Raw genomic sequence first — 57,138 nt, 5'->3', positions numbered from 1 at the left:
TGGTCGGGCCCTTGCAGCCCATCTTGTAAAGGCAGTAGCCCTTTTTCGCGTAGTCGTCGTCCCATTGTTCGACGAACTGGCCGGCGTCGAAATGTGGCCGGCGATAGCATTTGTCGTGGATGCGCTGGCTGTAGAACATCGCCGGGCGGCCCTGCCGGTCCAGTTCCGGCAGCCGGTCGAAGGTCAGCATGTAGGTGATGACGCCGGTCATCACCTCGGCGATGGGCGGGCAGCCCGGCACCTTGATGATCGGCTTGTCAAGGATGACCTTGTGCACCGGCACCGCCCGCGTCGGGTTGGGCGCCGCCGCCTGCACGCAGCCGTAAGAGGCGCAGGCCCCCCAGCTGATGATCGCCTTGGCGTGCTCGGCCGCCATTTTCAGCTGCTCGACGAAGGGTTTGCCGCCGATGATGCAATACATCCCGTCTTCGTTCAGCGGCGGGTTGCCCTCGACCGCGAGGATGTAGTTGCCCTTGTATTTCTCGATCGTGTCCATCAGCGCGGCCTCGGCCGCATGGCCTGCCGCCGCCATCAGCGTGTCGTCGTAATCGAGCGAGATCATCGACAGCACGACATCCTTGGCCAGCGGATGCGCGGCCCGGATAAAGCTTTCCGAACAGCAGGTGCATTCCAGCCCATGGACCCAGATCACCGGGGTGCGGGGTTTCGTCTCCATCGCATGGGCGATCTTCGGGACGAACGACGGCCCAAGGCCAAGCGCCGCCGCCGTGAGCGAGCAATATTTCATGAAGCTGCGCCGGGTGATCCCCTGCCTGCGCATGACATCATAGAAGGTTTCGATCTGGGGCAACGCTGTCCTCCCTTCGCTGGCGGTGCCGGGCACCGCTGGCCTTCCCGTGCGGGGCATCGGCCGCTGGCTCTGTATGCCAATGAATGCGGGCGCGGGCGCCTTCGCGCAAAAGAAATGCGCCGGGCGGGATGTTATTGGTCAAACCTTTGATCGTGAAATGAAATATGCGGTTTCTTGGTGGCTTGTCAGGCAGGGCGCAGGAAAGGTGCTAACCATCGCCCCGCCGCGCCGGTCACGGTGCTTCCGCGGCACCGATATGCCGCGCTGCGGCGACAAGGGCCTGCCCCAGCGCAAGCCCGCCATCATTCGCCGGCACCGCCCGATGCCGCAGAACCGGCACCCCTTCCAGTTCCCCAAGGCAGGCCCGCAACAGGCGCGCGTTCTGGAAACACCCCCCCGTCAGCGCCACCGCCTGCGCCCGTCCTTCGGCCCAAAGCGCGCGGGCCGGGGCGCAGAAAGCACGGGCAAGGCCCAGATGGAACCGCTCGGCCATCACCCCGGGCGCCACTCCCGCCACCAGATCCGCGGCCAGCGCACGAAACATCGGCGCCGGGTCCAGTCCTGCGAACGGATAGGGTTCGCCAACCCCCGGCAGGGCTTCCAGCCGCATCGCGGCCTCGCCCTCGTAACTCTGTCGGTCGGGGCACAGGCCCAGACAGGCCGCCACCGCATCGAACAGCCGCCCGGCCGAGGACGCCATCGGCGCATTCACCCCCGCCGCCACCGCCCGCCGCACCACCGCCCGCGGGCGATCCGCGAACAGCCGGTCGGCAAGGTCGGACAGCCCCGCCGCATCCAGCCGCACCAGCGCGTTGCGCCACGGCTCGCGCGCGGCAGCCTCGCCCCCCGGCAAGGGGGCGGGGTGCAGATGCGCCACCCGCTCGAACCCGCACCAGTCGACCAGCAGCAGCTCACCGCCCCAGATCGTGCCATCCGGCCCAAACCCTGTCCCATCCAGCACGATTCCCGCCACCGGGCCGCCGTCCAGCGGCCAAAGCGCATCGGCCAGACACGAGGCCAGATGCGCGTGATGATGCTGCACCGTCTCGACCGGCAGGCCCATGGCAAGCCCGGCCTGTGTCGCGCGATAGCCCGGGTGCAGGTCCACGGCCACCAGTTCGGCGCGGTGATCGAACAGGGCGGCATGGTCGGTGATCGCGCGTCCGAACTCCTCATGCGTCAGCGCATCGTCCAGATCGCCCAGATGATGCGACAGCAGTGCCTGCCCGTCCTTCAGCAGACAGATCGCAGCCTTCACCTGCCCCCCCATGGCCAGAACCTGCGGCGCCCGTTCGAAGCCTTGGGGCAGGGCGAGCGTCCCCGGCGCCCGCCCCCGCCCCCTGCGCAACACCATCGGCGGATCGGCCCGTTCCACACTGTCGTCAAGCCGGCGCAGGATCTCGCGGTCATGCATCAGAAAGCCATCGACAAACCCCGACAGCTTGTCGCGCGCCGCGTCATTGCCGATCACCTGCGGCTCGCCCGACAGATTGCCCGAGGTCATCACCAGCGGCCCTGCAAACGCCTCCAGCAGCAGATGATGCAACGGCGTATAGGGCAGCATCACCCCCAGCGTGGCCATTCCCGGCGCCACCCCCTCGGGCAAGACCCCACGCGACGGCAGCAGAACCACTGGCGCCGCCGGATCGCGCAACAACGCGCGGTCAGCGGCGCCCAGAACGGCAAAACCCTCGGCCATCGCCTCGGTCGCCATCAGCGCAAACGGCTTTCCCGGCCGCCGCTTGCGCGCCCGCAACCGCGCCAGCGCCGCCCCATTGCGCGCATCGCAGGCCAGATGAAATCCGCCCAGCCCCTTCACACCCAGTATCCCGCCAGACGCCAGCAGCGCCGCCGCCCCCGCCACCGCATCACCCGCGACTTCGGCGCCATCCACCTCCAGCCACAGCCGCGGCCCACACATCGGGCAGGCGATGGGCTGGGCATGAAACCGCCGGTCCGCCGGATCGCCATACTCGGCCAGACAGTCCGGACACATCAGAAACCCCACCATCGAGGTCCGCGCCCGGTCATAGGGCAATTCGCGCAGAATCGAGAAACGCGGCCCGCAATGGGTGCAGTTGGTAAAGGCATAACCCCGCCGCCGCCCCTCGCCGCGGATCTCCGCCAGACACTCGGGACAGGTCGCGGCATCCGGCACAACCCGCGTCGCCACCACCCCCCCCGCACTGGCCGCGATGACGAATCCCTCAGCCTCGACCCGCGCCGGAACCGCCTCGATCGCATCCACCCGCGCCAGTGGCGGCGCCTCGGCGCGCAGGGCGCGCAAAAACCCGTCCAGATCCGCCCCTGCCACCCGGATCAGAACGCCGGCGGCATCGTTCAACACCTCGCCCCGCAACCCCCGCGCCCGCGCGAGCTGCCAGACGAAGGGCCGGAAGCCCACCCCCTGCACCTGCCCCCGAACCCGAACCTCCAGCCCGTCATCCCCGCCCCCCTCTTCATTCTGGCCCAAATATCCTCGGGGGGGGCGGGGGGCAGACAGCCCCCCGGGGGGGCCACGGCGCTTTGTCATCAATGCACCGTGCATACCATGCAGGGGTCGAAACTGCGCACGATGTGCTGCACCGAAAGCGGCGTCGGCTCATCCGGCCAGACCTGCGCCCCCAGCAGCGCGGCCTCCAGCGGCCCGGGCACACCCGCCGCATCGCGCGGGCTGAAGTTCCAGGTCGTCGGCGCCACGATCTGATAGTTGGCGATCACCCCTTTGCGGATCGTCAGCCAGTGCCCCAGCGCGCCGCGTGCCGCTTCGACCAGCCCCGCGCCCGAACCGGCATCCGGCACCGCCACCGGCGCCGCCATGAAGCGGGCCGAGGTGTCGATATCCGTTGCCAGCCGCTCCATCAGGATCTGCGTCCGCGCCAGTTCCAAAAGCCGCCCCGCCACCCGCGCCAGCACGCCCCCTTGCCGGGCCAGATCCCGCGCCAGCGGATGGCCCGCGATCACCTGCCGCGCGATGGCGCCCACCTCCATCGGCTGGCCCTCCAGCCGCGGTGCCTTGCACCAGCTGTAGGCCGGGCCGCGCATGTCCTCATCCGGCAGCGTCTGGCCGGTCGAGGGATGCGACGCGGCGCCCATCATCCAGGAATAGGCCAGATCCTCGCGGATGCCCGCCGGATCAAGTGCGCGGGGCCCGCCGGTCTTTTCCCAGACGCCGGCCGGAAAGGCGGGGCCGGTTGCCAGCGGATAGGCGCCAAACGCCAGATAGCGCCCCGCGCCGCGCCCCATCGCCGCCAGATCAAGATCGGCCGCAATCTCCAGAAACAGTCCGGCATCGCCCTTGCCCCAGCGCATCAGCGCGCTTTCCGCCCCCAGCGCCACGAAATCCTCGACCGGGGCGCCGAACACGACCTTTTCCAGATAGCGCCGAAAGCCGCGCAAGGACGCCAGAATACGCATCTTTTCGGCCGGCCCCGGCGCGCGGGTAACGCCGCCCGGCTGCACCGCCAGCGTATGCGGCCATTTGCCGGCCAGCTGGCCAAGGACATGCATCAGCGCCGCCCGCGCCGCCACCGCCTCGCGCTGGGCGCTGCCCTCGATCGCGGTGAAACGGTCGACCGCGCGGGCATGCCAGCCGCGGCGGGCATAGCCGGGGCGGGTGAAATCGGGCATGAAGAACAGGTTGAAATGCGCCACATGGTCGGCGGCATTCTCGATCGCATGGATCAGCGCCGCCACCCGCGCGCCTTCGGGCGTGGGCGCCACCCCCATCGCCGCCCCCAGTGCCCGGGCCGCCGCGACCGACTGGCTGATCGAGCAGATGCCGCAGATCCGCGGCGTGATCGTCAGCGCGTCGCGCGGGTCGCGGCCTTCCAGCATCCGCTCGAACCCGCGGTAAAGCGGGGCATTCACGCGGGCCAGCGTCACCTTGCCCTCGGCGATCTCCAGATGAACCTCCAGATCGCCCTCGACCCGGTTAAACGGTCCCACCACCAGTCTGGTCATCTTTTCGGCGTCCTCAGTGTGGGCGGAACCTCGATCCGGTCAGCGATGGCGTTCTTGCGGATGCGGTCGGGGGTGGCGGCCTTGGACAGGCTGGCCAACGCCATGAACCACGCCTTGGGCATGTCCGAGGGCAGACCCACCGGGATGCCGCCGACCTTGGGGGTTTCGGTATAGGGGTGGCGGGGTTCCTCGAATTCGGGCGCGGTGCAATTGATGCAGGCATAGCCCGCCGAGGTGCAGGATCCGCCGCCGTTCCACGGCCGGATGTTGCAATCGCCCACCGCCTGCGTGCCGATGCAGCCCATATGCTCCATCATGCAGCCGATTTCGCCGGGGGCGCGGGCGCTGGCCTTGTATTCGTAATATTCGTTCTTCGGGCAGCCGTGATGCACCAGATGGTCGGCATAGAACCGGGGCCGCCCCAGCCGGTCCAGCCCCTCGGCCGTCAGCGCCCCCGCCGCCAGCAGCATCAGCGTTTCCGTCACCCAGCCGGGATGGGTCGGGCACCCGGCGATGTTGATGACCCCCAACCCCGCGCGGCCGCGGAACTCGGGCGGCAGCACGCCGCCGGGATGGGCGCCTTCATAGTGCAGCCCCACCGCATCCGATGGATTGCCCCCCGCGCTGGTCATGCCGCCAAAGGCTGCGCAACTGCCCACCGCGACGACATGGCCCGCCAGCGGCGCCAGCCGCCTGACCGCATCCAGCATCGACACGCCCACGCCCGACAGCATCTGAAACCGCCCGCTGCCCCGCGGACCGCGGGCAATGGCGCCTTCCACGCACAGGACGTCCAGCGCCACTTCCCCGGAATCGATCCGGCGCAGGATCGCGCGCACCTCGGCGCCGGTTGCCAGCGACAGGGCAGGATGCCACAGAAAGCGCAGGCCCGCGGCTTCCAGCGCCTCGAATGCGCCGGGTGCTTCGGCACACAGAAGCGACATGGTGCAGCCGCCGCAGCCTGATGCCTGTAGCCAGAGAATGTTCATCGCGTCTCCCGGTCAAGTGGCAGTTCCAACCGGAAGCAGGCCCCCGGCGCCTTTTCCGCAAGCACAAGCCGCCCGCCATGTTCCTCGGCGATCTTGTGCGAGATCGGCAGCCCGAGGCCGGTTCCCCGCCCCACCGGCTTTGTGGTGAAGAACGGATCGAAGATCGCCTGACTTAGCGCGTCGGGCACCCCGGCGCCATTGTCGCACACCGACAGCACCGCAAGATCCCCGACGATCGCATGGTCCAGCGTGACTTTCGGCACCTCGACCTCTTCGACCGCATCCAGCGCGTTCTGGACAAGGTTCATCACCACCTGCTGGATATGGCCGGGCCGGCCCGTCACCGACAGCGTGGGCAGGCCCGTCGTCACCACCTCGACCTTGTGGCGGGCCCCGCGCAGCACCCATGCCGCCGCGACCTGCGTGACGGCGACCAGATCGAAGGTCTCCATCTCGCCTGAGCCTTCCGAGGACAGCCGGCGCAGATCCTCGACGATGTCGCGCACCCGTTCGGCGCCGTCGCGGGCGCCATGCACCGCATCGCGCAGGTTGCGCACTTCGCGGTCCAGTTTCAGATCCTCGCGCAGACGCATCAGATCCTCGCGGCTGGCACCGGCCTGCACCTGCTGGAAATACTGCTCGAACTTGGCGGCATAGCGTTCCAGCGCATGGGCGTTGGCATAGACGAAGCTGATCGGGTTGTTCAGTTCATGCGCGACCCCCGCCAGCAGCCGACCCAGCGAGGCGAGTTTCTCGTTCCGCACCAGAAGCGCCTGCGCGGCCTTCAATTCGGCGTGGCTGCGTTCCAGTTCGGCATAGGCCTGCCGCAGTTCGGCCACCGAGCGCGCCGTCAACACCAGCCCGGCGCTGCGACCGCGGTCGTCAAAGCGGGGCGACAGCGAAACCTCGACCGGGCAGGGGCCGTCGGGGGTCAGAAGCCCGGCCTCGATCGTCACGGGGGCATGGCTGTCGGTGGCGCGGCGCATCGCGGCGGCAAGGGCGGTGCGGTCGGCCGCGGCGAACAGGTCGGCGGCGGGGCGGCCCTGCAATTCGGCGCGGGCAAGATGGGTGCGGGCGGGAACCGAGGCCGAGACTTCCTCGACCTCGCCGGTGCGCGACACCACGATCAGGATATCGGACACCGAAGCCAGCACCGAGGCATGGAACGACCGCAGGCTTTCCAGTTCCGCATTCTGCCGTTCCAGCCGTTCCTGATAATCGACCAGATCGGCATAGGTGCGGTCGACGGCCGACAGCACATCCATCCAGACCGAATCCGGGAATGTGCCCTCGTGCGGTGGCTGATCCTGGGTCATCGATGCCTCCCCATGGCATCATAGGCGCTTCGGCGCAGGGTGCAAAGCCGGGTGCGGGGCATCCCGGACCGGGGGCTGTGTCTTGGTTCGAAACGTGGAACAGTCTGCGCGGGAAGGGGGCAGGGCATCCCGAACCGGATGCCGCGTCCCCCCGGCGGGGCGGCGTTTCGCCGGGCGCCGCGCCATGGCTTCGCGTTGCGCGGCAGGCGGGGATCGTCTAGAGGGATGGCAGACAGCGGCGGGGGTGCATGATGGCCGAACAGAAGACGGGGCTGACCTACGCGGAGGCGGGCGTGGATATCGACGCCGGCAACGCCCTTGTGGAACGGATCAAGCCGGCGGCGAAGCGGACGAACCGGCCGGGAACCGTCTCGGGGCTGGGCGGTTTTGGCGCGCTGTTCGACCTGAAGGCCGCGGGCTACAGCGACCCGGTTCTGGTCGCCGCGACCGACGGGGTGGGCACCAAGCTGCGCATCGCCATCGACACCGGCGAAGTCGACACCATCGGCATCGACCTTGTGGCGATGTGCGTGAACGATCTGGTGTGTCAGGGTGCCGAACCCCTGTTCTTCCTGGACTATTTCGCCACCGGCAAGCTGGATGTCGATCAGGCGGCGCGCATCGTCGAAGGCATTGCGGAAGGCTGTGCCGCCTCGGGCTGTGCGCTGATCGGCGGCGAGACCGCCGAGATGCCGGGCATGTATCACAAGGGCGATTTCGACCTTGCGGGCTTTGCCGTGGGCGCGATGGAACGCGGCGCCGACCTGCCACGCGATGTGGCGGTGGGCGACGTGCTGCTGGGTCTTGCGTCGGACGGGGTGCATTCCAACGGCTATTCCTTTGTGCGCAAGGTGGTCGAGATCTCGGGTCTCGGCTGGGACGCGCCCGCGCCTTTCGCGGACGGGCCGCTGGGCCGGGTGCTGCTGACGCCGACGCGGCTTTACGTCAAACAGGCGCTGGCTGCGGTGCGGGCGGGCGGCGTTCATGCGCTGGCCCATATCACCGGCGGCGGTCTGACCGAAAACCTGCCGCGGGTGCTGCCTGAAGGCGCCGGTGCCCGGATCGACCTGTCGGCATGGGCGCTGCCGCCGGTGTTCCGCTGGCTGGCCGAAACCGCCGGCATGGCCGAGGCCGAACTGCTGAAAACCTTCAACTGCGGCATCGGGATGATCGTCGTGGTGGCCGCCGACCGCGCCGACGAGATCGCGGCGCTTCTGGCCGCGCAGGGCGAAACCGTCCATCGTCTGGGCGAGGTCACGGCCGGGCAGGGCGTCAGCTACGACGGTCGGCTGCTGTGAAACGGGTTGCGATCCTGATCTCGGGCGGCGGCTCGAACATGCTGGCGCTTCTGGACAGCATGTGCGGGGATCACCCCGCCCGCCCGGTTCTGGTCGCTTCGAACGATCCGGCGGCGGCGGGGCTGGCGCGGGCCGCCGCGCGCGGGGTGCCGGTGGCCGCGGTCGATCACCGCGCCTTTGCCGGCGACCGTGCCGCCTTCGAGACCGCGCTGCTGGCGCCGATCCTTCAGGCGCAGCCCGACATCCTGTGCCTTGCCGGCTTCATGCGGGTGCTGACCGCGGATTTCGTCGCCCGGTTCGAAGGCCGGATGCTGAATATCCACCCCTCGCTTTTGCCGAAATATCAGGGGTTGCACACCCATCGCCGCGCGCTGGACGCGGGCGATACCGAAGCCGGCTGCACCGTGCATGAGGTGACGGCCGCGCTGGACGATGGCCCGATCCTGGGGCAGGCGCGGGTGCCGGTGCTGCCGGGCGACACGCCCGACACGTTGGCCGCGCGGGTTCTGGTGCAGGAACACCGGCTGTATCCGGCGGTGTTGCGCCGCTATGCGGCCGGTGACCGGACCCCGATCCTGTTGCCCTGACCGGCCCCGTTCACGGCCCCGGCCCCGTCATCGCTCCAAACGCCCATCGGGCTTTCCTTTTCCCCCCACCGCGCCTATAGCGAAACCGCGGGACGAACCCGCGGAACCCCGAGACGCGGGAATTTGATGCAGACGATCACCACCACCGAAGCCTTGGCCACCTTTTGCGAGGCCGCCAAGGCAGAGCCCTATGTCACCATCGACACCGAATTCCTGCGTGAGCGCACCTACTGGTCCAAGCTGTGCCTGATCCAGATGGCGCTGCCCGGCAAGACCGGCGCGGCGGTTCTGGTTGATCCGGTCGAAGGCGCGGACATGTCGCTGGAGCCGCTTTACGACCTGTTCCGCCACGAGGCGACGGTGAAGGTGTTCCACGCCGCGCGGCAGGATCTGGAAATCTTCTTTGTCGAAGGCGGGGTGTTCCCGGTGCCGCTGTTCGACACGCAGGTGGCCGCCATGGTCTGCGGCTTTGGCGAGCAGGTGGGCTATGAGACGCTGGTCAAGAAGATCGCGCGCGAACAGCTTGACAAGACCTCGCGCTTTACCGACTGGTCGCGCCGCCCGCTGTCGGATGCGCAAAAGGACTATGCGCTGGCCGATGTCACCCATCTGCGGGTGATCTACGAATGGCTGTCGGCGCAGATCGCCAAGAACGGCCGGCAGAAATGGGTCGAAGAGGAATTGGCGATCCTGACCGACCCCGAAACCTACACTGTGCGCCCGGATGAGGCGTGGCTGCGGATCAAGACGCGCACCACCTCGGGCAAGTTTCTGGCCGTGGTGAAGGAACTGGCGCGTTTCCGCGAGGAATTTGCCCAGAAGAACAACGTGCCGCGTTCGCGGGTGATGAAGGACGATGCGCTGCTGGAAATCGCCTCGACCCGGCCCGCCAATGCCGAGGAACTGGGCCGATCGCGCCTGCTGCTGCGCGAGGGGCGGCGTGGCGACATCGCCGAGGGCATCCTTGCCGCGGTGAAGGCCGGGGTCGAGATGCGCCCCGAGGACATGCCCAAACCCGACGCCGCGCGTGAACAGTTGCAGGTCAACCCGGCGCTGGCGGATCTGTTGCGCGTGCTGCTGAAGGCCAAGTCGGAAAGCCTGGGGGTTGCGGCGCGGCTGATTGCCTCGGCCGCCGATCTTGATGCGATCGCCGCGGGCGAACGCGATTTGCCGACGCTGCACGGCTGGCGGCTGGAAGCCTTCGGTGCCGATGCGCTGCGGCTCTGCCGGGGCGAGATCGCCCTGTCGGCCAAGGGCAGCGAAGTCCGCGTCGTCAAGCTGTGACCGGGCAGGGCGGGCCGCGCCTTCCGGCGCGGGCCTGCCCGTCCTTTGTCAGCGGCGGCTGGTCAGCGAGTTGCCGGCCGCAAAAACCGTGACCTGGCGGATGGTGGTCAGCTGATAGGCGGTGATGAACGTCCCCACCGTCACCTCGCGCGATTGCTGGGTGGGGCCAGCGGCGCCCTTTTCCGGCGGCACGGCGCGGAAGTCGAAGCCCGCAACCCCATCCGTCACCGGGCGCGCCACCAGTTCGGCATTCCAGTAGCCCTGCGTGGGCGGCAGCCCCACCGCCCGCACGATGGCGCCGCCCCTGGTCGGCTCGATATCCAGCGACAGGATCTGCGCCATCAGGGGACGTTCGTCCTGCATCACCGGCGAGGCCGCTGCCGGGGTCGCCATGTTGGCGGTTTCGGCCGGGTCGAACCAGTTCAGCGGATTGAGCCGCGACCCGCAGGCCCCCAGCGTGCAGACCAGCGCGAGCCCCAGAAGCAGCGGTCGTCTCATTCCTTCATCCCTCGCTTGATTTCTTGCCCATTGGCTAGCCGATGCCGCGCCGTTTGAAAAGCTGAAGCGCGTGCCACTGGACCTTGGGTCGCGCAGGGCTTAGCTGTTGGCACAAGAACGGGAGACGCCGATGGCCACCGAAGCCTTTGAGGAAATTGCCGAGACGTTCGAGTTTCTCGACGATTGGGAAGACCGCTACCGCCATGTGATCGAGCTGGGCAAGGCGATGCCGCCGCTGGACGAGGCGTTCCGTGTGCCTGCGACCAAGGTCGAGGGCTGTGCAAGCCAGGTCTGGATCCGCCCGGTGATCGCGGGCGAGGGCGGCGCTGCGCGGTTCGATTTTCAGGGCGACAGCGATGCGATGATCGTGCGCGGCCTGATCGCGGTGCTTCATGCGCTGTATTCGGGGCTGACGGTGGCCGAGGTGACGCGGGTCGACGCGCCGGCCGAACTGTCGCGGCTGGGGCTGGATCAGCATCTGTCCTCGCAGCGGTCGAACGGGCTGCGCGCGATGGTGGAGCGTATCCGCAAGGTCTCGGCCGAGGCGGCGTCCGTTTAAGGCGCCGCCCCGCGACCGGGGTCAGTATTGGCCGACCTTGGTCATTTCCGGCGCGAAGGCAAGATGGCCGGCGATGGCCTCCAGCCCTTCCTTGGGCGATTCGTAGGACCATGCGGCGTTCACCAGCGTGCCATTCGGGCCGACGATGGAATAATAGCTTGCCTCGCCCTTCAGCGGGCAGGTCGTGGTCTTGTCGCTTTTGTCGAACATGACCATCGCCACATCCTCGCGCGGGAAATAGATCACCGGATCGCGGGTGCCCTCGGTCAGTTCGATGGCATTCAGCGTCTCGCCCAGAACAGCGGCGTCTGTCCGGATGACCCACTTGCCCAAGGCCTTGCGCAGGTGAATGTGATCGTTCATCGGAAGTCCCTCACTGTGCTGCAACGCGGAAGGATTGCCGCGGGGCGGGCCCGCGGGCAAGAGGTCAAAGGGGCGCAGCGGCGGCCGTAAGCCAGTCGCGTGCCTGCGCCGTCAGCCGCGGCCCGATCAATTCAAGAACGCGGGCGTGATAGCCATCCACCCACTCACGTTCCCCCGGCGCCAGCAGATCGGGCAGGATCAGCCTGCGGTCGAAGGGCGCGAAGGTCAGCGTCTCGAACGACAACTGCCGGCGATGGTCACCCAGATCGGCGGCCTCCTCGACCACAATGAGATTTTCCAGCCGGATGCCGAAGGCGCCTTCGCGGTAGTAGCCGGGTTCGTTCGACAGGATCATTCCCGGCTCCAGCGGCACTTCGGAAATGCGGGCGATGCGCTGCGGACCTTCATGCACCGACAGGAAGGCGCCGACGCCGTGGCCGGTGCCGTGGTCGTAATCCATCCCCGCCAGCCACAGGTTGAAGCGGGCCAGCGCGTCCAGATCGCGGCCGGCAAGGCCCCGGGGCCAGCGCACGCGGCTGATCGCGATCAGGCCCTGCAACACGCGGGTATAGCACTCGCGCGCTTCCTGCCCCGGATCGCCCACCGCGATGGTGCGGGTGATGTCGGTGGTGCCATCGGGATATTGCGCGCCCGAATCGACCAGCAGCAGTTCATTCAGCCGCACCGGGCGATTCGAACCGTCCGTCACGCGGTAATGCATGATGGCGCCGTTCGGCCCCGCGCCGCAGATCGTGTCAAAGCTGATGTCATGCAGCGCATTGGTCGCGCGGCGGAAGCCTTCCAGCGCGGACACCACGTCAATTTCGGTCAGCCCGCCCTTGGGCGCCGTGTCATCGAGCCAGCACAGGAATTCCACCATCGCTGCGCCATCGCGCAGATGCGCCTCGCGCATGCCGGCGATTTCCGCGGGGGTCTTGCAGGCTTTGGGCAGACGGCAGGGGTCGTCGCCGCCAGCCACCTCGATCCCGGCCTCGTGCAGTTCCAGCGTCACCGCCAAGGGCGCGGTCTTGGGGTCAACCTGCACCGGGCCGGCCAGCGTATGCAGCGCCGGCACGAAGGCCGAGGGCGGGCGGATCGTGACATGGTCGCCCAGATGGGCGTGCACCGCATCGTCGAATTTGGCCGGGTCGGCGTAAAGCGTCAGGCGGCCATCGTCATGCAGCACCGCAAAGCCATGCAGCACCGGATTGCGCGGCACATCCGCGCCGCGGATGTTCAGCAGCCAGCAAAGCGAATCGGGCAGGGTGATCACGGCCGCCTTGCGTCCGGCCTTGGCCAGTGCCGCGCCAAGGCGCAGGCGCTTTGCCGCGCTGGTCTCGCCGGCAAGCTCGTCAGGGTGGGGGAAGGCGCGGCCCGCGGGCGGCGCGGGCTGATCGGTCCAGATCCGGTCCAGCGGGTTCGACGCCACCGGGGACAGTGTGACGCCATGGCCTTCCAGCGCGGTTTCGATCCTGGCGATCTCGTCGGCGGTATGCAGCCACGGGTCAAAGCCGATCACGCCTTCGGCCAGATGGGCGCGAATCCAGTCGCCGGGCTGTTCTTCGGGCCAGGGCACCGGGGTGAAATGGCCAAGGTCCACCTGATGCTTGACCTGCACCCGGTAGCGGCCGTCGATGAAGATGCCAGCCACATCCGGCAGCACGATGCAGAACCCGGCCGAGCCGGTAAAGCCTGTCAGCCACGACAGCCGTTCGTCGCGGCGGGCGACATATTCGCCCTGATGGGCATCGGCGCGCGGCACAAGGAAGCCCTGAAGCCCCGCCGCCGCCAGTGCGGCCCGCAAACCGGCAAGCCGGGCCGGCCCCTGAGCCGGGGAAGTCGTTGCATCGAAAGTCTGGAACATCAGGCCACCCGCCGTTTGCCGTGCCGTTTCTTCGGATCGGTGTCGAAAAGACTTGCAAGCTGTTCGGTCATCGCGCCGGCCAGTTGCTCGACATCTGTGATCGTCACTGCCCGCGCATAATAGCGTGTCACGTCATGGCCGATGCCGATGGCGATCAGTTCGACCTGCCGGCGGCGCTCGACCATGGCGATCACGTCGCGCAGGTGCTTTTCCAGATAGGCGGCCGGGTTCACCGACAGCGTGCTGTCATCGACCGGCGCCCCGTCCGAGATCACCATCAGGATCTTGCGCGCCTCGGGGCGGTGCGACAGGCGGCGGTGCGCCCATTCCAGCGCCTCGCCGTCGATGTTTTCCTTCAGCAGCCCTTCCTTCATCATCAGGCCAAGGTTCGGCCGCGCCCGCCGCCACGGGGCATCCGCCGACTTGTAGATGATGTGGCGCAGATCGTTCAGCCGGCCGGGCTGCTGCGGACGACCCGCCGCCAGCCACTTTTCGCGGCTTTGGCCACCCTTCCATGCCCGCGTGGTGAAGCCGAGGATCTCGACCTTGACCTGACAGCGTTCCAGCGTGCGCGCCAGCACATCGGCGCAGATCGCCGCGATCGAGATCGGCCGCCCCCGCATCGAGCCGGAATTGTCCAGCAGCAGCGTCACGCAGGTGTCGCGGAACTCGGTGTCCTTTTCGATCTTGAACGACAGCGGCGTGGTCGGGTTCGCCACCACCCGCGCAAGGCGGCCGGCGTCAAGCACGCCTTCCTCGAGATCGAATTCCCAGCTGCGGTTCTGTTGCGCCTGAAGCCTGCGTTGCAGCTTGTTGGCCAGCCGGCTGACCGCACCTTTCAGCGGCTCCAGCTGTTGGTCAAGATAGGCGCGCAGGCGTTCCAGTTCGGCGGCCTCGGCCAGATCCTCGGCGCGGATTTCTTCGTCGAAGTCGGTGACGAAAACGGTATAGGCGGGGTCGGCCTCGGAATGGGGCGCGGGGGGCGGGGGTTCCAGTGGCGCCTCGCCGTCGGGCAGTTCGACCTCTTCGCCCTGATCGGCGTCGGGCTGGTCGTCCATCGCGACCTGTGCCTGAGAGGCATCCTGCTGATCGTCCTGACTGCGTTCAGGGGCGGCGTCAGCCTCGTCGTCGGACTGATCCTCGCCTTCGGACTGGGTTTCGTCCTGATCCTGCTCGGCTTCCTCGCCTGCGTCGTCGTCGGGCTGGTCGGCGTCGGGATCGTCGCCCAGCTGGTCGCCATAGCCCAGATCCGAGATCACCCGCCGCGCCAGCCGCGCAAAGGCCGCCTGATCGCCCAGCACTTCGTCCAGCGATTGCAGCGTCTCGCCGGCCTGCCCCTCGATGAAGCCGCGCCAAAGGTTCATCACATTGTCCGCGCCCGGCGGTAGCGGCCGGCCGGTGGCCAGATGGCGCACCAGATAGCCCGCGGCCGTGGCCAGCGGCGCATCGGCCGCCTGCGTGATCTGGGCATAGCCCTTGCGGTCGGCCTCGTGCCCGATTTTCGCGTCGATGTTGCCGGCGGTGCCCGGCATATGCGTGGCGCCCACCGCCTCGCAGCGGGCGGTTTCCATCGCGTCATAGATCTCGCGCGCAAGCTGGCCGGTGGGGGCATAGCGCGCCGACAGCGCATCGTTGTGAAAGCGGCGGCGCAGCGCGAAGGCATCGGCGGTGCCGCGGGCCAGAAGCACCTCGTCGCGGGTCATGCGGCGGCTGACCTGCGGCAGGCGCACGCCTTCCTTGTTCATTCCCGCCGGATCGACCGAGAAGGTCACCGTCATGTCCGGATCGCAGGCCAGCACCTTCGTCGCCTCGGCGAGGGCCTTCTTGAACGGATCGGCGGGGTTGTCGCTGGGCTTGGTCATGGTTTCAGATAAAGCACCCGGAGGCAGGGCGGACAAGGGAAATGGCGCGGGACAGGGCGGCGGCAGCCGTCAGCGAAAGACCTTCCAGCGTTCGGCGCGTTCAGCCGCGCGCGCCAGCCGGTAGCGATCCATCGCCAGCGCCACCTTTTCGGGATGGTCAGCCTGAAGCGCGGCCAGTTGCCGGGTCAGGCCGCGGATCTGGAACCGCCCCGGCACCGTCACGAGAAAGCCCACCACCACCCCCAGCGCGACGCCCTTCAAGGCGCCGTGCAGCACCGCGGTGCCAGCCGACAGGACGATGAACCCGACCACCAGCGCGAGGCGGTGGTTTCGTTGCCGGATGCGGTCGATGCGGCCGTGCAGGTCGGCCAGTCGTTCGGCGATGGCGGCCTGATCCATCAGCAATACAGCTTGTAGCGCGAGGCGCGTTCAGTCGCCATGACCATGCGATAGCGTTCAATCGCGGTGGGGAAGATCGCGGGGTGATCGGCTTCAAGACGCGCCAGCCGGCGACTTGCGCCCATGCTGCGCAGGGCGGCCGGCACCGCCGCCACCGTGGCAAGGACCATGGCCCCCGCCGCCGCCATCGTCAGGCTGTTCAGCGCCCAGAAACCCAGAAGCGCCCCCGTCGCCGTGGCAAGGATGACGAAAGCCACCCCCATCCGTCGCGCCCGGGCGCGGGTGGCGTGACAGTCCGCGATGGCTTCGGCAAGCGTCGTGGGGGTCATCTTACTTCATCGCCATGCTGGCGGCACTTTCGGGAAGTTCCTCGGCAAAGCACCGCTGGTAGAACTCGGCCACGGTCTGACGTTCCAGCTCGTCGCATTTGTTCAGAAAGCTCAGCCGGAAGGCATAGCCCACGTTGCGGAAGATCTCGGCGTTCTGCGCCCAGGAGATCACGGTTCGCGGACTCATCACCGTGGACAGATCGCCATTCATGAAGGCGGTGCGCGTCAGATCCGCGACCGTCACCATCTGGCTGATCGTCTTGCGGCCCTTCTCGGTGTTGTAATGCGGGTTCTTGGACAGCACGATCGCCACTTCGGCATCGTGCGACAGGTAGTTCAGCGTGGCCACCAGCGACCAGCGGTCCATCTGGCCCTGGTTGATCTGTTGCGTGCCGTGGTAAAGCCCGGTGGTGTCGCCCAGACCCACGGTGTTTGCGGTCGCAAACAGCCGGAAGGACGGGTGGGGGGTGATGATCTCGTTCTGATCCAGAAGCGTCAGCTTGCCATCGGTTTCCAGCACGCGCTGGATCACGAACATCACATCCGCGCGCCCGGCATCGTATTCGTCGAAGACGATGGCGCAGGGGTTGCGCAGCGCCCAGGGCAGGATGCCTTCCTGAAAGGTGGTGACCTGCTTGCCGTCAACCAGCTTGATCGCATCCTTGCCGATCAGGTCGATCCGGCTGACGTGGCTGTCAAGGTTGACCCGCACGCAGGGCCAGTTCAGCCGTGCCGCCACCTGCTCGATATGGGTGGATTTGCCGGTGCCGTGATAGCCCTGGATCATCACGCGGCGATTGTAGGCAAAGCCTGCAAGAATGGCGAGCGTGGTGTCGGGGTCGAATTTGTAGGTCGGGTCGATGTCGGGCACGCGGTCGGTGCGGTCGGCAAAGCCCTTCACTTTCATGTCGGTGTCGATACCGAAAACTTCGCGAACGGAGATTTCCTCGGTGGGTTTCACAGTCATGTCCAGCATTCCGTCCGCCTTGTTGCCGCAGGGGCCGCGCCGCGGGGCGCGCACCCGACCTTTTGATGAAACATATCTTGCAGGGCTGCAAGGGGAAGGGGCGCCGACGGCGGCCCTTGCGGCGGCCGGAACGGCCCCGTGACCGAAAGCGCGACCATCCGGGGCAAGGCCCCTTGGCCACCGCGGCCCGGATCTGGCATGGGATGGCCCCGCCCGCGGGATGGCGTCTGCCGGTTGACGGTCGCGGGGCGCGTCAGTCGCGGAAGTAGCGGCTGTCCTTGATCTGATCCCAGGCCCAGACCACCTCTTGCAGGCGTTCCTCGTCGGCGCGGTTGCCGCCGTTCATGTCGGGATGCAGATCCTTTACCAGGCTTTTGTATTGCTTGCGGATCTCGATCTTGGTCCAGGTGTCGCGCGCATCAAGGATTTCCAGCGCCTTGCGTTCGGTCGGGGGCAGCTTGCGCGTGGCATGGCCGGCGGGGCGGCCGGGGTTCTGGGTGGCTTTCTCGCCCAGGATTTCCATCGGGTCGTTCACGCCAAGGCGCGACCAGACCCGGCCTTCGTCGGGACGCTTGGCGAAGGGCTGGGTTTCGCGTTCCCAGACCCGGTCCTTGTCGAGGGTGCGCTTGATCTCATCCTCGGTCGAGCCCTGGAAGAAGTTCCATTTCAGGTTGTATTCGCGGACGTGATCCTTGCAGAACCAAAGGAACTCATCCAGCAGATCGGGCGATTTCGGCGCACGGTAGAGACCGGCCTCGGAGCAGCCGGGATGTTCGCAGCCGCGGTTCGAGGTCTCGAACGCGCCCGACATTCCCCGGCGGCCGGTCTTGCGCCGCTTCTTGTCCGAGGACACCCGGATGTCGAATTCAAAGGGGGGGCGGTTCGTCATTTCTGTGGCCTTTCCGACTCGGAGGCGCGAGTTTAGGGCTTTGTGCGCCGGATTGAAGAGGGGATGGACACAAATGGCGGTGGTCGAGGAAATTCGTGACAGGCTGGCAGCGACGTTTTCGCCGCAAGAGCTTGAGGTGATTGATGAAAGCGAGAAACACCGTGGGCATGGAGGCTGGCGCGAGGAAGGTGAGACGCATTTTCGCGTGAGGATGCGGGCGACGGCGCTGGCGCCGCGAAGCCGGCTGGAGCGGCACCGCATGGTTCACGCCGCGCTGGGGCAGGATCTGGTCGGGCGCATTCACGCGCTCGCGCTGGATCTGGACGGCTGAGCGGGCGCCTGCCGGTCCGGCTGCGGTGTGGCTGCCGCGGGCGGGCCGGGGCGCTGCCCCGGACCCCGGGATATTTGGGCCAGAATGAAAGCCGCGGGGATCAGGCTTCGGTCACCTGGGGTTGGCGTTCGGCCTTGACCTGGCGGCGGTGGGCGTGGAGCACGGGTTCGGTGTAGCCCGAGGGTTGGTTGCGGCCGGAAAACACCAGATCGCAGGCCGCGCGGAAGGCCGCGCCGTCAAAGCCGGGCGCCATCGGGCGGTAGGCGGGATCGCCCTGGTTCTGGCGGTCGACCACGGCGGCCATCTTCTTCAGCGCCGACATCACCTGTTCGGGTGAGACCACGCCGTGGTGCAGCCAGTTCACCAGCGCCTGGCTGGAGATGCGGCAGGTGGCGCGGTCTTCCATCAGCGCCACGTTGGCGATGTCGGGCACCTTGGAGCAGCCGATGCCCTGATCGACCCAGCGCACGACATAGCCGAGGATCCCCTGGGCGTTGTTCTCGATTTCCTGGTGCAGTTCCTCGTCGGACCAGTTGATGCCCTGGGCCACTGGCAGGGTCAGCAGGTCGTCGAGGCTGCCGCGGGGGCCCCGGGTGGCCAGTTCGGTCTGGCGGGCGCCCACGTCGATGCGATGGTAGTGGGTGGCGTGGAGTGTGGCTGCGGTGGGCGAGGGCACCCAGGCGCAGCTGGCGCCGGCGCGGGGGTGGGCGATCTTGGTGGCCAGCATCTCGGCCATGCGGTCGGGTGCGGCCCACATGCCCTTGCCGATCTGGGCGCGGCCGGGCAGGCCGCAGGCGAGGCCGATGTCGACGTTGCGATCTTCGTAGGCGGCGATCCAGCGGGTGGCTTTCATGTCGCCCTTGCGGACCATTGGCCCGGCTTCCATGCCGGTCACGATCTCGTCGCCGGTGCGGTCGAGAAAGCCCGTGTTGATGAAGGCCACGCGGTGGCGGGCTGCGCGGATGCATTCCTTGAGGTTGGCCGAGGTTCGGCGTTCCTCGTCCATGATGCCGAGTTTGACCGTGTGTCGCGGCAGGCCAAGGGCGGTTTCGACGCGGGTGAAGATCGTGTCGGCGAAGGCCACTTCTTCGGGGCCGTGCATCTTCGGTTTCACCACATAGATCGCGCCGGTGGTGGAGTTGCGCGGGCCTTCGGTCTTTCCGAGGTCATGGAGTGCGCAGAGTGTGGTGGCAAAGGCGTCGAGCATGCCTTCGAAGATCTCGGCGCCGGTCTCGTCCAGCACGGCGGGGGTGGTCATCAGGTGGCCCACGTTGCGCACCAGCATCAGCGCGCGGCCCTTCAGGGTGAGGGGGGCGCCGTCGGGGGCGGTGAAGTGCAGGTCGGGGGCCAGTTCGCGCACCACCATCCGGCCGGCTTTCGAGATCGCCTCGCGCAGGTCGCCGCGCATCAGGCCCAGCCAGTTGGCATAGGCCAGTGCCTTGTCCTCGCCATCGACGGCGGCCACCGAATCCTCGCAATCCATGATGACCGAGAGGGCCGATTCAAGGCGGATGTCGGACAGGCCCACGCGGTCGGTGGCACCGATCGGGTGGCTGCGGTCGATGCAGAGGATCAGGTGCAGGCCGTTGTTGCGAAGCAGGATCGCCGTGGGGGCGCTGGCCGGACCCTGCCAGCCGACGACCTGGGCAGGGTTGGCGAGGGCGGGGACAAGGGTTCCGTCCGCGATCCGGTAGCTGTCGGTATCTGTGTGGCTGCCCTGGGCGAGGGGGGTCACCTCGTCCAGGAACTGCCGGCCCCAGGCGATCACGCGGGCGCCGCGTTCGGGGTCGAAGGGGCCTTCGGTGGGCAGGTCACCCAGCGCATCGGTGCCGTAAAGCGCGTCGTAAAGCGAGCCCCAGCGCGCATTTGCGGCGTTCAGCGCGTAGCGGGCGTTCATCACCGGCACCACCAGTTGCGGGCCGGCGACATGGGCGATTTCGGGGTCGGTGCCGGTGGTGTCGATGGTGAAATCCGGGCCTTCGGGCAGAAGGTAGCCGATCTGGTGCAGGAAGGTCTTGTAATCGGCAAGGGTTCCGGGCTGGTCGCGATGCTCGCGGTGCCATGCGTCGATCTGGTCCTGAATCTGCTGGCGGCGGTTCAGCAGGGCGCGGTTTTCGGGGCCAAGGTCGCGCACCATGGCGGCAAGGCCGGCCCAGAACGTATCCTCATCCACGCCGCTGCCGGGGATCGCCTCGCGCGTGATGAACTCTGCGAGGCGGATATCGACCTGAAGCCCCTGCTTTTCGATGCGGTCGGTCAAGATGTGGCTCCTCTCGCTGGCAATTTGCCGCACCCTAGGGGGTAATGGTGACAGGGGCAACCCGCGTGGTCAAAAGTTATGACCAATACTGTCAGAGATCGAGGCAGAGCTGCCCCGGCGTGGCCGGCATCCGGCGGCCGCGCAATGGCCGGGCGCCGCTCCAGTCGATCAACTCGACCGGCGGCGCAGCCGGGCGCTGCGCAAGGCGATGGCGGGCGTCGCGAAGGGCGGTGGCGGGATCGACCACCGCTTCGGGATAGCGGCGGCCCAGAAGGCGGGGCGCGCCCGACCAGCGCCACGGCTCTTGCAGGAAGGGCGGGGGCACCTCGGCCAGTTCGGGCAGCCAGCGCCGGGTGAAGGCGCCGCCGGGGTCCAGACTGGCGGCCAGTGCGATCGGATCGGCCGGCCGGCCGGTTGCGGCGCGGCGGATCTGCGCCCAGTGGACGGGCGGGGCATGATCGGTCAGCCCCGCCGCCAGCACCGCGCCCGCCGCGTGTTCGGGCAGGCCCAGATGATGCAGCGCGACCGAGGCGACCATGCCGCGCAGCCGCGCGGGCAGCCAGCCGGTGGCCGCAAGGCAGCGCAGCGTGGCATCAAGGAAGGGCAGGCCGGTTTCGGCCTTGTGCAGCGCGGCAAGGCGGGCGGGATCGGCGGCGCGATCCTCGGGCGGGGGGGCGACGGGCGCGGGCGGGGCAAGGGCCGCGCGAAAGGCCAGCAGGCCGGGCCCCCAGTCGCCGCCCGGCCGCGCGGCAAGACGGTCTGCCACCGCCGCCCGCACCTCGGCGCGCGACAGGGTGCCGGCGGCCAGATGCGGCGACAGCCGGGACGAGACCCTTTCGGCCAGAAGCGGGTGGTCGCGGCCGGCGCGATACCCCTCGGCCCGGCGATCGAGAAAACTTTGCAGCAGCAAAAGCCCTTGGGCGCGGCCCCCCGTTTGGCGGTGCGGGCAGCGGTCAGGCGCCAGCCGCAGCGCGCGTGCGGGCGGGATCGGGCCGGGTTCCACCGCGGGCAGGGCGCGCAGGGCCGCCGCCGCCCCCGGCCCCGTGGCAAGGATCGCAAGCGCGACCCCGGCGCTGGCGGCCCATTCGGCCACCCGCAGATCCAGCGGGCCACAGGCCGGATCGTCAAGGCACAGGATGCGGCCGATGCGGTGCAGCCGGCACAGCTTGTCCAGCACCGCCACCGGATCGCCCACCCGCACCGCCAGCGGCGCCCCAAGGGCGGCCAGTGCCTCGCGCAGTTCACGCAGTGATTCGGCGCGGAAATCCCATTGCCGGGCCGAGCGTGCGGCGCCGGCCCATTCGGCCGGGTCGACGATGTGCAGCGGCAGCACCGCTTCCCCGGCCTCGGCTGCAAGGGCCAGTGCAGGGTGATCGGTGATCCGCAGGTCGTTCCGGAACCAGACAAGAACATTCATGGAACATTGATGGCGCGATTGGTGGAAAACGGCAAGGGGCGCTGCGCCCGCGGGGCGTCAAACTTCTGAAACGCAAGCCGGAGAGGATCGCGCCGCAGCCCTTGCACGGCGCGCGGCGCAGGCTAGGCTGAGGGGGCAAGGAGACGTCCATGACCGATACACCGATCCGCCTCGTCGATTACCTTCCGCCCAGTCACCTTGTCGATTCGGTGGCGCTGACCTTCCGGCTTCATCCGCAGGCGACGCGGGTGCTGTCGCAGGTCTGCCTGCGCCCGAACCCCGCGCGGCCGGGCCGCCATGACCTGCGGCTGGATGGCGAGGCGCTGCGCCTGATCGGGGCGGCGGTCGATGGCGTGCCGATTGCGGCCATGCCCGACGAAACCGGCCTGACGCTGCCTGCATCCAGCCTGCCCGACGGCCCCTTCACCTTTACCGCCGAGGTCGAGATCGCCCCCGAGGCCAATACCGCGCTGGAGGGGCTTTACATGTCGCGCGGCATGTATTGCACCCAGTGCGAGGCCGAGGGCTTTCGCAAGATCACCTTCTATCCCGACCGCCCCGATGTGATGGCGCCGTTCCGCGTCCGCATCGAAAGCGACCTGCCGGTGCTGCTGTCGAACGGAAACGAGGTCGCGAACGGCCCCGGCTGGGCCGAATGGCACGATCCTTGGCCGAAGCCCGCCTATCTGTTCGCGCTGGTGGCGGGCGATCTGGTCGCCCATTCGGCGGGCTTCACCACGATGTCGGGGCGCGACGTGGCGCTGAACATCTGGGTGCGGCCGGGCGACGAGGCGCGCTGTGGCTATGCGATGGACAGCCTGATCCGGTCGATGAAATGGGATGAGGATGTCTATGGCCGCGAATACGATCTGGACGTGTTCAACATCGTCGCGGTCGACGATTTCAATATGGGCGCGATGGAGAACAAGGGCCTGAACATCTTCAACTCGAAGTATGTGCTGGCCCTGCCGGAAACCGCGACCGACGACGATTTCGCCCGGATCGAGGCGATCATCGCCCATGAATATTTCCACAACTGGACGGGCAACCGCATCACCTGCCGCGACTGGTTCCAGCTGTGCCTGAAGGAAGGGCTGACCGTCTTTCGCGACCAGCAGTTCAGTTCCGACATGCGCTCGGCCGCGGTGAAGCGGATCGAGGATGTGCTGACCCTGCGCGCACGCCAGTTCCGCGAGGATGACGGACCGCTGGCCCATCCGGTCCGGCCGGAAGAATATATCGAGATCAATAACTTCTACACCGCGACTGTCTACGAGAAGGGCGCCGAGCTGATCGGGATGCTGAAGCGTCTGGTCGGAGACAAGGGCTATGCGAAGGCGCTGGATCTCTATTTCCGGCGCCACGACGGGCAGGCCGCCACCATCGAGGACTGGTTGGCGGTGTTCGAGGATGCGACGGGCCGCGATCTTTCCCGGTTCAAGCTGTGGTATTCCGAAGCCGGGACGCCCCGGCTGAAGGTGACGGACGACTTCCGCGATGGCCGCTTCAGCCTGCATGTCGAACAGGTGAACCTGCCGACGCCGGGTCAACCCGACAAGCATCCCAAGGTGATCCCGATCGCGGTGGGCCTGCTGAACCCCAACGGTGACGAGGTTGTGCCCACCACCGTCCTGGAACTGACCGAGACCCGGCAAAGCTTTCATTTCGATGGCCTTGCGGCGCGGCCCGTCCCCTCGATCCTGCGCGGGTTCTCGGCTCCGGTGGTGCTGGAACGTGCGACCACGCCCGAGGAACGCGCCTTCCTGCTGGCCCATGACACCGACCCGTTCAACAAATGGGAAGCGGGCCGCGCGCTGGCCAAAGAGGTGCTGGCGCGGATGGTGACGGATGGCGCACAGCCCGGCCCCGACTGGCTGGATGCGCTGGCCCGGGTGGCTCTGGACGAGGCGCTTGACCCGGCCTTTCGCGCGCTGGCCCTGCGGTTGCCGGGCGAGGATGACATGGCCCAGACCCTGCACGCCGCGGGCCATGTGCCCGACCCCGACCGCATCCATGCCGCCCGCCAGCGGATGGCCGCCGCGCTGGCCGAACGGCTGGACCCCGCGCTGCCCGGCCTGATCGACGCGCTGGCCGAGCCCGGCCCCTTCACGCCCGAGGCGCGGGCGGCCGGGCGGCGGGCGTTGCGGCTGGCGGCGCTGGGCCTGATGACCCGGCGCGACGGCGGCGCGCGGGCCGCGGCCGTCTTCCGCGCCGCCAACAACATGACCGAAGAGGTCGGCGCCCTGTCCTGTCTGCTGGATGTGGGTCGCGGTCAGGAAGAACTGGCGCTGTTCGAATCCCGCTGGGGCCGCGACCGGCTGGTGATGGACAAATGGTTCACCTTGCAGATCCTGCACGCGGCCCCTGCCGAAGCGGCGGCCAAGGTCGACCGGCTGACGGCGCATCCCGATTTCGACTGGAAGAACCCCAACCGTTTCCGCGCGGTGATCGGCGCGCTGTCGGCCAATCATGCGGGCTTTCACCACGCCTCGGGGGCGGGCTATCGGGTGCTGGCCGACTGGCTGATCCGGCTTGATCCGCTGAACCCGCAGACCGCGGCGCGGATGTCGACGGCGTTCGAGACCCGCGCCCGTTACGATGCCGACCGGCAGGCACTGATGGCCGACCAACTGGACCGCATCCTTGCCGCGCCGGCCCTGAGCCGCGATCTGGCCGAGATGGCGGGCCGGATGCGGCGCGGATGACATGGGGGAACCCGTGCCGCATTTTCCGCGTTCTGCCCGGTGGATGGCGGTGATGAGGTCGGCCCCGCATGGGGCCAGGGCAGGAGGCGCAGGGTGTCGCTGACGATGCAGTCCCGAATCGATCCGCTGATCGAGGAACGCGCGCCGTGGCTGTTCTCGGGGCGGGCGCATCACGAGGCGGCACGGCATCTTTTGACCCGTGTGCTGGGCTATGGCCGCACCGTGGCGCTGGGCGAGCGGTTGAAGGATCAGCCCACCCCCGCGATCATGCACATGGTGGGCGACCTGATCGCCCGCGATGTCGAGGTGACGGGGCTGGATCATCTGCCGCGCAACGGCCCGGCGCTGGTGGTGTGCAACCATCCGACCGGCATCGCCGATGGCATCATCCTGCACCGTGCGATTGCGCCGCTGCGCCCCGATCTGTTCTTTTACGCCAACCGCGACATCCTGCGCGTGCTGCCGCAGATGGAGGATCTGATCTGCCCGGTGGAATGGCGCCCGGAAAAGCGCAGCCATGCCAAGACGCGCGAGACGATGGATTTCACCCGCCGCGCGATCGAGGCCGGGCGGTTGGGGGTGATCTTCCCCTCGGGGCGGCTGGCCAGGCGCTGCGGGCTGAAGCTGATGGAACGGCCGTGGATGGCCTCGGCCGCGATGATCGCGCGCAGGTTCGATCTGCCGGTGGTGCCGGTGAACATCCGGGCGCGGAATTCAACGCTGTTCTATCTGTTCGATCTGATCCACCCGACGCTGCGCGACATCACCCTGTTTCACGAGGTGCTGAACAAGCACCGCCAGCCGTTCCGCCTGACGATGGGCCGCCCGATCCCGCCCGACCGCCTGCCCGCGAAATCCGAAGACGGAATCGAGATGTTGCGCGCGGCGACGCTGGCACTGGGCGGGGCCCATGCGCCGGCCGTCAGCATCGTGCAGATGACCAGCCTGCGCGCCCTGCCGCGCTATGCGCGGGGCTGACGGGCACACTTGCGCGGGCCCGCAGGATCGCGTTCAAATCCGCCCATGATCGGTCCCCGCTACACCCCGCTTGCCGCCAGCCTTCCCGCAACCGTGCCCTTCGTCGGCCCCGAGACGCAGGAACGCGCCCGCGGCCGCCTGTTCCGCGCTCGCCTTGGTGCCAATGAAAGCCTGTTCGGCCCCTCGCCGCGGGCGGTGGCGGCGATGACGCTGGCCGCATCCGATGTCTGGATGTATGGCGACCCCGAAATCCACGAGCTGCGCGCGGCCATTGCCGCCGATCATGGCGTGGCGCCGGCCAATGTGACGGTGGGCGAAGGCATCGACGGGCTGCTGGGCTGCCTTGTGCGGCTGCTGGTGGCGCCGGGCGATCCGGTGGTGACCTCCGATGGCGCCTATCCGACCTTCGGCTTCCATGTCGCGGGCTTTGGCGGCGTGCTGCACAAGGTGCCTTACCGTGGCCCCCACGAAGACCCCGAGGCGCTGGTGGACATGGCGCGGAAGGTTGGCGCGAAACTGGTCTATCTGGCCAATCCCGACAATCCCATGGGCTCGCATCACCCTGCCGCCACGGTCTTGGCCATGATCGAGGCGCTGCCGCCGGGCACGCTTCTGGTGCTGGACGAAGCCTATGTCGAACTTGCCCCCGAGGGCACAGCACCGAAGATCGCCGCCGAAGATCCGCGGGTGATTCGCTTCCGAACCTTCTCCAAGGCTCATGGCATGGCCGGGTTGCGGGTGGGCTATGCCATTGCGGCGGCGCCGCTGATCGCGGCCTTCGACAAGGTGCGCAACCATTTCGGCGTGGGCCGGATCGCGCAGGCGGGCGCGCTGGCGGCGCTGGCCGATCGCGACTGGCTGGCAGAGGTGCAGACGCAAGTGGCGCTGTCGCGCGAGGGGATCGCGGCCATCGCGCGCGGGTGCGGGCTGGTGCCGCTGCCCTCGGCCACCAATTTTGTCACCATCGACTGTGGCGGCGACGGCACCTTCGCCCGCGCCGTGCTGAAGGCGCTGATCGATCGGGACATCTTCGTGCGGATGCCCTTCGTCGCCCCGCACGACCGCTGCATCCGTGTCAGTTGCGGCCGGGCCGCGGAACTGGATGCCTTCGCACAGGCGCTGCCCGAGGCGCTGGCCGCGGCATCGGCGGGGGGCGGCGTCTGATCCCCCCGGCGCGCGCGCGGCCGGGGGGCAGGGGTCAAAGCCCCAGTTTCTTTGCCACGATCTCGTTCACGGCGGCGGGGTTGGCCTTGCCGCCGGTGGCCTTGATGACCTGACCGACGAACCAGCCCGCAAGTTTCGGATTGGCCTTGGCCTTTTCCACCTGCGCCGGGTTGGCGGCGATGATCTCGTCGACCGCGACCTCGATGGCGCCGGTATCGGTCACCTGCTTCATGCCGCGCGCGGCGGCCACCTCGGCCGGGTCGCCGCCGTCGGTCCAGATGATTTCGAACAGATCCTTGGCCATCTTGCCCGAGATTTCGCCGCTGGCGATCAGGTCGAGAATCCCGCCCAGTTGCGCCGCCGTCACCGGGGTTTCCGCAATCGTCAGGCCCTGCTTGTTCAGCCGGCCGAACAATTCGTTGATGACCCAGTTCGCCGCCTGCTTGCCATCGCGGCCCGCCGCCACCGATTCGAAGAAGGCCGCGGCATCCAGTTCCGCGGTCAGCACGTTGGCATCGTAATCCGTCACGCCATAATCGGCCATGAAGCGGGCCTTCTTGGCATCCGGCAGTTCCGGCATCGAGGCGGCGATATCGTCCACCCAGTCCTGTTCGATCTCCAGCGGCAGCAGGTCGGGGTCGGGGAAATAGCGGTAGTCATGCGCTTCTTCCTTGGACCGCATCGAGCGGGTCTCGCCGCGGTCTGGATCGTAAAGGCGGGTTTCCTGCACCACCTTGCCGCCGTCTTCCAATATGGCGATCTGGCGCCGCGCCTCGTAGTCGATGGCCTGCTGAATGAACCGCATCGAGTTCATGTTCTTGATTTCGCAGCGCGTTCCCAGATGGCCGAAGTCCTGCGTCGCCTGATAGCGTTCGTAATCGCCGGGACGGCAGACCGACACGTTGACGTCGGCGCGCAGGTTGCCGTTCTGCATGTTGCCGTCGCAGGTGCCCAGATAGCGCAGGATCTGGCGCAGCTTGGCGACATAGGCGGCCGCCTCCTCGGGGCCGCGCAGGTCGGGGCGGCTGACGATCTCCATCAGGGCGACGCCGGTGCGGTTGAAATCGACAAAGGACAGGTTCGGGTCCATGTCGTGGATCGACTTGCCGGCGTCCTGTTCCAGATGGATGCGTTCGATCCGCACCAGCCGCGCGATGCCGGGGGCCAGTTCCACCAGAACTTCGCCCTCGCCCACGATGGGGTGGTAAAGCTGGCTGATCTGATAGCCCTGCGGCAGGTCGGGGTAGAAGTAATTCTTGCGGTCAAAGGCCGAGAACAGGTTGATCCGCGCCTTCAGGCCAAGGCCGGTGCGCACCGCCTGCGCCACGCAGAATTCGTTGATGACCGGCAGCATCCCCGGCATCGCGCAATCGACGAACGAGACGTTCGAGTTCGGTTCCGCCCCGAAGGCGGTCGAGGCGCCCGAGAACAGCTTGGCGTTCGATGAGACCTGGGCGTGGATCTCCATCCCGATCACCAGTTCCCAGTCGTGCTTGGCCCCGGCGATCACCTTGGGTTTCGGGGCTTCATAGGTCAGGTCGAGCATGGGGCACCTCCGGTCGCTGGGCGTTTCTAGGCGGGGAACCGCCAGAGGGCAAGGGATGGGGTGGCGAAGTCTCGCTGACATCCCGACGAACGGGTTGTTCGAATCCGCCGGCGCCCGCACAACCCGCGGGCCGCAACAGGATGCGGTGCCGCCAAAGGTTTTTCGATGAGTGTCCGTTCCGTGGTCCTGCTTGGCCTGATGCTTGCGCTGCCGATTTCCTGCGGCGAGGCCCGCACCCCTGTCGATACCCTGCCGGTGATGCGGTGGGACCACCGGCCGGAAGCCGAGATCTGGACGCAGCGGACGCTGATGGCGGTGGAAAGCCGCGACGAGGCGCTGACCGACATCGTTCCGCGCGACATCGGGCAGTGGTGCCCGGGCTATCCCGATGCCACCCCCGACGAGCGGCGCGCGTTCTGGAGCGGGATCCTGTCGGCGCTGGCCAAGCATGAAAGCACCTGGAACCCGCAGGCGTCGGGCGGCGGCGGGCGCTGGATCGGGCTGACGCAGATCGCGCCGCAGACCGCGCGGGCGCATGGCTGTGCGGCGACCAATGTCGGCGCGCTGAAAGACGGGGCACAGAACCTGTCCTGCGCGGTACGGATCGCGGCCAGGCAGGTGGGCCGGGACAATATGGTGGCCGGGAATGGCCGGCTTGGGCTGGGGCGCGACTGGGCGCCGTTCCGCAATGATGCCAAACGGGCCGAGATGGCGGCCTGGACGCGCTCGCAGCCCTATTGTGCGGTGGAAAGCTGATCGCTGTTCTGGCCGGGTGATGTGTCACCCGTGGGGGGCGGATCGGGCGGTCTGATCCCGGTTCCGGCGGTGGAGCGGGGGGCTGTCTGCCCCCCGGCCCGGCTGGAAGCCGGGCCTCCCCCCGAGGATATTTGGGCCAGAATGAAGGAAGGGGTCCGGTGCCGGGCCCCTTTGTGGTCTTGTCGGTTATTCAGGGCAGGGGCGCGCGGCACCCCTGCTGTCAGGCGATTTCCGAGAGGCGGGCGAGGGCGTCGCCGAGTTTGGCGGCCTCGTCCTCGCCTTGTTCGAGGCGGGTGCGGGCTTCGTCCACCACCTCTTCCGGGGCCGAGGCGACGAAGGCCGGGTTCGACAGTCTGCCGCGCAGGCCGGCCATGTCCTTTTCCAGCTTTTCCAGCGTTTTCGCGAGGCGGGATTTCTCGGCCGCGATGTCGATCACGCCTTCCAGCGGGATGGCGAAGCTGCCGCCTTCCACCGCGATGGTGAGGGAGCCTTTGGGGGGAGTTGCGGCTTCCGTCACGCCGTCCAGCCGGGCGAGGCGCAGGATCAGCGCCATGTTGCGGGCAAGCGCCGCGCGGCCGTTCTGGTCGAGAGCGATTTGCAGCACCGGCAGTTTCAGTGCGGCCGGCACGCGGACCTGGGCGCGGGCCGAGCGGATGTCCTCGATCAGGGCGATGACCCAGGTCATTTCGGCGTCGGCGGCAGGATCGATGAGGTCGGCGCCGAAGCCGGGCCAATCGGTGTGGACCAGCATCTTCGCGCGGGTGCCGGTGGTGGCCCAGAGCTCTTCGGTCACGAAGGGCATGATCGGGTGCAGCAGGATCATGCACTGATCCAGCACCCAGGCCATGGTGGCGCGGGTTTCGGCGGCGGCTTCGGTGTCGAACAGCGGTTTCGAGAATTCCACATACCAGTCGCAGACCTTGCCCCAGACGAAGGCGTAAAGTGCGTTGGCGGCGGCGTCGAAACGGTAGGCGGCCAGGGCTGTGTCGACCTCTTCGCGGACGCGGCCGGTTTCCCCGATGATCCAGCGGTTCACCGTGGCGCTGGCCTGCGGCGGTTCGGTTCGCGTGGTGTGGCCTTCCCAGACGCCGTTCATTTCGGCAAAGCGGCAGGCGTTCCAGAGTTTGGTGCCGAAGTTGCGGTAGCCGGCGATGCGCTGGGTGGACAGTTTCAGGTCGCGGCCCATCGCGGCCATTGCCGTCAGGGTGAAGCGCACGGCATCGGCGCCGAATTCGTCGATCAGTTCCAGCGGGTCAAGCACGTTGCCCAGCGACTTGGACATCTTCTTGCCCTTTTCGTCGCGGACGAGGGCGTGGACATAGACCGTGCTGAAGGGCACCTGACCCACCACGGCCAGTTGCATCATCATCATCCGGGCGACCCAGAAGAAGATGATGTCAAAGCCGGTGATCAGGGTGCTGGTGGGGAAGTAGCGCGCCAGTTCGGCGGTATCTTCGGGCCAGCCCAGCGTGCCGATCGGCCACAGCCCCGACGAGAACCAGGTGTCGAGCACATCGGCATCGCGCCAGACCGGATAGACCAGATGGGTCGGGTCCTGGCTGATGTTGTAATCGGCCAGCGACTGCGCCAGCAGGTCGATGGCGGCGGCGCGGTCGGCCACCTCGACCACGCGGGCGTGGTTCAGCGGTGCGGGCAGCGAGGCGATGTCATCGAGGAACTTGTCGCTGACGCCGTCGAAATCGGGCGCGCAATGGTGGACCGGATCGGCATGGTTGAAGGCGCCGTCTTCCAGCAATTCGAAGATTTCGACTTCGTCCAGCGTGTCGTCGCCGTCGTCGTCAAAGCCCGCAGGCCAGACATCGAGACCATACCAGACCGGGATCTGGTGCCCCCACCAGAGCTGACGGCTGATGCACCACGGCTCGATGTTTTCCAGCCAGTGGAAGTAAGTCTTGGCGTCGCGCTCGGGCAGAATCCGGGTGCGGCCATCGCGCACCGCGTCGATGGCGGGCTGCACGATCCTGGCGGTATCGACGAACCACTGGTCGGTCAGCATCGGCTCGATCGCGACCTTCGAGCGGTCGCCATGCGGGACCATGTGCTTGTCCGGGTCGATCCCGTCGAGCCAGCCCTGCGCCTCGGCCAGATCCACGATGCGTTTGCGCGCCTCGTAGCGGTCCAGGCCGTCAAGGGCCAGCGCCTCGTCCGAGGGCGTGCAGCCGTCAAGAAAATCGGGGTTGTCGGCGAGATACATCGTCGCGCGGCCGGTCATCACGCTGATCGCGCGCAGTCCGGTGCGTTGGCCCACGCCCCAGTCGTTGAAATCATGCGCCGGCGTGATCTTCACCGCGCCGGTGCCCTTTGTCGGGTCGGCGTAATCATCGGCCACGATGGGGATACGGCGACCGACCAGCGGCAGGATCACCTCTTTGCCGATCAGATGGGCATAGCGTTCGTCGGCCGGATTCACCGCGATGCCGGTATCGCCCAGCATGGTTTCGGGCCGGGTGGTGGCCACGGTCAGATAGTCGCGATCCTCCCAGTCGATGGGGGTATCGGTTTCGTCGAAGGTCACCGGGTGGCGGTAGGTGGCGCCATCGGCCAGCGGGTAGCGCAGGCGCCACATCGCGCCGTTCACCTCGACCTGTTCCACTTCCAGATCCGAGATCGCGGTCTCGAAGTGGGGATCCCAGTTCACCAGCCGCTTGCCGCGGTAGATGAAGCCCTTTTCATACAGATCGACGAACACCTTCAGCACCGCGCGCTGGAAATGCGCATCCATGGTGAAGGCGTTGCGCGACCAGTCGCAGGACGCGCCCAGCCGTTTCAACTGGTTGATGATGGTGCCGCCGGACTGCTCTTTCCATTCCCAGACCTTTTCCAGGAATGCCTCGCGGCCCATTTCGCGGCGGGTGGGGGCGCCGGCCTTGGCCAGTTCGCGTTCCACCACCATTTGCGTGGCGATCCCGGCATGATCCTGGCCAGGCTGCCACAGCGTGTCAAAGCCGCGCATCCGGTGCCAGCGGGTCAGGATGTCCTGCAACGTGTTGTTGAAGGCGTGACCCATGTGCAGAGAGCCCGTCACGTTCGGCGGCGGGATCATGATGCAGAAGGTTTCCGGGCGCGAGGCATTCGCGCCCGCGCGGAAGGCGCCGGCCTTTTCCCATTCGGCGTAAAGCCGGGCTTCGGCTTCGGCGGCGTTGAAGGTCTTTTCCATCGGCATGTTGCGGCCCCGTATCTGTTGAACCCGGTCTATCCAAGCCGCGGCCCGAGGCCAAGCCTCATCACACGGCGCGGTCGATCCGGGTCGAAAGATGGATCAGGCTTTCGGAACTTTTTACCCCGGTCATGGCCCCGACCTCGTCCAGCACCTGGTCCAGAACCTGGGTCGAGGGCGCCGCGATCTGCAACAGCAGATCGAACCGGCCCGATGTGGTGAACACCTTCTCGACCTCGGCGATGGCCTTCAGCCGGGTCAGGATCGCAGGCTGCGTCCGCGGCTCGATCGTCAAGAGAACCGAGGCGCGCAGCCGGCCCTGTCGCGCCTCGTCGCCCAGCTTCAGCGTGTAGCCGGCGATCACGCCAGACGTCTCCAGCCGTTCCAGCCGGGCCTGAATCGTCGACCGCGCGACCTTCAACCGCCGCGCGAGCGTGGCAACCGAGGTCCGTGCATCGGCCCCGAGGATTCCAAGAATGTTTCTGTCGAGTTCATCCATACATATTGACCGGAGTTTTCGTCATTATGCCGAAAAAACACGGCATATCAACTCTTTTGATCGGTGGATTTGTGCCCCAAATGAGGCATCCTTTGTTGCAGGAAAAGGGCGGCTCATACGCACCTGGCCTGGTTTGTCGAAACCGCGCAGGTGCCTCCCACTCCCCGTATGTCGGGCAGAGGGCTTGCGTCTTGTTGGCCGAAAGGAAACGCCGATGGGACTCTCGAAAACGATCTGGACAAACCCCGCCGAATATCTCCGCGCGATCTCTCCCGAGACGCCGGTGCTGTTCTTCTCGCCCGCGGTGCTGCAGGCGACCGCCCGCCGTTTCATCGACGGCTTTCCGGGCATGGTCACCTATGCGGTGAAATCGAACCCCGAAGAGGTGGTGATCGAGAACCTGGCCGCGGCCGGGGTGCGGGGATATGACGTGGCCTCGCCGGCCGAGATCCGCATGATCCGCCGGATCGCGCCGGATGCGGCGCTGCATTACAACAACCCGGTGCGGGCGCGGTCGGAAATCGCCGCCGCGGTCGAGATGGGCGTGAAAAGCTGGTCGGTCGACTCGACGTCGGAACTGGCCAAGCTGATCGAGATGGTCCCGGCCGAAGGCTGCGAGATCTCGGTTCGCTTCAAGCTGCCGGTGTCGGGGGCGGCCTACAACTTCGGCGCCAAATTCGGCGCGACGGTCGAACTGGCGGTCGCGTTGTTGAAGCAGGCGGCCGATGCGGGCTTTGTCCCGTCGCTGACCTTCCACCCCGGCACGCAATGCACCGATCCCGCCGCATGGGAGACCTACATCCGCACCGCCGCCGAGATCGGCCGCGACGCGGGTGTGACCATCGCCCGGCTGAACGTCGGCGGCGGCTTCCCCTCGCACCGTCTGCACGGGGTCGAACCGGAACTGGAAGCGATCTTCCATCTGATCGACCGCGTGACCGACGAAGCGTTCGGTGACGCCCGTCCGCTGCTGGTCTGCGAACCGGGCCGCGGCATCTGTGCCGACGCCTTCACCCTTGCGGCCCGCATCAAGGCGGTGCGCGACGATCAGCATGTGTTCCTGAACGATGGCGTCTATGGCTCGCTGGCGGAACTGCCGCTGATCGGGGTGATCGACCGGGTCGAGGTGATGTCGCCCGAGGGCCGCCTGCGCAAGGGCGAGACGCGCGACCGCATCATCTTCGGGCCGACCTGCGATTCGGTGGACCGGCTGCCGGGCGAGTTGCCGCTGTCGGCGGATGTGGCCGAAGGTGACTTCCTGCTGTTTCAGGGACTCGGCGCCTATTCTGCCGCGACCAACACCCGCTTCAACGGGTTCGGCGATCTCAGCATGGCGACGGTTCTCTCGCTTAAGTTGTAAAGTATTCACTCGGCTGTGAGAGTCTGGATCCCGGCTGGAACCGTTCCGCCGGGATCTACCTTTTTGTTCCATGTAACAGTGGATGGACTCTCATGGTCATGCTTTCCCAGTTCGTGCGGTCCAGCGCCCTTTCGCGGCAGATGCCGGGGGGTGGGCCATGTCGGTGATCTGGCGCTTTCGCCACTGGCTGCGGCTTCACCCCACGGTCGCGACCGAACCCGCGACGCCGCCGGCGCAGGGTGGGCGGCGGGGGCCGGTCGATCACGTCATCCTGCTGGACGGCACCTGTTCGACGCTGGAACCGGGGTGTGAAACCAATGTCGGCCAGATATTCAAGCTGCTGCGCGAGGGGCGCCGCTCGGTTCATCGCACGATCTATTACGAACCGGGGCTGCAATGGGGCGGCTGGCTGCGCATCGGGGATCTGGTGCAGGGCAGGGGGCTGAACCGTCAGATCCGGCGGGCCTATGGCTATCTTGCCTCGCATTATCAGCCGGGCGACCGGATCTTCCTGTTCGGCTATTCGCGCGGGGCCTATGCCGTGCGCTCGCTGGCCGGGGTGATCGACCGCGTCGGCCTGTTGCGGCGGGAAGAAGCCACCGAGCGTGCGGTGCAACTGGCGTGGCGCCACTATGAGATGGGGCCGGACCGCCCCCCCGCGCGGGCGTTTTCGCGCAGGTTCTGCCACGCCCATGTCGGGATCGAGATGGTGGGCATCTTTGATACCGTGAAGGCGCTGGGCCTGCGGCTGCCGGTGATGTGGCGCCTGACCGAGGATCGTCACGCCTTTCATAACCATCGCCTTGGCCGCAGCGTGCGCCATGGTTTTCATGCACTTGCAATGGATGAGACGCGCCGCGTGTTCGATCCGGTGCTGTGGGATTACCCCTATCACGGTCAGATCGTTCAGCAGGTCTGGTTCCGTGGTGGCCATGGCGATGTGGGCGGGCAGGTTCTGGGCGAGCGGGGCGGCTCGCGGTTGCTGTCGAACATCCCGCTGGTCTGGATGCTGGATCGGGCGCAGCACTGCGGCCTGCGCCTGCCCGACGACTGGCGCACGCGGTTTCCCTGCGATGCCGAGGCGCCGATGACCAGCATGTTTGCCGGCTGGGGCAAGCTGTTCCTGTGGCGCGCCCGCCGCCCGCTTCTGCTGTGCCCGACCGAGCAGATCCACCCGACGGCGCAGCGACCGAAACCCGGCGGGCGGCTTGTGCCCGGCACGAGTGCGGCCGGTCAGCCGACGCAGGGCTAGGCCAAGCGTTGCAACCCGCGCGTTCATGGGGGCGGCTGGCGGCTTTCCCGTCGCCCGAATGCAAAACGGCGGCTTTTGCAAGCCGCCGTTCGCCCCGGTGCAGAACCGCTCAGCGGTGGCGCAGGTCGCAGTAGTCGCGCTGCTTTTCGCCTTTGTAAAGCTGGCGCGGGCGGCCGATCCGCTGGGTGGGGTCTCCGATCATCTCTTTCCACTGCGAGATCCAGCCGACGGTGCGCGAAATCGCGAAGATCGGCGTGAACATCGAGGTCGGGAAGCCCATCGCGTCAAGGATGATGCCGGAATAGAAGTCCACGTTGGGATAAAGCTTTTTCGAGACGAAGTAATCGTCCTCAAGCGCGATCCGCTCCAGTTCCTTGGCCACTTGCAGCGTCGGGTTGTTCTCGATCCCCAGCAGGCCCAGCACCTCGTCGGCGCTTTCCTTCATCACCTTGGCGCGCGGGTCGAAGTTCTTGTAGACCCGGTGGCCAAAGCCCATCAGGCGGAACGGATCGTCTTTATCCTTGGCGCGCTTGATGTATTCCGGGATGCGGTCCACGGTGCCGATCTCGCGCAGCATTTCCAGGCAGGCCTGGTTCGCGCCGCCATGCGCCGGGCCCCAAAGGCAGGCGATCCCGGCGGCGATGCAGGCAAACGGGTTCGCCCCCGACGAGCCCGCCAGACGCACCGTCGAGGTCGAGGCGTTCTGTTCGTGATCGGCGTGAAGCATCATGATCCGGTCCATCGCCTTGGACAGGATCGGGTTCACCGTATAGGGCTCGGCCGGCACGGCAAAGCACATGTGCAGGAAGTTGCCCGCGTAATCGAGATGGTTCTGCGGGTAGTTGAAGGGCTGGCCCAGCGAATATTTGTAGGCCATCGCGGCGATGGTCGGCAGCTTGGCGATCATCCGCACGGCCGCGACCTCGCGCTGCCACGGGTCGTTGATGTCAAGCGAGTCGTGGTAGAAGGCCGACATGGCGCCGACCACGCCCACCATCGTGGCCATCGGGTGGCTGTCGCGACGGAACCCGCGGAAGAAGTAGTGGATCTGTTCGTGCAGCATCGTGTGCCGCGTGATCCGGTATTCGAAATCCGCCGCCTGCGCCGCGTTCGGCAGTTCGCCGTAAAGCAGCAGGTAGCACACTTCCAGATAATGCGAGCGTTCCGCCAGCTGCTCGATCGGGTAGCCGCGATACAGCAGTTCGCCCTTGTCGCCGTCGATGTAGGTGATGGTGCTTTCGCAGGCCGCCGTCGAGGTGAAGCCGGGGTCGTAGGTGAAGACATCGCCTTCCGCATAGAGCTTGCGGATGTCGATCACGTCCGGCCCAAGTGTGGGCGAATGGATCGGCAGGTCGATGACCTTGTCGCCGATCGTGAGCTTTGCCGATTTCGTCATGCTACTTCCCTCTCTCGTGTCGGGCCGGCCCGCGCGTTATGGCGCGATGCCGATAGGCTTCCCGGTCCGCTGGCGGCGGGCCGGGCGCGACACGAGGGCGAGGCGGCGGTCAGCCCACCGCGGCATCCTCAAGCCGCGCAATCGTTTCGTCCCGACCGATGACAAGCATCATGTCGTAGACGCTGGGTGTCACCGTGCGCCCGGCAAGGGCGGCGCGCAAGGGGCCAGCCAGTTTGCCGAAGCCCATCCCCTTCTCGCTGGCAAAGGCGGTCAGGGCGGCCTCGAGCTCTTGTTTCGACCAGCTAGCAGTTTGCAGCATCGGCGTCAATTCGCGCAGTATACCACGGGATACCGCATCAAGCGATTTTGTCGCAGCGTCATCGGGAACGATGGGGCGCGACTCAAGGGCGAACCGTGCCTTTTCAAGCAGTTCCGGGAATGTCTTTGCGCGGTCCTTCAGGCAGTAAAGCGCCGATTTCAGCCGCGTGTCCTGAAGCGGGGACAGCGCCGGTTTCTGCGCGGCGGCCAGATATGCCACAATTTCGTGCATCAGCGCATCATCTTCCATGACCGCGATGTGCTGGCCGCAGACGCTTTCCAGCTTCTTGAAATCGAGTCGCGCCGGCGAGCGGCCGATTCCCTCCAGCCCGAACCATTCCATTGCCTGTTCCGAGGTGAAGAACTCGGCGTCGCCATGGGCCCAGCCCAGCCGGGTCAGATAGTTGCGCATCCCGGCCGCCGGATAGCCCATCGCCTGATATTCCTCGACCCCCAGCGCGCCGTGGCGCTTGGACAGTTTTTTGCCGTCGGGGCCGTGGATCAGCGGGATATGCGCCCAGACCGGAATCTCCCAGCCCATCGCCTGATAGACCATGGTCTGGCGCGCGGCGTTGTTCAGGTGATCGTCGCCGCGGATCACATGGGTCACGCCCATGTCGTGATCGTCCACCACCACCGCCAGCATGTAGGTGGGCGTCCCGTCGGACCGCAGCACCACCATGTCATCCAGCGTATCATTGGCAAAGCGCACCGTGCCCTGCACCCGGTCCTCGATCACCGTTTCGCCCGTCCGCGGGGCCTTCATGCGGATCACGAAGGGCGCGTCGGGATGGGTGGCGGGATCGGCCTCGCGCCACGGGCTTTGGAACAGGGTGGATCGCCCTTCGGCGCGGGCGGCCTCGCGGAAGGTTTCGATTTCCTCGGTGGTGGCGAAACACTTGTAGGCCGCGCCGCGGGCCAGCATCTCGTGCGCCACCTCGGCGTGGCGGTCCTTGCGGGCGAACTGGCTGACCACCTCGCCGTCCCAGTCAAGACCCAGCCATTGCAGCCCGCGCAGGATCGCCGCCGTCGCCTCGGGGGTCGAGCGTTCGCGGTCGGTATCCTCGATTCGCAGCAGGAAGGTGCCGCCATGTCCGCGGGCGAACAGCCAGTTGAAGAGCGCGGTCCGCCCCCCGCCGATATGCAGATAGCCGGTCGGGGACGGCGCAAAACGGGTGACGACGGGCTTCTCGGTGCGGGCGGACATCGGCGGAATTAACCTTTCTGAAACCATCAGGCGCTCAGGATCGGGTCTGTCTAGGCAATCGGGGACCGGGAAACAAGGTGCGCGCTCTGGTCCATCCCCTGTTGGCCCTTGCCGAGGCGCGCGGGTTTCTGTTTCCGTGGGTGCCGGTCTTTCTGGGGATCGGTATCGGCATCTGGTTCGCACTGCCGCAGGAACCGGGCTGGCTTTACCTTGTCACGGGGGCGCTTCTGGGGGCGGGCATCGCGGGGCGACTGCGGGCCCCGGAACTGCTGCACCCGCCGATCGTGGCGCTGGCCTGTATCGCGGCGGGCTTTCTGGCCGCCGGCGCCCGGGCGCATCTGGTCGAGGCGCCGATCCTTGGCTTTCGCTATTACGGCCCGATCGAGGGGCGGGTGGCGGTCATCGACCGTTCGCAATCGGATGCGATGCGGCTGACCCTTGACCGCGTGGTGCTGGAACGCACCCCACCCGAACGCACGCCGGAACGGGTGCGCCTGACCCTGCACAGCGGGCAGGTGTTCGACCCGGAACCGGGAATGGTGGTGATCCTGACCGGCCATCTTGCCCCGCCCGAAGCCCCGGCCGAGCCCGGCGGTTTCGATTTTCGCCGCATGGCCTTTTTTGATCGGCTGGGGGCGGTGGGCTACAGCCGCACGCCGGTCCTGATGCTGGAACCGGCCGAGGCCGGGGCCCATCCGGTCAACCGCCTGCGAACCCGGATCCGCGTGGCGGTGCAGGACCGCTTTCCGGGCGAGGCCGGGGCCTTCGCCGCCGCCGTCCTGACCGGCGACTATGCGGGGATCAGCCGCGCCACGATGGACGACCTGCGCAATTCGGGCCTTGCGCATATCCTTGCCATTTCCGGCCTGAACATGAGCCTGCTGGCCGGCTTTGTCTTTGCCGTGGTGCGCTATGGCCTTGCGCTGGTGGCGCCGGTGGCGCTGCGGGTGAACACCAAGAAGATCGCGGCTGCGGCGGCCTTTCTGGCCACTGGCATGTATCTGCTGATGTCGGGCGGCAATGTCGCCACGCTGCGGGCTTTCGTGATGATCGCGATCATGCTGGCCGCGGTGATGGCCGACCGCCGGGCGCTGTCGATGCGGACCTTTGCGCTGGCCGCCACCGCCATCCTGCTCTGGCAACCCGAGGCGTTGCTTGAGGCCGGGTTCCAGATGTCCTTCGCTGCCACCGGCGCGCTGATCTGGGGCTTCACCCTGCTGCGCGACCGCATCCATCCGCGCACCATGTCGCGGGTGGTGGCGCCGGTGTTCATGCTGTTCCTGTCCTCGCTGATCGGGGGGCTTGCGACCGGCCCCTATGCGGCGGCGCATTTCAACCGGATCGCGGTCTACGGGCTTTTCGGCAACCTGATCGCCGTCCCGATGATGGAACTGCTGGTGATGCCCGCCGCGGCCTTCGCGGCCCTGCTGGCGCCGATCGGGGCTGCCACGCCGGCGCTGTGGCTGATGGAGATCGGGGCACGCTGGATCCTGTGGGTTGCGCATTGGGTGGCGGCGCTGCCGGGATCGGCGGGGGCCGTGCCCGCGCCCGGGCCATGGGTCTTGCCCGTCCTGACGCTGGGCGGGCTTTGGCTGATGCTGTGGCGCGGCCGGGCGCGGTTCGCCGGGCTGTTGGCGATGGCGGTTGCGGTCTGGCTGTGGACACAGGCAGAGCGTCCGCCGCTTCTGGTCGCCTCGAACGGTGCGCTGGTCGGCCTGATGGGCCCTGAGGGCCGCGCCCTGTCCACCCCGCGCGGCGGGGGATTTGCTGCCGCAAGCTGGTTGGAGAATGACGGCGATCTGGTCGATCCGGGCACCGCCGCCGCGCGGCCCGGCTTTGAGGGGCCGCGCAACGCGCGCCGCTTCCGGCTGGGCGAGATCGCGGGCGTCGCGCTGAAAGGCAAGGGCGCGGCCGATCTGGTGCCGGGCCTGTGCGCCGAGGCGGGGCTTGTGATCCTGGCCGCCCGATACGAGGGTCCGCCGCACGCCGGTTGCCTGCTGATCGACGAGGCGATGTTGCGCAAGACCGGCGCGCTGGCGATCTGGCCGGGCAGCGACGGCCCGATCCTGCACCCGGCCCGAAACGCCCTGCGGATATGGAGCGGCCGCCAATAAACACCCGTGCGGCCGCCAAAGCCCGCCGCCTCGGCGGGGGAGAACTGGCAAGGGGTGATGTGGGCGGTTACCCCCTTGCCGCCAAAGCCCGCCGCCTCGGTAAGGGGAGAACTGATGACGGATGATGTGGGCGGTTACCCGCCAGCAGCCAAAAGCCTGCCGTTGCGGCGAAGGCACATCGGACGATGAATGGCCGGGTGGCTGACGGTAGCAGCCGGAACGGCCAAGACAAACCGCGCCGGCAAGCCGGTCCTGCGATCAGGCCCGCATGCCAGACCAATCGCCGCTACGGTTCAGTAGCTGCGGATCAGACCCACCAGCCGACCCTGCACCTTGACCAACGCTTCCGGATAAACTTGCGTTTCATAGGCGGCATTGGCCGGTTCCAGCGCGATCATGCCGCCGCGCCGGCGAAAGCGTTTCAGCGTCGCCTCGTGATCGGCGACCAGCGCCACCACGATATCGCCATTGTCGGCGGTCTGCTGTTCGCGGATCACCACGATGTCGCCATTGTTGATCCCGGCCTCGATCATCGAATCGCCCTTGACCTCAAGCGCGTAATGCTGACCGCGGCCCGACAGCATGCTGCCCGGAACCGTGACCGACTGCGCCACGTCCGAGATCGCCTCGATCGGCATGCCGGCCGCGATCCGGCCCAGCAGTGGCAGATCAAGCGCATGGACGGTGTCCAACGCCATCGCGCCCTTTGGCGGCTCAGGCCGGTCGCCCTCGATCACGCGGGGGGTGAAGGCGGGGCGTTCCATCGCCTCGGGCAGTTTCACGATTTCCAGCGCGCGGGCGCGATGGGCAAGACGGCGGATGAAGCCGCGTTCTTCCAGCGCCGTGATCAGCCGGTGGATGCCCGACTTGGACCGCAGATCCAGCGCATCCTTCATCTCGTCGAAAGACGGCGGCACCCCGTCGCGATCCATCCGCGACTTGATGAATTCCAGCAGTTCCATCTGCTTGCGTGTCAGCAACGGGCTACCTCCGCGGCAAGGTTCACCGACTGTTCTGCCCGTGTTCCCGTTTCGTGTCAAGCGTCCAGCGGGATGAAGGTCACCATCTCGCCGGGCGCGCGGGCCCGATCGCCCGGGGGCCGCACCAGCAGCGCATCGGCCTGCGCCAGAAGCCTCAGCAGCGCGCTGTCCTGCGAGGCGAACGGCTCGATCCCGGGCAGACCATCGCCGGGCAAGAGACACGCCCGCATGTAATGCGCCCGCGCCCCGTTTGCGGGCAGTGGTGCGGCCAGAACGGCGCGGCGTTCGGGCGCCGGGGCCGCAGGCAGACCCAGCATCGCCCGCACCATGGGCAGCAGGAACAGATGGGCACAGACCACCGACGACACCGGATTGCCCGGCAGCCCCAGCATCGCCACGCCGTTCAGCCGTCCCGCCATCAGCGGCTTTCCGGGGCGCATCGCGATCTTGTAGAAGGCGCGTTCCAGCCCCATGTCGGCCGCAACCCGGCCCACAAGGTCATGGTCGCCCACCGAGGCGCCGCCGATCGTCACGATCAGGTCGGCGCCCGATGCCAGATCCAGCACCATGCGCAGGTCGGCTTCGGTATCGCGGGCGATGGGCAGCATCCGCGCGATGGCGCCTTCGGCCTCGACCAGCGCCTTCAGCGCGAAACTGTTCGAGGCGATGATCTGGTTCGGGCGGGGCGCTTCGCCCGGCATCACCAATTCGTCCCCCGTTGCGATCAGGGCGACCACCGGCCGGCGCGTCACCACCACGTCGGGGATGTTCATCGCCGCCAGCAACGCCAGATCGTTGGGACGAAGCCGGCGCGGCGACAGGCTGTCGCCAAGGCGGAAATCCTGCCCGCGCGGGCGGATGTTGATGCCGGGGCCAGCATCGGCGGTCAGCCGGATGCTGTCCCCGTCGGCGGCCACATCCTCTTGAACCACCACGCGGGTCGCGCCCTGAGGGACCGGCGCGCCGGTGAAGATCCGCACCGCCTGACCGGGCAGAACCGCGCCGGCAAAGCCGTGACCGGCCGCAGCCTCGCCCACCACGGCGAAGGTTTCGCCCACCTTCGGATCGCCGATCAGCGCATAGCCATCCATCGCCGAGGCATCGAACGGCGGCTGATCGCGCCCGGCCACCGCCGGTTTCGCCATCACCCGGCCCGCGGCTTCGGCCAGCGGCACGGTTTCCACCGCGAGCGGCCGGGCCAGCGCCAGCGCGCGTTCCAGCGCCTCGGCCACCGGGATCATGGCGTGACCTCGAACCGGCCCGACTTGCCGCCATCCTTCAGAACAAGGCGGATGTCGCTGATTTCCATGGTCTTTTCAACCGCCTTCACCATGTCGTAGATCGTCAGACAGGCAATGCTGACGGCTGTCAGCGCCTCCATCTCGACGCCGGTCTGGCCGCTGGTCTTGACGGTTGCCTGCACCACCACGCCGGGCAGCGCGGGGTCGGGGGTCAGGTCCAGCGCGACCTTGGTGATCGGCAGCGGATGACAAAGCGGGATCAGATCGGCGGTGCGCTTGGCCGCCATGATGCCGGCCAACCGCGCCACCCCCAGAACGTCGCCCTTTTCGGCCCGGCCTTCGGTCACCAGCGCCAGCGTCTCGGGCGACATCCGCACCGCCCCGCGCGCCACCGCGATCCGCGCCGTCACCGGCTTGTCGGACACATCCACCATATGCGCCCGGCCGGCTTCGTCGAAATGGCTGAGCCCCGCCATCACGCCCCGCCCTGGGCGGTCAGGGGGCTGGCCAGCAGCGCGCGGGTTGCGGCCTCGACATCGGGTTGCCGCATCAGACTTTCCCCGATCAGGAAGCAGCGCGCGCCATAGCGGGCCAGATCGGCCAGATCCTCGGGGGTGTAAAGCCCGCTTTCCGACACGATCAGCCGGTCTTCGGGCACCCGCCGCGCCAGATCGCGCGTCACGTCCAACGAGACCTCGAACGTGTCCAGATTGCGGTTGTTGATGCCGATCAGCCGCGATTTCAGCGCCTCGGCACGGGCCAGTTCCTCGCGCGAGTGGACCTCGATCAGCGCATCCATCCCCCAATGGGTGGCTGCGGCCTCAAGCTCCAGCGCCTGTGCATCCGAGACGCTGGCCATGATGATCAGGATGCAGTCGGCCCCCAGCGCGCGGGCCTCGGCGACCTGATAGGGGTCATACAGGAAATCCTTGCGCAGGCAGGGCAGGGCCACCGCCTCGCGCACCTGACGCAGATAGTCGTCGGCCCCCTGAAACGAGGGGCCATCGGTCAGCACCGACAGACAGGTGGCGCCGCCGGCCTCATAGGCGCGGGCAAGGGACGGCGGGTCGAAATCGGCGCGGATCAGCCCGCGCGACGGGCTGGCCTTCTTGATCTCGGCGATCAGCCCGTAGCCGGTCGCCGCTGCCGCCACCAGCGCATCGGCGAAGTGGCGCGGCGCAGGGGCCGCGCGGGCCGCATCCTCGACCACGGCCAAGGGCCGTTCTGCCTTGCGGGCGGCGATCTCTTCCAGCTTGTAAGCCTTGATGCGGTCGAGAATGGTGCTCATCCCGCCGTCCTTTCCATTTGTCGTAAGCCGGTTCAGCCGGCGTTGGTGATCCGGCCCAGCAGCGCGACCTTGGCCTTGGCCGCCCCGGACAGGATGCTTTCAAGGGCAAGGGCCGCCCCGTCCTTCAGGTTTCCGGCCTTGTCGGCCACAACCAGCGCCGCCGCCGCATTCAGCAGAACCGCATCGCGATAGGCGCCCGGCGCCCCGTCCAGCAGCGCGCGCAAGGCGGCGGCATTCTCGGCCGGGGTGCCACCGATGATCGCCTCGAACGGATGGACGGGCAGGCCGGCCTCTTCGGGGTGGACATCGAACTCGTGGATCTGGCCGGCATCCAGCGCCGCCACCTTCGACGGTGCCGAGATCGACAATTCGTCCGTGCCGTCGCCGCCATGCACCAGCCACGCCTTTTCCGAACCCAGTGTGCGCAGAACCTCGGCCATCGGCCGGATCAGATCGGCCGAGAAGGCGCCTGTCAACTGCCGTGTCACGCCCGCGGGATTGGTCAGCGGGCCAAGGATGTTGAAGATCGTCCGCGTCCCCAGCTCGGTTCGCACGGGGCCGACGTGGCGCATCGCCGGGTGATGCATCGGCGCCATCATGAAGCCGATCCCGGCCTCGATCAGGCAGTCCTCGACCACTTCGGGGCCGACCATCACGTTCAGCCCCATTTCGGTCAGCGCATCCGCCGCCCCCGATTTTGACGAGAGGTTCCGGTTGCCGTGCTTGGCCACCACCACGCCCGCCCCCGCCACCACGAAGGCCGTCGCGGTCGAGATGTTCAGCGTGCCCTTGCCGTCGCCGCCCGTGCCCACGATGTCGATGGCGCCATGGGGGGCGCGGACCTTGTGGCATTTGGCGCGCATCACCGTTGCCGCGGCGGCATATTCATCCACCGTCTCGCCGCGGGTGCGCAGGGCCATCAGCAAGCCGCCCATCTGCGCGGGCGTCGCCTCGCCCTCGAACAGACATTCAAAGGCGAATTCAGCCTCGGCCCGGGTCAGCGGGCGGGACGCTGCGGTGCCGATCAGCGGCTTCAGCCGGTCGCTCATGCCGGCACCCGGGCGCTGGCGCTGTCAAGGAAGGTGCGCAGCATCTGGTGACCATGTTCGGATGCGATGCTTTCAGGGTGGAACTGCACGCCCTCGATCGGAAGGGTCTTGTGGCGCAGGCCCATGATCGTTCCATCCTCAAGCCATGCGGTCACTTCAAGGCAATCGGGCAGGCTTTCACGCTCGACCACCAGCGAATGGTAGCGCGTGGCCAGGAAGGGCGAGGGCAGGCCGGCAAAGACGCCCTGTCCCGCGTGATGCATGGCGCCCATCTTGCCATGGACGATTTCGTGGCAGCGCACCACGCGGCCGCCAAAGGCCTGACCGATGGTCTGATGCCCAAGGCAGACACCCAGAAGCGGGATCTTCGCCTCGGCCGCGGCGGCGGTCAGCGGCAGGCAGATGCCGGCGGCCGCGGGGTCGCAGGGGCCGGGCGACAGCACGATGGCATCGGGGCGCAGCGCCATGGCCGCCTGCACGTCCAGCGCGTCATTGCGGCGCACCACGACCTCGGCGCCCAGTTCGCCAAGGTAATGCACGAGGTTGTAGGTAAAGCTGTCGTAGTTGTCGATGAGAAGCAGCATCTTGCGGCACCCCGTGGCGATGTGGAGGATAGGGGGTGAACCCTTGCGACGGTCGCGTTATACATGGGCCGAGCGGCGCAGGGGCGTCAAGGGGATGAACGGCGCGGCGAACGCGCGAAATGCCCCAGACCGGGGCTGGCAGGAGTTGGGCCGATGAGCCGGGGTTTCCTTTCGGGCATTGTGATGGGTGGCGTCGTGGGCTGCGTCGGGCTGGCGGTGGCCTCGCAGATCGCGCGCCCGCCGGGCACGACATGGACCGCCGCCGCCCCGCAGGCGACAGCGGCGCCGCAGCCCGGCATGGTCGCCCCCCCGGCCGAGGCCCCACCCGCCGACCTGCCATCCGCCACCGCCCCCGCGGCTGCCGTGCCCGCCACCGATCTTTCCCCGCCCGCCGGGTCCGAATTCGCCCGCCCCCTGCCCGAGGCGGCGCCGGTCCTGCCGGGGGCCGATGGCGGTCTTGCCCGCGGCGCGGCGCCCGCGGTGTCGGTGCCGGCCGCGGCCGAGTCCCTTGCCCCCGACACCGCCAGCGCCGCCCGCCCGCAGCCGGTGCCGCTGGAGCCGGCCGCCCCGGCCGCGCCCGCCGTCGACGCTGATGCCCCGGCCCGCGCGCCGCTGCCGCTGGCCGGGGGTGGTGTGGTCCGTCTGGCCGAGGCGCCGCAGCCGGGCGTGCCCATGGCCGAGGCCCGGCCCTCGGCGGCCGATCTGCCGCCGCCGCCGCCGCTGACCCCCGAGGAAGAGGCGATGATCGCCAAAGCCGCCGGCGAGGCGGCGCTGCCTCCCGTGGCGCCTTCTGCGGTGCCGACCGTCGAGGCGCCGGCCACGCCGCGGATGCTGGAACCTGATCCGGCCAAGGTGCCGGGTGCGCCCGTCCTGCCGGGACGGCTGCCGCGCATTGGCGAGACGGATGCCGCCGATGCCGCCCCGGCCGACGATGCCGATCTGCCGCCGATCCGCCGCCATGCCCGCGCCTTCGCCAATCCCGACCGGAAGCCCGCCTTCGCGATCCTGTTGCGCGATACCGGCGGGCCGGGGCTTGACCGCGAGGCGCTGGCCGGGCTGCCGTTCCCGGTCAGTTTCGTGATCGACCCGCAGGCCCCCGATGCCGCCGTGGCCGCCGCGATCTACCGCGCGGCAGGGCAAGAGGTGCTGATGCTGGCCACCGGCCTGCCCGAAGCCGCGCGGCCCGCGGATGCCGAGGTGACGCTGGAAGCCGCCGCCGTGGCGCTGCCCGAGGCGGTGGCGCTGGTGGATCTGCCGCAGGGCGGTGGCTTTCAGGGCGCGCGCAGCCTGTCCACGCAGGTGGTTGAAATCCTTGCGGCGCAGGGCCGTGGCATCGTCACCCACGACCGCGGGTTGAACGCCGCCGATCAGGTCGCCCGACGCGAGGGGCTGCCGGCCGTGCAGGTGTTCCGCAGTCTGGATGCGGGCCAGGAGGATGCGCAGGCGGTGCGCCGCACGCTGGATCGCGCGGCCTTCAAGGCGGCGCAGGACGGGCAGGTGGTGGTGATGGGCGACACCCGCCCCGAAACCGTGAAGGCGCTGCTGGAATGGACGGTCGAAGGCCGTGCCGACACCGTGGCCCTTGCCCCGGCGACAGCGGTGATGCGCTGAAACGGCGGCCGGTCGGGATGCGCTGAAACAGCGGCCGGCCGGGATGCCGCATCGGCCACGCGCCGGGCGGTGATGCGACAAAGCGCCGGAAAGCCGGCAGGACCGCCTTGGACGGTGCTGAACGCTCCTGTCACGCAAAGCGGGGCGCGCGCCATTGCCTTGATGGCGTGCGCGTGCCCCCCCGCCGGCTGGCGCGGTCAGGTGTTGCCGCGGCGGGCGAACAGGCCGGCATCTTCGGCCGCACGGCGCAGTGCGCGGGCCTTGTTGACGGTTTCCTGATACTCGGCCTCGGGGTCGCTGTCATAGACCACGCCGCCGCCCGACTGGATATACAGCGTCTCGTCCTTCAGAACCGCCGTGCGCAGCGCGATGCAGAAATCCATCTCGCCGTTGGCCGCGAAATACCCCACGCCGCCGCCATAGACGCCGCGCTTTTCGGGTTCCAGCTCGTCGATGATCTCCATCGCGCGGACCTTGGGCGCCCCCGAGACCGTGCCCGCGGGCAAGCCCGCCAGCAGCGCCGACAGCGCATCGTGGCCGTCCGCAATCTCGCCCACCACGTTCGAGACAATATGCATGACGTGGCTGTAGCGTTCGATGATGAATTTCTCGGTCGGGCGCACGGTGCCGACCTTGGCCACCCGGCCCACATCGTTGCGGCCCAGATCCAGCAGCATCAGATGTTCGGCCAGTTCCTTCTTGTCGGCCAGCAGGTCGGCCTCAAGCGCGCGATCCTCTTCGGGGGTGGCGCCGCGCTTGCGGGTGCCGGCGATGGGGCGGATCGTCACTTCGCCTTCGCGCAGCCGCACAAGGATTTCCGGGCTGGCCCCGACGACCTGAAAGCCGCCGAAGTTGAAGAAGAACATGAAGGGCGACGGGTTGGTGCGCCGCAGGCTGCGGTAAAGCGCAAACGGTGGCAGGGTAAACCTTTGCGCCCAGCGTTGCGACGGCACAACCTGAAAGATGTCGCCCGCGCGGATGTAATCCTTGGCGCGTTCCACCGCGGCCTTGTAGCCGTCGTGGGTAAAGTTCGACCGCATCTCGCCCACCGGCGCCACATCGCCAAAGTCGCGCTGGGCGGGCGGGGCGCGGTCCAGATCGCGCAGCGCATCCATCACCCGCTCGGCCGCCTGCGCATAGGCGGCCCGCGCCGACAGCCCCGAGGCCACCCATGCCGGCGCCACCACCATCACCTCGCCCTTGACGCCGTCCAGCACGGCAACGACCGAGGGCCGCATCAGCACCGCATCCGGAAGCCCCATCGGATCGGGGTTCACCCCCGGCAGATGTTCGACCAGCCGGATCATGTCATAGCCCAGATAGCCGAACAGGCCCGCCGCGATAGGGGGCAGGTCGGCCGGCATCTCGATCCGGCTTTCCGCGATCAGTGCGCGAAGGGTGTCCAGCGGGTGGCCTTCCAGCGGCTGGAACGCAAGCGGATCAAAGCGCGCCTCGCGGTTGATGCGGCTTTGCTGGCCATGGCACTGCCAGATCAGGTCGGGCTTCATGCCGACGACCGAATAGCGGCCGCGGATCTCGCCGCCGGTCACCGATTCCAGCATGAAGGTATCGGTCCGCGCTTCGGCCAGTTTCAGCATCAGCGACACCGGCGTATCCAGATCCGCGGTCAGGCGGGCATGAACAAGCTGGTTCTGCCCGGCATTCCAGCCGCGCTCGAAATCTTCGAAAGAGGTCACGATCGGCACGGGAACACCTTAGCGGAACTGGCTGTGAACGGCAGAGATCGCGGCATCGTCAAGCGTGATGCCGGCCTCCTGCATGAGAGCGTTGGAGAACAGCGTCAGCGCATCCTGCGACAGGGCCTGTTCGATCTGCGCCGACAACGAGGCTTTCAGCGCCAGCGCCGCCTCGTCCTCGGTGGGCGCGGGCAGCACCGCATCCAGCCGCAGCACCGCGGCGAAGGGCGTGCCGTCGTCGACCCTGCCTTCGATGGGGCGGGCGGCGCCCTCGGCCATCGCGAAGGCATCGGCCACCAGATCCTGCGGCACGTTTTCCACAAAGCCGTCGCGGGCCATCGGGCCAAGGCTTTCGACCGCGCCGAAGCTGGCCGGATCGGCGCCGCCCTTCACCGCCTCGGCGATTTCGGCCGCGCGGGCGGCCAGCGCCTTTTGCAGCATGTCGGCGCGGACGGCGGCGGCCACCGCGTCCTTCACCGCATCGAACGGCTTCAGCGCCGGCGGCACCACCTGATCCAGACGCAGCGCCACCAGACCGCCATCGGCCAGTTCGATGGTTTCGGGGAAATCATCGGTGGTCAGGGCTTCGGCGGCGTCACGGAAGGCGGGATAGCCCGACAGCGCCGAATCGATGCCCGGCCCGAAGTCAAGCGTCGCCACCGTCATGCCGGATTCGGTCGCCAGTTCTTCAAGGTTGGCGCCCGCGGCCAGCAGGTCGTCGATCCCGGTGCGGCGCTGCGCGATGGCGCGGCGGGCGGCATCCTGCTGGAATTCCGCCAGAAGATCGGCGCGTGCCTCGTCAAAGCTGGTTTCCTGCGCCGCGATCACGCCGTTGATGCGAAAGAGCGCGGGGCCAAGGTCGGTTTCGACCGGGCCAGCGATCCCCGGTTCGGTCAGGGCAAAGACCGCCTCGGCCGCGCGGCCCAGTTCGTCGCGCGAGACATCGCCCATGTCGATGTCATCCAGATCCAGCCCGCGGGCGGCGACAAGGCTTTCGAACGTGGCGCCGGTGTCAAGCTGCCGGCGCGCTTCGGCCGCGGCCTCGGCCGAGGGGAACACCAGACGTTCGACCAGACGCCGTTCCGGCTGAACATAGTCGGCGCGGCGTTCGTCATAAAGGGCGCGCAGCGCGGCGTCATCGGCGGGCAGGGTGGGGGCCACCTGTTCGGGCAAAAGCGCGGCATAGGTGATGTGCTTGATCTCGGGCGCGGTGAAATCGGCAGGATGGTCCTGATACCACGCCTGAAGCGCCTCGGCCGACGGCTCGGGCAGGGGGGCGGTCAGACTGTCCGCGCTTAACCGCAGCAGGGTGAAGCTGCGCCGTTCTGCGATATAGGCGTGCAGGCGGTCAACCATCGGTGCCGGCGCGGCAAAGCCGCCACCGACCGCGCCGGTCAGCAAAGAGCGGGCGATCTCTTCGCGCAGGCCGGTCTCGAACTCGGGTTCGGACAGGTTGTTCTGTTGCAGGACCATGCGATAGGTCTCGCGGTCGAAGCTGCCGGCGGGGCCGAAGAAGCTGTCGATCCCGGTGATCTCGCGTGCCACGCGGGCGTCGCCCACCGACAGGCCCATCCGTTCGGCCTCGTTGGCCAGCGCCGCCTGTGCGACAAGCCGGCTGCGCACCTGCGCGTCGATGCCGAAGGTCTGCGCCTGATCCATGCTGATCGGCTGGTTCATCTGGGCGCCAAGGGCACGCATTTCCTGCTGAAGCGCGCGGCCATAGTCCTGCATGGTGATCGGGCGGTCGCCGACGCTGCCGATCCGGCCGGCACCGCCGTTGAAGCTGGTGACGCCGAACCCGCCAAGGCCCACCGCCATCAGGCCGACAAGGCCCCAGAACACCAACTGGGTGCCTTTCTTCTTCGGCTTGTGGTGCTCGATGCTGGTCAGTCGGGACATGGTGCGCCTTCCGGTTCGGGACGGTTGCGCCTGTCTAGGGCCTTGGGGCCGCCGGGGCAAGACGCAGGCAGGGGCGCGGGCGCTTGCCGCAGCACTGCGCCGCCGCTAGGCTTTGGCCCAACCGTAGCGGAGGATGCGATGCGCTGGGCGATCCGACTGGCGGGCGTGGTGCTGGGTCTTGGGGTGCTGTTCGTGATCGCGCTGGTGCTTGTCCCGCGCGAAAGGGTGGCGGAACTCGCCGCGGCCGAGTTCGAGCGCGCAACCGGCCGGGCGCTGACCATTGAAGGCGAGGTGCGGCCCTCGGTCTGGCCGAAGCTGGGGGTGCGCACCGGCCCCGTCACCATCGCCAATGCCGACTGGTCGCGCGAAGGGCCGCTGCTTCAGGCGGCGTCGCTGGAAATCGGGCTGGATACCTACGGGCTGATGACCGGGGTCTGGCGGATCGATCGGATTGCGCTGGACAGCCCGGTGATCCGGCTGGAACGCGCGGCCGATGGCCGGGCGAACTGGGATTTCGACCGGCCGGACCCTGCGGGCGGAACGGGTGGCGGGGATGGGGCGCCTTCGGCCGAGGGTCGGGGCTTTGCCGGCTTCACGCTGGACGAGGGGGTGATCTCGGGCGGGCGGTTGCTCTGGATCGATCATGCCACCGGCCGCCGGGTTCAGCTTGACGCGCTGGACGCCACCGCCAGCCTGCCAGAGCCGGGCGGCGCGGCCGCGATCACGCTGTCGGGGCAGGGCAACGGGCGCGGCTTCACCGTCGCGGGCACGGTGGACGAGGCCGCCGCCTTCCTGTCAGGGCAGGTGGTGCCGGTGCGGCTGTCGGCGCTGACCGGCGCGGCCCGTATCGGGTTCGACGGACGTCTGGGCACGGCGCCGCTGGCGGTGGACGGGCGGCTGGATGCGGTGCTGGGCGATCTGTCCGATCTGATGGCGTTTCTGGGCCGGCCGCAACCGGCGTTGAAGCCGGGCCTTGGCCAGCGCGAAGTATCGGTCGCCGGGCAGTTGACGCGGACCAAGGGCGGATCGCTACATCTGCGCGAGGCCGACCTGCTGCTGGATGGCAACCGCCTGCGCGTCGATGCCGATCTGACGCGCGGCGAAAAGCGCCCCCGGCTTGAGGCGAAGCTGCGCGGCGCGGTTCTGGATCTGTCGGCGCTGAGCGCGAAGGATGGCGGTGCCAAGGGCGGCGGCGCGGCGGCGGCCGGCCGTGGCCGCGCGGCGGCAGGGGGCGGCTGGTCGACCACACCGTTCCGGCTTGGGGCGCTGGAGGCGCTGGATGCGGCGGTGGCGATCAGCGCCGATGGCGTCGATCTGGGCCGGCTGCGGTTGGGGCCGACACGGGCCATTGTCACGCTGGACCGCGCGCGGGCGGTGATCGACCTGCGCGAGGTCGCAGCCTATGGCGGCGGCATCACCGGCGAGGTGGTGCTGAACGCCCGCGGTGGTCTGTCGGTGGGCGCCGATCTGACGCTGACCGGCCTTGCGACCGAACCCCTGCTGCGCGATCTGGCGGGCTATGATCGGCTGGCCACCACCGGCGATCTGCGGCTGAAACTGCGGTCGGCGGGCGGCAGCATGGATGCGCTGATGCGTGGGGTGTCCGGCACCGCCTCGGCGCGTTTTGGCAAGGGCGAGATGCGCGGGCTGGATGTGGCGCGGATGGTGCGGACGCTGGATGCAGGCTCGGTCGGTGAGGGTGCGACGACGATCTTCGACAGCGTGACCGCCAGTGTCGCCATCGACAAGGGCGTGGCGCGCAACGACGATCTGACGCTGACCGCGCCGCTGCTGCGTGCGACGGGGGCGGGGCGTGTCGATCTTGGCGGGCGCAGTCTGGATTACCGGCTGCTGCCAACTTTGTTGCCGCGCAGCGATGGCGGCGGCGGGGTCACGGTGCCGGTGCTGATCTCGGGGCCATGGGCCAATCTGCGCTATCGGCTGGATCTTGAGGCGCTGGTGCGCCAGCCGGTCGAACGCGAACTGAAGGAACGCCTGACCGACGAGGCGGCGCAAAAGCTGGGCGTGGTGCCGGACGCGGGTGAAAGTCTGGAAGACGCCGCCAAGCGCCGCGCCCGCAAGGCGCTGGAAAAAGAGGCCGCCCGCGCGTTGGAAAAGATGCTGGGCGGCAACTGAGGTGACCCCTATCTGGCGGGGAACCCCGTCTTGCCGGGCGTCTTGTCAGGGGCTTTGACGGCACGGCCAGCGCCCGTGTCAGGCGCCGGCCCTGCCGTCCGCTGCGGTCAGCGGCGACGGTCGCGCCGCGCGCTCATCGGTTGGAAGGCCACGCCGACATGGGCTTCGCAATAGGGCTTGCCCGGCATCGAATGCAGGCCGCAGAACCAGAAATCTTCGGTTGCCGGGTCACCGATCGGCCATTTGCAGGTCCGCTCGGTCAGTTCCATCAGCGTCAGCCGCTTGGCGCGCTTTTCGACCTCGCGGACCGAGGCCAACGCCTCGGGGCTGATCTCGTTGGCCGAAGGCTGCGGCGGCAGCGGCTGCCCTGCGGGCACCACCGGCTTGCGCAGCGGGATCGTTGCCACCGGCGCCGGGGCGGGGGTGGGGCGTTCGGGCGCAGGGCGCGGCTCGGCGGCGCGGGGCGGCTCGGCCGCGGGGCGGCTGGGCTCGGGGCGTGCCGGGGCGGCGGCCGCCACGGGGGCGGGCTGCGGGGCGGGGGCTTCGTCCTCGGGCTCGGGCTGGCTGCCGTTGCTGCCGACCCGGTTCGACAGGCCCAGACGATGCACCTTGCCGATCACGGCATTGCGGGTCACGCCGCCCAGTTCCTTGGCGATCTGGCTGGCGCTCTGGCCCTCGGCCCACATTCGCTTCAGGGTCTCGACGCGCTCGTCGGTCCAGGACATGCCGCAACTCCGCTTGAGGGTGGACCCGGCACAAAGGCGCCGGGCTTCCGCCGGCCCCGGTTCCGTCCGGGGAGTGCAGAGATTTACACCCGGCCCGGCGGCGTTTCAAGCCGGCCCGACGTCCCGGCCCGGATTCGGCCGCGCCGGAGCTTGCGGAATCCGATGGACAGCACGGCCCCGCCGCGCTAATGCGCCGCCATGACACACCGGACCCACCCGTTCCCGTCGCGACGCCGACGCGCCTGACGCACAGACCCGCGCCCCTCGCGCGGCCTGTCCGACTGTCATTCACCTCTGCACATCACGTTGACTTGGGGCGCCCTGTCTGGCACCCCTGTGGCTTTCCAAGGGACCGATACCCATGATTTCCGCCGTCCTGCCGACCTACAACCGCGCGCCCATCGCTTTCGTGTCCGGCGAAGGCTCCTGGCTTACGGCCGAGGATGGCAGCCGATACCTTGATCTTGGCGCGGGCATCGCGGTCAATGCGCTGGGGCACGCCAATCCCGCGCTGGTTCAGGTGCTGACGCAGCAGGCGGCGAAACTGTGGCATGTCTCGAACCTGTATCGCATCCCCGAACAGGAACGGCTGGCCGAAAAGCTGGTCGAGGCGACCTTTGCCGATACGGTGTTCTTCACCAATTCCGGCACCGAGGCCGCGGAACTGGCGATCAAGATGGTCCGGAAATACTGGTCGGAACAGGGCCAGCCCGACCGGATCGAGATCCTGTGCTTCGAGGGCGCGTTTCACGGCCGCTCGACGGGTGCCATCGCCGCGGCGGGGTCGGAAAAGATGGTCAAGGGCTTTGGCCCGCTGATGCCGGGGTTCCGGCAACTGCCCTTTGGCGATCACGCCGCGCTGCGGGCCGCGATCTCGGACCGGACGGCGGCGGTGATGATCGAGCCCATTCAGGGCGAGGGCGGCATCCGCGTCCTGCCCGATGTCTGCCTGAAGGGGCTGCGCGACGCCTGCGATCAGGTCGGCGCGCTGCTTGTCTTCGACGAGGTTCAGTGCGGCATGGGGCGGACGGGCAAACTGTTCGCCCATGAATGGGCCGGGATCGAGCCCGACATCATGATGGTGGCCAAGGGCATCGGCGGTGGCTTTCCGCTGGGCGCGGTTCTGGCCACGGAAAAGGCCGGCGCCTGCATGGTCGCGGGCAGCCATGGGTCCACCTATGGCGGCAACCCGCTGGGCTGTGCGGTCGGGGCGAAGGTGATGGAGATCGTGTCCGACCCGGCGTTTCTGGCCGAGGTCGGGCGCAAGGCCGCGCTGTTCCGCCAGAAGCTGGAAGGGCTGGTCGCGGCCCATCCGGCAGTGTTCGAGGAAGTCCGGGGCGCCGGGCTGATGCTGGGGCTGAAGTGCCGGGCTCCGAATACCGATGTGGTCAAGGCGGCCTACGCCCAGCACCTGCTGACGGTGCCGGCGGCCGACAATGTGCTGCGCCTGTTGCCCGCGCTGAACATCCCCGACGAGGATATCGCCGAGGCCGCACTGCGGCTGGATCGGGCGGCGGGGGCGCTGGGCGCGGATGCGGCCTGACGCGCGCCAACGCCCGCACCGGCGGCGACGAGGCGGGGACGCATCCGCCTCGTGAAACCGATCCATCGGGCAGGGCGCCAGCGGCGCTTGGGGGCGAAGGCGCCCCGGCCCGGCAATCAAGGCCGAAAAAGTGAACCATTTCCTCGATATCCACAAGACCGACGCCGCCGATCTGCGGCAGATGATTGACTGCGCCCATGCGATGAAGGCCGCCCGCAACGGCCGGCCCAAGGGCCTGCCCGATGATGACCAGCCGCTGGCCGGGCGCATGGTCGCGCTGATCTTCGAAAAGCCCTCGACCCGCACGCGGGTGTCCTTTGACGTGGGCGTGCGCCAGATGGGCGGGCAGACCATGGTGCTGTCGGGCAAGGAGATGCAGTTGGGCCATGGCGAGACGATCGCCGATACCGCCCGCGTGCTGTCGCGCTATGTCGATCTGATCATGATCCGCACCTTCGAAGAGGCGACCCTGCTTGAAATGGCGGAACATGCCACGGTGCCGGTCATCAACGGGCTGACCAATCGCACCCATCCCTGCCAGATCATGGCCGATGTGATGACCTATGAGGAACATCGCGGCCCGATCGCCGGGCGCCGCGTGGTCTGGGCCGGCGACGGCAACAATGTCTGCGCCTCGCTGATCCATGCCGCGGGGCAGTTCGGTTTCGACTTCACCTTCACCGGCCCGCCCACGCTGGACCCCGAGGCCGAGTTCATCGCCTATGCCCGCGACAAGGGCCGTCAGGTGACGATCGAGCGCGACCCGGCCCGCGCGGTGGAAGGCGCGGATCTGGTGGTCACCGACACATGGGTGTCGATGCACGATCCGCAATCCGCGCGCGAACGGCGCCACAACCAGTTGCGCGCCTATCAGGTGAACGATGCGCTGATGGCGCGGGCCAAGCCTGACGCGCTGTTCATGCACTGTCTGCCCGCCCACCGCGACGACGAGGTGACAAGCGCGGTGATGGATGGTCCCCATTCGGTGGTGTTCGACGAGGCCGAGAACCGACTGCACGCGCAAAAGGCGGTCATGCGCTGGTGTCTGGGCCTGTAACCGGGGCGGGGGCGCGCGCCATGTCGATCACGGCTGGCATGGCATCGCGCGTCACGATGCCGATGGGGTCGGCCGGGGGATGGTTTTGACGCAGGGGCGGGCGGTCGTCCCTGCGCATCCGGTCTGCCTGTGACGCCGGCCTTGCGTGACGCCGGCCTTGCGTGACGGGGGCATCCGGCGCGCGGTTCAGGCGTCACGCTCGGACAGGGCGCGGGCGCGGCAACTCCAGCGTGTGATGCGGTAGCGGGGATGGGCGTCGGCCCATTTCGCCAGTTCCGGCTGGGCCCCCATGACGCAGGTCATCGGGCTGATGTCGGAATAATACAGGCTGCGCTGTTCGCAGGCGTCGGGCGCGGCGCTCAGGCAGGCGATGAAGGCCAGTTCGATCATAGCGACCTCTTGATGGAAGCGAGGTCCTCCCTGAACACCAATCATACTGGAACGGCGTTGCCGGAACGCAAACAGGCGATGCGTCAGGGTGGCGGCGCAGGCGGATTGTGCCGAGAACGTGCAGCCGGTGGGTCCGGTTGCTGCGGATTTTTACAGTATGGGAATTTTTGCCGATCCCGCAAGCGCGGCTTCGGGCAGGGCGCGGCCGGGCCTAGAACTGGATCGGCTCCAGCGGGTCATAGCCGATGCCTGCGCCCCATGCCGCGCCGGGCAGGCTGCCGGGCTTGAACCGGACCGACGCCAGTTCGGTGCGCGAGAAGAAGTGCCGCCGGGTCACGATGCCTTCGGGGTCACGCCAGTCGGGCAACAGATCGCCCGACAGCAGGGTGCAGCGGAAGAAGATGTCGACCTGATGAAAGCCCGAGGCGGGGTCGTGGAACTCGTTCACAAGGCGCGGCTCGTGCACGGCGACATGCAGG

The 57,138-nt window shown here is 68.0% G+C and carries 47 protein-coding genes (2 of these 47 running past the window's edge); 16 read left to right on the top strand and 31 right to left on the bottom strand.

The features are described from left to right. From CRO07_RS05200 to CRO07_RS05180, 5 genes are all read right to left on the bottom strand, one after another. A protein-coding gene (locus tag CRO07_RS05200) for a hydrogenase small subunit (protein WP_097029625.1) crosses the window boundary here: on the bottom strand, positions 1-811 show its 5' portion. Its footprint begins 275 nt before the window's first position; 811 of the gene's 1,086 nt are visible here — the first part of the coding sequence; its start codon is at positions 809-811; its stop codon lies beyond the left edge, outside the window. 232 nt (positions 812-1,043) lie between these two features. After that, a complete protein-coding gene (gene hypF / locus CRO07_RS05195) occupies positions 1,044-3,284 on the bottom strand; it encodes a carbamoyltransferase HypF (RefSeq protein WP_235840934.1) in 2,241 nt (746 codons plus the stop codon). A 59-nt stretch (positions 3,285-3,343) separates the two neighbouring features. After that, positions 3,344-4,774, bottom strand: a complete 1,431-nt coding sequence (locus tag CRO07_RS05190; RefSeq protein ID WP_097029623.1) for a nickel-dependent hydrogenase large subunit — start codon at positions 4,772-4,774, stop codon at positions 3,344-3,346. Next, a complete protein-coding gene (locus CRO07_RS05185) occupies positions 4,771-5,763 on the bottom strand; it encodes an NADH-quinone oxidoreductase subunit B family protein (RefSeq protein WP_097029622.1) in 993 nt (330 codons plus the stop codon). Before CRO07_RS05185 ends, CRO07_RS05190 begins: the two co-directional genes overlap by 4 nt. Further along, positions 5,760-7,079, bottom strand: a complete 1,320-nt coding sequence (locus CRO07_RS05180; protein ID WP_097029621.1) for a sensor histidine kinase — start codon at positions 7,077-7,079, stop codon at positions 5,760-5,762. The genes CRO07_RS05185 and CRO07_RS05180 overlap by 4 nt, the downstream gene beginning before the upstream one ends. A 251-nt stretch (positions 7,080-7,330) precedes the next feature. On the opposite strand from CRO07_RS05180, the gene purM reads away from it, so the two are divergent. The 3 genes from purM to rnd all read left to right on the top strand — a co-directional run bounded on the left by purM (position 7,331) and on the right by rnd (position 10,248). Continuing rightward, positions 7,331-8,377, top strand: a complete 1,047-nt coding sequence (purM, locus tag CRO07_RS05175) for a phosphoribosylformylglycinamidine cyclo-ligase (RefSeq protein ID WP_097029812.1) — start codon at positions 7,331-7,333, stop codon at positions 8,375-8,377. Next, the gene (purN, locus tag CRO07_RS05170; protein WP_097029620.1) at positions 8,374-8,964 is read left to right on the top strand and encodes a phosphoribosylglycinamide formyltransferase; all 591 of its coding nucleotides are present in this window, start codon (positions 8,374-8,376) and stop codon (positions 8,962-8,964) included. Before purM ends, purN begins: the two co-directional genes overlap by 4 nt. A gap of 126 nt (positions 8,965-9,090) precedes the next feature. Further along, a complete protein-coding gene (gene rnd / locus CRO07_RS05165) occupies positions 9,091-10,248 on the top strand; it encodes a ribonuclease D (RefSeq protein WP_097029619.1) in 1,158 nt (385 codons plus the stop codon). A gap of 48 nt (positions 10,249-10,296) precedes the next feature. On the opposite strand, the gene CRO07_RS05160 is transcribed toward rnd, so the two are convergent. Then, positions 10,297-10,746: a hypothetical protein gene (locus tag CRO07_RS05160; protein WP_097029618.1), complete on the bottom strand. Its 450-nt coding sequence runs from the start codon at positions 10,744-10,746 to the stop codon at positions 10,297-10,299. Positions 10,747-10,876: 130 nt separating this feature from the next. Between CRO07_RS05160 and CRO07_RS05155 the strand changes: the two genes are divergently transcribed. Next, a complete protein-coding gene (locus CRO07_RS05155) occupies positions 10,877-11,305 on the top strand; it encodes a SufE family protein (RefSeq protein WP_097029617.1) in 429 nt (142 codons plus the stop codon). A 21-nt stretch (positions 11,306-11,326) separates the two neighbouring features. Here CRO07_RS05155 and CRO07_RS05150 read toward each other — a convergent pair whose 3' ends face one another. The 7 genes from CRO07_RS05150 to CRO07_RS05120 all read right to left on the bottom strand — a co-directional run bounded on the left by CRO07_RS05150 (position 11,327) and on the right by CRO07_RS05120 (position 17,978). Next, complete coding sequence (locus CRO07_RS05150) at positions 11,327-11,668, bottom strand: DUF427 domain-containing protein (protein WP_097029616.1); 342 nt, start codon at positions 11,666-11,668, stop codon at positions 11,327-11,329. A gap of 64 nt (positions 11,669-11,732) precedes the next feature. Then, positions 11,733-13,532, bottom strand: a complete 1,800-nt coding sequence (locus CRO07_RS05145) for an aminopeptidase P family protein (protein ID WP_097029615.1) — start codon at positions 13,530-13,532, stop codon at positions 11,733-11,735. After that, positions 13,532-15,394, bottom strand: coding sequence for a cobaltochelatase subunit CobT (gene cobT / locus CRO07_RS05140; protein ID WP_097029614.1), 1,863 nt, complete (start codon positions 15,392-15,394; stop codon positions 13,532-13,534). The genes CRO07_RS05145 and cobT overlap by 1 nt, the downstream gene beginning before the upstream one ends. 69 nt (positions 15,395-15,463) lie before the next feature. Then, positions 15,464-15,793 carry a hypothetical protein gene (locus CRO07_RS05135; protein ID WP_097029613.1) on the bottom strand — a complete coding sequence of 110 codons (330 nt, stop codon included), beginning with the start codon at positions 15,791-15,793 and terminating at the stop codon, positions 15,464-15,466. After that, a complete protein-coding gene (locus tag CRO07_RS05130; RefSeq protein WP_097029612.1) occupies positions 15,793-16,122 on the bottom strand; it encodes a hypothetical protein in 330 nt (109 codons plus the stop codon). The genes CRO07_RS05135 and CRO07_RS05130 overlap by 1 nt, the downstream gene beginning before the upstream one ends. A 1-nt stretch (position 16,123) precedes the next feature. Continuing rightward, positions 16,124-17,098: a cobaltochelatase subunit CobS gene (gene cobS / locus CRO07_RS05125; RefSeq protein ID WP_097029611.1), complete on the bottom strand. Its 975-nt coding sequence runs from the start codon at positions 17,096-17,098 to the stop codon at positions 16,124-16,126. 244 nt (positions 17,099-17,342) lie between these two features. Next, positions 17,343-17,978, bottom strand: a complete 636-nt coding sequence (locus CRO07_RS05120; protein WP_097029610.1) for a J domain-containing protein — start codon at positions 17,976-17,978, stop codon at positions 17,343-17,345. 73 nt (positions 17,979-18,051) lie between these two features. Between CRO07_RS05120 and CRO07_RS05115 the strand changes: the two genes are divergently transcribed. Beyond that, a complete protein-coding gene (locus tag CRO07_RS05115; RefSeq protein ID WP_097029609.1) occupies positions 18,052-18,309 on the top strand; it encodes a BolA family protein in 258 nt (85 codons plus the stop codon). 100 nt (positions 18,310-18,409) lie between these two features. Here CRO07_RS05115 and CRO07_RS05110 read toward each other — a convergent pair whose 3' ends face one another. Together CRO07_RS05110 and CRO07_RS05105 are read right to left on the bottom strand one after the other, a co-directional pair. Next, the gene (locus CRO07_RS05110; protein WP_097029608.1) at positions 18,410-20,569 is read right to left on the bottom strand and encodes a malate synthase G; all 2,160 of its coding nucleotides are present in this window, start codon (positions 20,567-20,569) and stop codon (positions 18,410-18,412) included. 91 nt (positions 20,570-20,660) lie between these two features. Then, positions 20,661-21,986, bottom strand: coding sequence for an FAD-binding domain-containing protein (locus CRO07_RS05105; RefSeq protein ID WP_097029607.1), 1,326 nt, complete (start codon positions 21,984-21,986; stop codon positions 20,661-20,663). A gap of 149 nt (positions 21,987-22,135) precedes the next feature. Between CRO07_RS05105 and pepN the strand changes: the two genes are divergently transcribed. The 3 genes from pepN to CRO07_RS05090 all read left to right on the top strand — a co-directional run bounded on the left by pepN (position 22,136) and on the right by CRO07_RS05090 (position 26,833). Then, the gene (gene pepN, locus CRO07_RS05100) at positions 22,136-24,691 is read left to right on the top strand and encodes an aminopeptidase N (RefSeq protein WP_097029606.1); all 2,556 of its coding nucleotides are present in this window, start codon (positions 22,136-22,138) and stop codon (positions 24,689-24,691) included. Positions 24,692-24,796: 105 nt separating this feature from the next. Next, a complete protein-coding gene (locus CRO07_RS05095; RefSeq protein WP_176504501.1) occupies positions 24,797-25,669 on the top strand; it encodes a lysophospholipid acyltransferase family protein in 873 nt (290 codons plus the stop codon). Positions 25,670-25,714: 45 nt separating this feature from the next. Then, positions 25,715-26,833, top strand: coding sequence for a pyridoxal phosphate-dependent aminotransferase (locus CRO07_RS05090; RefSeq protein WP_097029604.1), 1,119 nt, complete (start codon positions 25,715-25,717; stop codon positions 26,831-26,833). A 34-nt stretch (positions 26,834-26,867) separates the two neighbouring features. On the opposite strand, the gene gatB is transcribed toward CRO07_RS05090, so the two are convergent. Next, a complete protein-coding gene (gatB, locus tag CRO07_RS05085) occupies positions 26,868-28,379 on the bottom strand; it encodes an Asp-tRNA(Asn)/Glu-tRNA(Gln) amidotransferase subunit GatB (protein WP_097029603.1) in 1,512 nt (503 codons plus the stop codon). Between the two features lie 165 nt (positions 28,380-28,544). Here gatB and CRO07_RS05080 point away from each other — a divergent pair, with 165 nt between their 5' ends. Continuing rightward, positions 28,545-29,135: a transglycosylase SLT domain-containing protein gene (locus tag CRO07_RS05080; RefSeq protein WP_097029602.1), complete on the top strand. Its 591-nt coding sequence runs from the start codon at positions 28,545-28,547 to the stop codon at positions 29,133-29,135. Between the two features lie 220 nt (positions 29,136-29,355). Here CRO07_RS05080 and CRO07_RS05075 read toward each other — a convergent pair whose 3' ends face one another. Beyond that, positions 29,356-32,319, bottom strand: coding sequence for a valine--tRNA ligase (locus tag CRO07_RS05075; protein ID WP_097029601.1), 2,964 nt, complete (start codon positions 32,317-32,319; stop codon positions 29,356-29,358). Positions 32,320-32,380: 61 nt separating this feature from the next. Next, positions 32,381-32,812, bottom strand: coding sequence for an Lrp/AsnC family transcriptional regulator (locus tag CRO07_RS05070; RefSeq protein ID WP_097029600.1), 432 nt, complete (start codon positions 32,810-32,812; stop codon positions 32,381-32,383). A gap of 214 nt (positions 32,813-33,026) precedes the next feature. On the opposite strand from CRO07_RS05070, the gene CRO07_RS05065 reads away from it, so the two are divergent. Both CRO07_RS05065 and CRO07_RS05060 read left to right on the top strand, forming a co-directional pair. Next, complete coding sequence (locus CRO07_RS05065) at positions 33,027-34,172, top strand: type III PLP-dependent enzyme (RefSeq protein ID WP_097029599.1); 1,146 nt, start codon at positions 33,027-33,029, stop codon at positions 34,170-34,172. Positions 34,173-34,329: 157 nt separating this feature from the next. Continuing rightward, positions 34,330-35,424 carry a DUF2235 domain-containing protein gene (locus tag CRO07_RS05060; RefSeq protein ID WP_097029598.1) on the top strand — a complete coding sequence of 365 codons (1,095 nt, stop codon included), beginning with the start codon at positions 34,330-34,332 and terminating at the stop codon, positions 35,422-35,424. 109 nt (positions 35,425-35,533) lie between these two features. On the opposite strand, the gene gltA is transcribed toward CRO07_RS05060, so the two are convergent. Continuing rightward, entirely contained in the window at positions 35,534-36,820 is a 1,287-nt protein-coding gene (gene gltA / locus CRO07_RS05055) for a citrate synthase (RefSeq protein WP_097029597.1), read from the bottom strand. A gap of 109 nt (positions 36,821-36,929) precedes the next feature. Continuing rightward, on the bottom strand, positions 36,930-38,345 hold the full coding sequence (gltX, locus tag CRO07_RS05050) for a glutamate--tRNA ligase (protein ID WP_097029596.1): 1,416 nt from the start codon (positions 38,343-38,345) through the stop codon (positions 36,930-36,932). Positions 38,346-38,422: 77 nt separating this feature from the next. On the opposite strand from gltX, the gene CRO07_RS05045 reads away from it, so the two are divergent. Further along, complete coding sequence (locus CRO07_RS05045; RefSeq protein WP_235840933.1) at positions 38,423-40,459, top strand: ComEC/Rec2 family competence protein; 2,037 nt, start codon at positions 38,423-38,425, stop codon at positions 40,457-40,459. Positions 40,460-40,752: 293 nt separating this feature from the next. Here CRO07_RS05045 and lexA read toward each other — a convergent pair whose 3' ends face one another. From lexA to CRO07_RS05015, 6 genes are read right to left on the bottom strand one after another with little or no spacing between them, the layout of a single operon-like run. After that, positions 40,753-41,439, bottom strand: a complete 687-nt coding sequence (gene lexA, locus CRO07_RS05040) for a transcriptional repressor LexA (RefSeq protein ID WP_097029595.1) — start codon at positions 41,437-41,439, stop codon at positions 40,753-40,755. A gap of 56 nt (positions 41,440-41,495) precedes the next feature. Further along, entirely contained in the window at positions 41,496-42,680 is a 1,185-nt protein-coding gene (locus CRO07_RS05035; protein WP_097029594.1) for a molybdopterin molybdotransferase MoeA, read from the bottom strand. After that, positions 42,677-43,156, bottom strand: coding sequence for a cyclic pyranopterin monophosphate synthase MoaC (gene moaC / locus CRO07_RS05030; RefSeq protein WP_097029593.1), 480 nt, complete (start codon positions 43,154-43,156; stop codon positions 42,677-42,679). Before moaC ends, CRO07_RS05035 begins: the two co-directional genes overlap by 4 nt. Next, positions 43,156-43,968 carry an indole-3-glycerol phosphate synthase TrpC gene (trpC, locus tag CRO07_RS05025; protein ID WP_097029592.1) on the bottom strand — a complete coding sequence of 271 codons (813 nt, stop codon included), beginning with the start codon at positions 43,966-43,968 and terminating at the stop codon, positions 43,156-43,158. Before trpC ends, moaC begins: the two co-directional genes overlap by 1 nt. 32 nt (positions 43,969-44,000) lie before the next feature. Further along, positions 44,001-45,017 (bottom strand): anthranilate phosphoribosyltransferase, encoded by a 1,017-nt coding sequence (gene trpD, locus CRO07_RS05020; RefSeq protein WP_097029591.1) that lies wholly within the window; start codon positions 45,015-45,017, stop codon positions 44,001-44,003. Beyond that, a complete protein-coding gene (locus tag CRO07_RS05015; protein ID WP_097029590.1) occupies positions 45,014-45,601 on the bottom strand; it encodes an anthranilate synthase component II in 588 nt (195 codons plus the stop codon). Before CRO07_RS05015 ends, trpD begins: the two co-directional genes overlap by 4 nt. 153 nt (positions 45,602-45,754) lie before the next feature. Here CRO07_RS05015 and CRO07_RS19310 point away from each other — a divergent pair, with 153 nt between their 5' ends. Continuing rightward, positions 45,755-47,212 carry a divergent polysaccharide deacetylase family protein gene (locus tag CRO07_RS19310; protein WP_097029589.1) on the top strand — a complete coding sequence of 486 codons (1,458 nt, stop codon included), beginning with the start codon at positions 45,755-45,757 and terminating at the stop codon, positions 47,210-47,212. 197 nt (positions 47,213-47,409) lie between these two features. Here CRO07_RS19310 and trpE read toward each other — a convergent pair whose 3' ends face one another. Further along, entirely contained in the window at positions 47,410-48,918 is a 1,509-nt protein-coding gene (gene trpE, locus CRO07_RS05005) for an anthranilate synthase component I (RefSeq protein WP_097029588.1), read from the bottom strand. Positions 48,919-48,927: 9 nt separating this feature from the next. Next, complete coding sequence (locus tag CRO07_RS05000; protein WP_097029587.1) at positions 48,928-50,808, bottom strand: peptidylprolyl isomerase; 1,881 nt, start codon at positions 50,806-50,808, stop codon at positions 48,928-48,930. Between the two features lie 138 nt (positions 50,809-50,946). On the opposite strand from CRO07_RS05000, the gene CRO07_RS04995 reads away from it, so the two are divergent. Continuing rightward, on the top strand, positions 50,947-52,944 hold the full coding sequence (locus CRO07_RS04995) for an AsmA family protein (RefSeq protein WP_097029586.1): 1,998 nt from the start codon (positions 50,947-50,949) through the stop codon (positions 52,942-52,944). A 107-nt stretch (positions 52,945-53,051) separates the two neighbouring features. On the opposite strand, the gene CRO07_RS04990 is transcribed toward CRO07_RS04995, so the two are convergent. Next, positions 53,052-53,669, bottom strand: a complete 618-nt coding sequence (locus CRO07_RS04990) for a GcrA family cell cycle regulator (RefSeq protein ID WP_097029585.1) — start codon at positions 53,667-53,669, stop codon at positions 53,052-53,054. Between the two features lie 361 nt (positions 53,670-54,030). Between CRO07_RS04990 and CRO07_RS04985 the strand changes: the two genes are divergently transcribed. Further along, complete coding sequence (locus CRO07_RS04985; protein WP_097029584.1) at positions 54,031-55,212, top strand: aspartate aminotransferase family protein; 1,182 nt, start codon at positions 54,031-54,033, stop codon at positions 55,210-55,212. A 130-nt stretch (positions 55,213-55,342) separates the two neighbouring features. Beyond that, complete coding sequence (argF, locus tag CRO07_RS04980; protein WP_097029583.1) at positions 55,343-56,269, top strand: ornithine carbamoyltransferase; 927 nt, start codon at positions 55,343-55,345, stop codon at positions 56,267-56,269. A gap of 186 nt (positions 56,270-56,455) precedes the next feature. Here argF and CRO07_RS04975 read toward each other — a convergent pair whose 3' ends face one another. Continuing rightward, positions 56,456-56,659: a hypothetical protein gene (locus CRO07_RS04975; protein ID WP_097029582.1), complete on the bottom strand. Its 204-nt coding sequence runs from the start codon at positions 56,657-56,659 to the stop codon at positions 56,456-56,458. Between the two features lie 211 nt (positions 56,660-56,870). After that, positions 56,871-57,138 carry the 3' portion of an NUDIX domain-containing protein gene (locus tag CRO07_RS04970; protein ID WP_097029581.1) on the bottom strand. 173 nt of this gene lie beyond the right edge of the window, so only the last 268 of its 441 coding nucleotides appear in the window; the start codon falls outside the window, past its right edge — the gene reads right to left on this strand; it ends in the stop codon at positions 56,871-56,873.

The sequence above is a fragment of the Cereibacter ovatus genome (assembly GCF_900207575.1).
GTDB lineage: Bacteria > Pseudomonadota > Alphaproteobacteria > Rhodobacterales > Rhodobacteraceae > Cereibacter_A > Cereibacter_A ovatus.
Note: the sequence above shows the minus strand (reverse complement) of the source record. Positions and strands in the feature narration are given on the sequence as shown.

Excerpts from the sequence above, each read along its gene's own strand:
- CRO07_RS05190 (WP_097029623.1), bottom strand. The coding sequence starts at position 4,774 with ATGACCAGACTGGTGGTGGGACCGTTTAACCGGGTCGAGGGCGATCTG.
- CRO07_RS05185 (WP_097029622.1), bottom strand. The coding sequence starts at position 5,763 with ATGAACATTCTCTGGCTACAGGCATCAGGCTGCGGCGGCTGCACCATG.
- CRO07_RS05180 (WP_097029621.1), bottom strand. The coding sequence starts at position 7,079 with ATGACCCAGGATCAGCCACCGCACGAGGGCACATTCCCGGATTCGGTC.
- purM (WP_097029812.1), top strand. The coding sequence starts at position 7,331 with ATGGCCGAACAGAAGACGGGGCTGACCTACGCGGAGGCGGGCGTGGAT.
- rnd (WP_097029619.1), top strand. The coding sequence starts at position 9,091 with ATGCAGACGATCACCACCACCGAAGCCTTGGCCACCTTTTGCGAGGCC.
- CRO07_RS05160 (WP_097029618.1), bottom strand. The coding sequence starts at position 10,746 with ATGAGACGACCGCTGCTTCTGGGGCTCGCGCTGGTCTGCACGCTGGGG.
- CRO07_RS05155 (WP_097029617.1), top strand. The coding sequence starts at position 10,877 with ATGGCCACCGAAGCCTTTGAGGAAATTGCCGAGACGTTCGAGTTTCTC.
- CRO07_RS05150 (WP_097029616.1), bottom strand. The coding sequence starts at position 11,668 with ATGAACGATCACATTCACCTGCGCAAGGCCTTGGGCAAGTGGGTCATC.
- CRO07_RS05145 (WP_097029615.1), bottom strand. The coding sequence starts at position 13,532 with ATGTTCCAGACTTTCGATGCAACGACTTCCCCGGCTCAGGGGCCGGCC.
- cobT (WP_097029614.1), bottom strand. The coding sequence starts at position 15,394 with ATGACCAAGCCCAGCGACAACCCCGCCGATCCGTTCAAGAAGGCCCTC.
- CRO07_RS05135 (WP_097029613.1), bottom strand. The coding sequence starts at position 15,793 with ATGGATCAGGCCGCCATCGCCGAACGACTGGCCGACCTGCACGGCCGC.
- CRO07_RS05130 (WP_097029612.1), bottom strand. The coding sequence starts at position 16,122 with ATGACCCCCACGACGCTTGCCGAAGCCATCGCGGACTGTCACGCCACC.
- cobS (WP_097029611.1), bottom strand. The coding sequence starts at position 17,098 with ATGCTGGACATGACTGTGAAACCCACCGAGGAAATCTCCGTTCGCGAA.
- CRO07_RS05120 (WP_097029610.1), bottom strand. The coding sequence starts at position 17,978 with ATGACGAACCGCCCCCCCTTTGAATTCGACATCCGGGTGTCCTCGGAC.
- CRO07_RS05115 (WP_097029609.1), top strand. The coding sequence starts at position 18,052 with ATGGCGGTGGTCGAGGAAATTCGTGACAGGCTGGCAGCGACGTTTTCG.
- CRO07_RS05105 (WP_097029607.1), bottom strand. The coding sequence starts at position 21,986 with ATGAATGTTCTTGTCTGGTTCCGGAACGACCTGCGGATCACCGATCAC.
- pepN (WP_097029606.1), top strand. The coding sequence starts at position 22,136 with ATGACCGATACACCGATCCGCCTCGTCGATTACCTTCCGCCCAGTCAC.
- CRO07_RS05095 (WP_176504501.1), top strand. The coding sequence starts at position 24,797 with ATGCAGTCCCGAATCGATCCGCTGATCGAGGAACGCGCGCCGTGGCTG.
- CRO07_RS05090 (WP_097029604.1), top strand. The coding sequence starts at position 25,715 with ATGATCGGTCCCCGCTACACCCCGCTTGCCGCCAGCCTTCCCGCAACC.
- gatB (WP_097029603.1), bottom strand. The coding sequence starts at position 28,379 with ATGCTCGACCTGACCTATGAAGCCCCGAAACCCAAGGTGATCGCCGGG.
- CRO07_RS05080 (WP_097029602.1), top strand. The coding sequence starts at position 28,545 with ATGAGTGTCCGTTCCGTGGTCCTGCTTGGCCTGATGCTTGCGCTGCCG.
- CRO07_RS05075 (WP_097029601.1), bottom strand. The coding sequence starts at position 32,319 with ATGCCGATGGAAAAGACCTTCAACGCCGCCGAAGCCGAAGCCCGGCTT.
- CRO07_RS05070 (WP_097029600.1), bottom strand. The coding sequence starts at position 32,812 with ATGGATGAACTCGACAGAAACATTCTTGGAATCCTCGGGGCCGATGCA.
- CRO07_RS05065 (WP_097029599.1), top strand. The coding sequence starts at position 33,027 with ATGGGACTCTCGAAAACGATCTGGACAAACCCCGCCGAATATCTCCGC.
- CRO07_RS05060 (WP_097029598.1), top strand. The coding sequence starts at position 34,330 with ATGTCGGTGATCTGGCGCTTTCGCCACTGGCTGCGGCTTCACCCCACG.
- gltA (WP_097029597.1), bottom strand. The coding sequence starts at position 36,820 with ATGACGAAATCGGCAAAGCTCACGATCGGCGACAAGGTCATCGACCTG.
- gltX (WP_097029596.1), bottom strand. The coding sequence starts at position 38,345 with ATGTCCGCCCGCACCGAGAAGCCCGTCGTCACCCGTTTTGCGCCGTCC.
- CRO07_RS05035 (WP_097029594.1), bottom strand. The coding sequence starts at position 42,680 with ATGATCCCGGTGGCCGAGGCGCTGGAACGCGCGCTGGCGCTGGCCCGG.
- moaC (WP_097029593.1), bottom strand. The coding sequence starts at position 43,156 with ATGGCGGGGCTCAGCCATTTCGACGAAGCCGGCCGGGCGCATATGGTG.
- trpC (WP_097029592.1), bottom strand. The coding sequence starts at position 43,968 with ATGAGCACCATTCTCGACCGCATCAAGGCTTACAAGCTGGAAGAGATC.
- trpD (WP_097029591.1), bottom strand. The coding sequence starts at position 45,017 with ATGAGCGACCGGCTGAAGCCGCTGATCGGCACCGCAGCGTCCCGCCCG.
- CRO07_RS05015 (WP_097029590.1), bottom strand. The coding sequence starts at position 45,601 with ATGCTGCTTCTCATCGACAACTACGACAGCTTTACCTACAACCTCGTG.
- CRO07_RS19310 (WP_097029589.1), top strand. The coding sequence starts at position 45,755 with ATGAGCCGGGGTTTCCTTTCGGGCATTGTGATGGGTGGCGTCGTGGGC.
- CRO07_RS05000 (WP_097029587.1), bottom strand. The coding sequence starts at position 50,808 with ATGTCCCGACTGACCAGCATCGAGCACCACAAGCCGAAGAAGAAAGGC.
- CRO07_RS04995 (WP_097029586.1), top strand. The coding sequence starts at position 50,947 with ATGCGCTGGGCGATCCGACTGGCGGGCGTGGTGCTGGGTCTTGGGGTG.
- CRO07_RS04990 (WP_097029585.1), bottom strand. The coding sequence starts at position 53,669 with ATGTCCTGGACCGACGAGCGCGTCGAGACCCTGAAGCGAATGTGGGCC.
- CRO07_RS04985 (WP_097029584.1), top strand. The coding sequence starts at position 54,031 with ATGATTTCCGCCGTCCTGCCGACCTACAACCGCGCGCCCATCGCTTTC.
- CRO07_RS04975 (WP_097029582.1), bottom strand. The coding sequence starts at position 56,659 with ATGATCGAACTGGCCTTCATCGCCTGCCTGAGCGCCGCGCCCGACGCC.